This window comes from Leptospira vanthielii serovar Holland str. Waz Holland = ATCC 700522, from assembly GCF_000332455.1.
In the GTDB taxonomy this organism is placed as follows: Bacteria; Spirochaetota; Leptospiria; order Leptospirales; family Leptospiraceae; genus Leptospira_A; species Leptospira_A vanthielii.
Window position 1 is genome coordinate 56414 of the sequence record NZ_AOGY02000014.1, and the last position, 57671, is coordinate 114084.

Consider the following 57671-nt stretch of genomic DNA (forward strand, 5'->3'; position numbering starts at 1 on the left):
GTTTCTTAACTCCTGCAGAAAGAACTGCACTCAAAGACGACGGAGATTAATACCTAAACCATGGCGTCCAAAAAAGAAAAATGTCCTGAGTGTATCCAAAAAGTTCCCGAGTTCATGGCAACTTACGGGGACATGGTAACACTTCTCCTTTGTTTCTTTATCCTTTTGTATACAACGGGTAAAACAGATGCGAAGGAGATGCAGATCATTTTGTCTGCATTCAAATCCACAACAGGATTTTTTACCGGGGGACAAACTCTTTCTAAGGGATCTTTGGAAGAAATGGGAATGCAGATCGAGTCTCTCCCATCGCAAGTAGTGGGACGTAACCTTTCCAAAGCAAAAAAAGATGCACATGAAGTTTTTAAACCAGAAGTAGAAGCTGGGAAAGTTCGAATTTCTGAAAATGAAAGAGGACTTGTGATTTCGCTCGTTGGAGCTGATTATTTTTATCCAGGTTCAGCGATTTTAACACCGACCATTCGAGAAACATTACGAAAAGCAGCTGGCCTTATCAAAGGACTCGAACGATTTGTCCGCGTCGAAGGACATAGTGATGATGATGCTGTCAATCCTGTGAACCGTCCAGGAAGAGAAGAAAGAGAATATATTAATAACTGGGATTTGGCGGGAGCCAGAGCCGTAAACGCTACCGTTTTTATGATCAATTCAGAAGAAATTGAGCCAAGTTGGTTCCAAGCTGTAAGTTTTGGATCCTATAGACCTCTTGTATTGGAAAATGAAGGTACACCGGAAGCTAAAGCTTTCAATCGTAGAGTGGATATCATCATCCTAACCGAGAAGTCTACCAAACGTGCGCCAGGAGAAAGCAAATACGGACTCCCTGACACTCGTTTGCCGAACACTGAAACAAATGTAGAAGGAGAATTTTAACATGGGTGACCGTGAAGTAGATGAAGAAGAAGGTGGGTTAGCCGAAGGTAGTTCCGCCTCCGCAGGGATGTCCCCCATTGTAAAATGGTTATTGTACATCGCTGCTGCCATTTTTGGGATTATCATTGTAACCGTTATATCGATGTTTGTTGCTCAAAAGACGGCAACAAGTGTGTTTAAACAACAAAAGAATATCTCTCTTGTGAAAGCTCCCCCTCCTTTGGAAGTTTACACATTTCAAGAAGAATTTAGAGTGAATACTTCTGATGTTGGTGAATCACACTTTGTTAAGTTAAAGATGTCGCTTGGATTTGAATCTGGCCAACCAGCTCTATCTGCGGAACTTGCTGCACGTGTTGCTCAAATGCAAAATATCATTAACTTAGTTATTGCTCGCAAAACAAAAGACGATTTAAAATCCATTACCAACCAATTGGATTTACGTGAAGAAATCAAAGCCCACCTAAATCACATTTTGACCAATGGAAAAATCAAAGAGGTTTACTTTACCGAGTTCTTGGTAAACTAGGACTATGTCCGACCAAATCCTCGGTGTGATCCCTGCACGCTTCGCGAGCACAAGGTTTCCCGGAAAACCACTGGCCCTCATTGGAACTAAACCAATGATCCAGTGGACCTACCACCACGCTTCTCTTTCCAAATCTTTCCACCGTTTGGTGGTCGCCACCGACGATAAACGAATCCATGATGTGGTTTTAGCCTTTGGTGGGGAATCTGTATTCACAAGTCCCGACCATCCGACGGGCACCGACAGAATCATTGAAGTGGCAGAAAAGTATCCAAATTATGGAATCATTGTCAACATCCAAGGCGATGAACCGGGGATGGAAGCAAACCTGATCGATGGAGTGGTGGGATTAAAAACCAAACACCGAAATTGGGAAATGACAACAGCGGCGGTTCCCTTTACCTCTGCAGAAGACCCAAAAGATCCTAACAAAGTCAAGGTGGTCTTTGATCGCAACGGACGAGCCAATTATTTTTCTCGTTCCCCGATCCCAGCTTCTTTCAAAGCCGACGCCAAGTATTTTCGGCATTTAGGGATCTATGCTTATGAACGGGATTTTTTAATGCATTATAACCAACTGCCGGCTTCTGATTGGGAAACTGTGGAGTCACTAGAACAACTCCGTGCCTTGCAGAATGGATCAACAATCGGGGTTTACCTTTCGGAGAAAGCGAACCTCGGTGTGGATTCGCCTGCCGATTTAGAAGTGGTGATCGCAGAGTTTAAAAAGAAAGGTTTGATTTAGAAAAGGTAAAACCTTTCTTAATTTTCCACTGCTAACAATTGTTGGGTTTGGTCCTTTGCGGGTGACAATCCAAAATACCGTTTGTATTCCCTGCTAAATTGAGATGGGCTTTCATATCCCACACGTTCTGCCGCAGTGATGGCATTGGTTCCTTCTGTAATCATCAAACTTCTCGCCTTTTGTAATCGAACGGATTTAATGTACTGCAATGGAGATGAGTTCGTGACTGCTTTAAAACAAACATGAAATGTGGATACACTCATCCCACAGGCCATTGCCAATTCGCCAATATCTAAATTTTGGTCATATTCTTTATGAATGCGAGTGAGGATTTGCGAAATTTGGAAAAACTTTCGGTTTCGATGCGCTAATGCTTGTAAGGCTTCGCCATTTTCACCCGTTAACACACGATAGATGATTTCTCGAACGATGGATTTCCCGAGAACTAAACTATCGGCTTTGGAACCGAGAGTTTGGATGAGACGTAGCGATGCATCTGATATTTCTTCTGTGACACTGGCTCCATAAATTCCTTTTGGTAAATTTTCTCCCGTATACTTTGTTTCCTCAGTGAGAAGTAAAATTTCTGCAACCTCTGCTGGATCCACTTCGATTCCAAATCCCAAGATAGGTTTGTTCACGTCCGCCACGGCATCACATTCCAAAGGAATGGGAACCGAAAGAACTAGATACTGAGTGGGATCGTAAGAATAGGTATCCTCGCCGATGAAAACACGTTTTTTTCCTTGGGCCATGAGAATGATTCGTGGGTGGTAGGTCAGAGGGACTCGGACAAAAGAATGATCGATGCGAAAGAGAGTGAGTCCCGGGACTTGGGTCTCCAGGTTTTTTTCCTTTGGTAAAAAGCCGGAGAGGATCTTTGAGATCTCTTCGTTGTTTTTTTGGATTGGATCCATTTTCTCATTGGAATCCCAATCTTCCCGAGAATTCAATCAATATTTTTGATTTTCATAGGAATAGGCAAGGTTTTGGATTTCTGTGTATTGTTTGGACTAAATTTAAGGAGTATTATGCAAGCATACCTTTGGGGGATATTACCGAATTCTGAATGGTTTGAGAAGGATGGTAGGGCCAGGCAAAGGGAGGAGAAAGGAATGAAAATTCATCAATTCATACAAAAGTTCAGTATCATCGGAATTCTCATGAGTTTGGGAATGGGTTGTTTGCCTTGGGATACTTGGGACAAAACATTTCCGCGAAGTGAGAAAGTAGAACATAAAAAAGTTCAATTTATGAATCGGTATGGAATCAAACTGAAGGGCGACTTGTATCTACCCAAAGATCGGGGTTCGGAACCTTTAGCGGCCCTTGCCATCAGTGGCCCGTTTGGTGCCGTGAAAGAACAGTCATCGGGACTATATGCACAGACGATGGCAGAAAAAGGTTTTGTCACTCTTGCCTTTGATCCTTCGTACACTGGGGAAAGTGGGGGCGAACCTCGTAATGTTGCCTCTCCCGATATCAATACAGAAGACTTTAGTGCGGCGGTTGATTACCTTGGTTTGTTATCCAATGTGGATCGAAACCGAATTGGAATCATCGGCATTTGCGGGTTTGGGGGAATGGGGCTCAATGCGGCCGCGGTAGACAAACGCATCAAAGCAGTGGTCACAACTAGTATGTATGATATGTCCCGAGTGATGGCGAAAGGATTGAATGATAGCCTAACAAAGGAAGAGCGATCAGCATTATTAGAATCGTTAAGTGAAAAGCGTAATGTAGATGCCAAAAATGGAAAACCGGCTCCAGGACCTAGAATCCTTCCAGAAACATTAGAAGGGAACACGAGTCCGATCACGGAGGAATTTTTTCAATATTATAGAACGGAAAGAGGGTTTCATAAAAATTCACCGAATTCGAATGGAGCATGGACTGCCACGACACCATTCTCTTTTATGAATATTCCTCTTCTCACTTATGTGAAAGAAATTTCACCAAGGCCGATTTTACTCATCGCTGGTGATTCGGCTCACTCACGTTACTTTAGCGAAGATGTATTTAAAGAAGCTAGTGAACCAAAGGAACTCATCATTGTGCCAAATGCCAATCATGTAGACTTGTATGACAAAAAGGATAAAATTCCTTTTGTTAGAATTGAATCCTTCTTTAAAGAACATTTAAAAGTAAGTTTAAAATAAAAAATAGGTAGGAATCAAATATGATCCAAACAAAAGGAATCGCTGCATTAAAAGTAAAGGAAGCTCTTGTTCCCTATCGGTTCGAACGAAGAGATCCAAAAGAGTATGATGTTGTCATTGATATCAAATACTGCGGGATTTGTCATTCAGACATCCATATGACAAGAGATGAATGGGGATTTGGTTCTCCATTTCCAATGGTGCCAGGTCATGAAATTGCCGGTGTTGTTAGAACTGTGGGAACAAAGGTCACTAAATACAAGATTGGGGACCGTGTGGGTGTAGGTTGTATGGTGGATTCTTGTCGTGAATGTGCCCATTGTAAAGAAGGAATGGAACAGTATTGTATCCCTGGAAATACAATGACATATGGTTCTATGGAAAGAGATGGATCGGCCATTACCCAAGGTGGATATTCTGATGTGATTGTTGTGAATGAAGACTTTGTCCTTCGAATACCAGACAGTTTGCCTTTGGACAAAGCGGCTCCACTTTTATGCGCTGGAATCACCACCTATTCTCCGTTAAATCATTGGAATGCCGGCCCAGGGAAAAAAGTAGCCGTGATGGGACTTGGTGGTCTTGGACATATGGCTGTAAAAATCGCCAAGGCAATGGGTGCGGAAGTGACTGTCCTTAGTCAGTCAGAGAAAAAAGAAATTGATGCAAAGAAGTTAGGTGCCGATGTTTTTCTAATCACAAAATCTCCGAAAGTGTTTCAGGAAAATACATTACGTTTTGATCTGATCATCAATACGGTATCTTCTGCTGATTTGAATATGGCAAATTATTTTGGTCTACTCAAAATGGATGGTACTCTTGTATCGGTGGGAGCACCAGAAAAACCGCTGACCATTGATCCTTTTCCACTAATTCTTATGAGGCGTAATTTTGCTGGGTCAGTGATTGGCTCGATCAAAGAGACACAAGAGATGTTGGATTTTTGTGGGAAACACAATATCACTCCAGAAATTGAACTCATCGAGCCAAACCAAGTGAACGATGCTTATGCGAGAGTATTAAAAAGTGATGTTCGTTACCGGTTTGTGATTGATATGGGAAAAATCTAAATTTGTGTTCGTTGAGAATGGATAGAGTCGGGTTTCCGTAGCTATTGAATAGTAGCAGGTTTCCAGATCTGATTCGATAAAGCCCACAACTGGTTGCCGACAGAATCGATCGTTTTTTTAACCCCTGTTCTGAATTGAAAAACTAACAGGGGTTAAAAAAATTAAAACTTTTTCAAAAATTTATAATAACGAAAGGATTACACTACCCTTTCGTTATTTCTCATCCCTCGAGAGATATAATCATATAAAAATTCACCAGTGATGACACCAGGCACGATTACCTTTTGCGCTCCATCACTCACGAGTTTTTTAGCTTCCCCTGGTTCATCACTCGTTAAAATGATTTTTGCGTTTGGTGCCAGTTTACTTAGAGTGGAAAGCAAACGATTGTTATTTGTTCCTTTCAGAAAAGAATCAGAGATGGTACAAATCACCATCGAAGCATCATGAAGGCCAATGTGAGATAAGGAATCAGGATGGGCCAGGTCGGCATAGGCCCACTGGAATCCTTTGTTTGTGAGTTCTTCTTTAAAAGCCGGATTGTAATCAGCAATGATGATCCGTTTGATGAGTGATGGAGATAAGTCTTCCAAGTAATCCACAAAGGCACGAGCAATGCGAAAGTATCCGAGAACAATGATGTCTCGCACCATTCCATCTCCGTGTCCCCCGTCGCTGGCTTTGCCCTCTTTGGAGGATTCTTCGGTTTGGTCAGAAATTCCAACACGAGCGAGAAGTCTTTCAAATGTAGCGGCAATGTTATGGTTGAACATAATGATGTATGTAGATAGAACTGAAGCAATGATGGTAGATGTTAAAATCACAGCTTGAAGTTTCGGTGTGATGTGTTCGAATCCGGCACCTAACGCTAAAATGACGAGAGAGAATTCTGAAATCTGCGCTAAGTTTAGGGCAGTGAGAAATCCGTTGCGAACTCCTTTATTCAATTTGATGATGACAGGGGCAATCGTGATCATCCTGACAAATAACATAAGAGTGATGATGGCAGCAGAGAGTCCGATCACTTCTAAACTAGGAAGGGGAACTTTTAGACCTAGAGCTACAAAGAATAAAGTCACAAAAAAATCTCGAATCCCGATGAGTTTGGAGATGACATCAGCTCCATAAGGGAAGGCGGCAATACTCATACCGGCAACGAGAGCACCCATCTCTTTAGAAAGTCCTGCTTCGCCTGCGATCCCGCAGACAAGAAAACACCACATAATGGACGTTAGTAATATTAATTCTGGACTACTGGCACAGGCTTTGTACAAACGTGCTAGAACATAACGGCTGACACTAAAACTAAAAGCAATAAGAAGTACAATGATTCCAACAGAAGTTAGGATTTTTAAGATCTCTGGATTGTTTAGGTTGGGTTGGACGCCCATAAACAAGATGGCCCAGATGTCCTGGAATACCAAAACTCCAACGGTTAACTTTCCTGAGAGAGTGTTGATCTCCACTTTGTCTTGTAAGAGTTTGACAACGATGAGTGTAGAACTTAATGACAACGCAACTGCAATGTAGAGAAGGTCGAATTTTTCAGAACCAATGGAGAGGCCAAAAAAAGGAAACACGGAATAAACAAAGGCAACGGAAAGTGTGAATTGGAGGATACCAAGGGTAAACATGGCCTTACCCATTTTCGCAAGTTCTGCTAAATTGATTTCCAATCCAATGATGAATAACAAAAGAATGAGTCCAATCTCCGAAATAAGTTCAATACTTGCTTCGTTGGTAACAAAGCCGAACCCCATTTCCTTACCGAGCATAGCTCCACCGATAATATAACCTAAAATTAACGGCTGTTTGAGGACTCTGGCAATGTGACTTAAGACTGTTGCAAAAATAATACTGAGACCAATGTCTTGTAGTAGTGACTCTTCCCCGTGCATAGAAACCTTCTTTATGGAAAAGTTTAGAGATTCATTGAGTAGTGAAAGTCGTTTTTTTTTCTGAATAATAAAACGGACTAAGGAAGGGAAGAAATTTGCAAAATGGATGCCGTTGCTGCTTGGAAATGGGCAATGGCTACGTGATGATCGTACAAAGCCTTAATTTCACGGACTGCTGCTTCTGCACTTGTCTGTTCTCGAATATTCACAAATAGTAGTGTTGAGTCACCAAGGGTAAATCGTTCTCGTTCCATCTCTTCTAACTTTCGCGCTAATTCGACTTCATTTTGCGTAACAGTAACACGTTTTGCCGATGCAATCACCTCGGAAATGGAATCTTGTACTTCGGTTTTGATTTTATCTTTTGAGAATTGTAGTTCCTGATCGAGTTGTGCTATCTTTGCTTCGGCAGCACCGATCATCCCTCTTGGGCGTTTAGTTTGGATAGGTAGGTTGAGAACAAGAGATGCTTCTAGTTCCGGTTTGGCTCTTGTGATAGAGCCTGGTCCAAAGTCTTGAGATCCGGCAACTACCAAATCCACTTGTGGTTTCAGAGCATTGAAACCCATGTCTTGGTCGACACGAACTTTGTCTCGTTTGAATTCAAAGTCTTGTAATTCTGGTCTATACTTCCAAGCGAGTTTGATGCTCTTTTCTAGTTCAAGTTTTTTATACTCAATGGGTTTGGGAAATCCTATGGGCAAACGATCCGTTGTGGGAAGGATTAAATTTCCATCCGTGGCACGCAGAAATAAAGATAAGTCGATGGCGGCTTTTTGCATTTCCCTTTCGGCAGAAACAAATTGAGACTCTCTTTGTAAGATGGCACGATCGTTTTCTGTTCCTTCGATTTTGGGAATATCACCTAACTTGATTCGTTGTGCGATTTGTTCTTGACGATCCTTAGCGATCGCTAACAAATCTTTGTTGACTAAATACTCTTGTCCACTCGCTACCCATTTCCAATAACGTTTGGTGGCTTCTTTGATGACTTCGATTTTTAATTTTTGAATGGAAAGTTCTGCAAGTCTTCGATCAAGATCGGCCTTTTTAATATCGGCTCTGTTTTTATCGATCTCTCGGTTACGCATCAATGGGAAGATAGCACCGGCCCGCACTTCTCCATAGTCATTGGTTTCTCTTCTGCCATCATACACAGGGAACTTCCCGCGTCCAATACGGTAACCTGCAAAAAAGGAAGTTCCCCCAAGTGGGGTAGGTTTTTCAAAAACTGCATCGGTTGCATTGTTTGTATAATAACCCATAGGTTTTGTTGTTCCCATGGACTTAAATTGTAAATCAAAAGCTCCTTCGGCAGCGAGGTAATTGTATTCGGCTTCTGATAAAAGTTTTTCAGCCGCAAGGACAAGTGGATAAGATTTTTCTACGGATCTAAGAAGTTCTTCTAGTGTGAGTACTCCTGGTTGTTGGTTGATATAATCTTGTGAATAAATATTAGGCCCATGTAAGGAATCAAATGGATCACGTGTTGGATCTGCTTCGATGACAAAGGAGAAAAACATTCCAAAAGGACAGAGTATTGCAAGTAGGGATCGTTTTAGCTTTGATATCATTTTCATTTGATTTTTTTTTCTCCATTATTGTCATCTAACAAAGATTTAATTTCAGGATCATCCATTGGTAAGTTAGGTGGAAAATCATTGAAACGTCGCCATAATTCATACCCTACACTCACACGATTGAGAAAAATCCAACCTTTGGCTCGCACACCTTGACGCAGGTAACGACTAGAGGGCCACTCTCTGTCTTCCCTGTCAGGAATCACGAGAACTCGAAAATTTCCAGAACCGTTGTCTGTGATGTCTACCAGTTTGACAATACCGCCAAAAGTTCCTACAGCGGTCTCTGGCCAACCACTGATTTGGAGGACAGGATACCCTTGGAATTGCAAACGAACTTTTCTTCCTTCCCCAACAAGTGGTATGTCGTTGCCTGAAATAAAAAGTTCTATCGCCTTGTCTTCGGAATCTGGAACGAGAATTGCAACTCCATCTCCTTCTTTGATTTGTTGTGTGTCGGGATTCACTAATATTCTCATGATGGTTCCGTCTCTTGGTGTAAATACTTCTTGGTTTTCTTGCCTGGATAATCTTGCTTCCAGTTTGGGTAGGTCTTCCAAAACACGTGCCACTTCCGACTGCGCCGATGCTAAAGAGGCTTTGGCATCATTAATCGATGCTTCTGCATCTTGCGCCACTTTTCCCGTGTCACTATACAAAGCCCTTTCCTCTTTTACGGCTGCATCAAAAGTTGCTTTGGCACGATCGAGTCCTGTTTCCGCATTTGTATGTTCTAATTCTGCAAGCTCTAAAGTTCGTTTGGAAGTCAGACCTTTTTCCCATAATTGTTTTTGACGGTCTAGGTTGAGATTGGCAGTTTTTAAAGTCGCTTTAGCAGCATCTACTGCTTGTTCGCTGGCACGCACACGATCTTTGGCCATCATCCTCCTAGAATCAGCTGCATTCACAGCACTTCCCATCGACGAACGTAAACTGATAATTCGAGAACGAATGTTGTCCTCTCTGGATCTAGCAGCTTCTAATCGTTGTAAGAGGGCATTTTTTTCTTCACGAATTCGAGTAATAAAGTTAGGATCATTGTCAGAGATATCGATGATAGGATCCCCCTTTTTCACTCGAGTCCCTTCATGAACATGCCATTTGACTACACGGCCACTAATGGGAGAATCAATGACTTGTTGACGGTCCAGTGGTGCATAGGCGACCACTCTTCCAAATCCCATAGTGGTTTGTTGCCAGGGAACATAGAGAAGGATGATTACACTTAAGAAAAATATAATAGTGAGGATATAAGCAAGGCTTTGTGCAGGTAGGGCCGTTTGCACCAATCGATACGAAGGTAGATTTTTATAAAGTTTCCATTTCTTTGACATATCAGTTTTCATAACCTTAAGAGTTTACCTTTAGGGAATGGGAATCATTTTCTAAACGTAATACTTGGTCCATTTGAGAAAGTACATTTGGTGATTTGGAAACAACAAGGAGTGTCCAATTTTTATTCTTCTGTAATAAAACTTTGAGAGAAGCCGATAGAAGATGCGGTGGTAATTGGTCTAAGTTTCCGTCGATTAACAATAGTTTTGGTTTTCCTACGATCGCACGAGCTAAGGAAAGGATTGTTGTTTGAATATTGTCAAAGGGATGTCCGAAGGTTAAAAGTGGTGTGTGGATTCCATTCGGTAGAGATTGTATTGTTTCCCAAATTCCAAGTTCCTCTAAGAGTTCTCTGATTTCGATGAGAGAAATTTCTTCTCTTCCGACTCGAATGTTTTCCAGGATGGTACCTTCGAAGATTTCATTTCCTCGGATTAAATAAGTAACAGAATGAATTTGTTCCTTGGAAACTTCATGGATGTTTTGGTGGTTGTATTCCACAACGCCCGATGTAGGTGTTCTTAGACCACATAACAGATCCAAGAGGATGTGTGCATCATAGGGAGTGTTGGAAGATACACCTATCGATTTACCAGCTGGGATCTTCCATTGGAATTGATGGAAGATTTTATGGCCGTTAGATAAGGAATAATGAATTCCAGACAACTGTAATTGAATTGGTCCTTGTGGAATTTCAAATTCTACCGTTTTTGCTGGGATTGTTGGTAAGTGGAAAACAGAATTAATTTTATCAACGGCTGCAATCAAACTATAAAAACTATCTAACTGTTTTCCAAATTTGGATATATCACTAAGAACTTTAGCGATCACAAGTTCCGCCGCTACGAGTTGACCAATGGTGAGTTGTCTATGGATGACTAAATAACCACCTAATCCGAGTACGATGGCACTTGCTAGAGCTTGGATTCCGACAAGACCAATGATTTGGCGGATGAAACTGTAAAAATATTTTTTTCTAGCATATAAGTAGTCTCGAATCAAAGAATCGGCTCGATCTAAAGCAAAATTAGATCCAAAGGTAGAGTGGAAGAGGGCAGAATGTCTGGATATTTCTTCTAACCAAGCAGCCACTTTGTATTTTTCTTTTGAAATTTTGATATAGTTTTCGGCAGCGGGTTTTCCCAGTCGATAGACTATCCAATACCCACCGATGAGTAAAATGATAAAGGAAAATACTATAAAGATGGGATGATAGAAAGAAATCAGAATAAAACCAATCACAGTAGTTAATACAACAGAAAGTCCATCTACAAGAAGTGAATGAATGGACTTTTGAATGGTCATCGTATCAAAAAACCGATTTACAAGTTCAGGGTTGTGATGTTTGTCTAAGACATCTTGACGAATTTTTGGAAATTTAACGGCAAACTCAGTAGCAATTCTCACAAAAACACGTCTTTGCAAAATTTCCACAACGTATATTTGGATGGTTTGCATGGCACCTGCAAATCCTAGAAAAAGTACAACTAACAAAGTCAATATGATGACAGGTTGGATCATCACTCCAAAGGCTACGATATTGACAAGAGAAGATGTGGCTACGGGAACAACAAGTGATAGAATTCCAATTCCAACGCCATAGATAAAGACAATCCAAACATCTTTGGATTCCATTTGAATCAAATGTGAGATCTGTTTGATCGCATTTTTAACAGGAGAATCAGACTTAGATATCTCTTTGTTTGTTGAAAAAGGAAAGGTAGGCTCTGCCACTAGCCAATCTACATAATCTTTATTTGATTTGATTCCGATGAGTTTAAATAATTCCTTTTCGGAATACCATTCTGCTTCGGCATCTAAGTTATGCAGAGATTTGATCTGGTATGAAGAAGTTTGGTAACTAACGATTGCATAGAATTCGGGAACGTTATTCTCATCGTTTAAGATTTGAATGACAAATGGCGAGCTTTCTGTGATATAATATCTTATGTCGTGTAAACTTCTTTGAACAATGTTTAGGCGAATTTGGTACTGGTGCGAAGCGGCAAAAAGAAAATCATAAAAATTGTTTTTGGTGAGTTCTTTGTATTTACTACGAAGGGAACGAAAACCTTCAATAATTTGACTTGGAACTGAATGAATGTGTAGCGATTCGGATAAAAAATCCAAAACTGACTTTGCCAAATCTTCAAACGAAGAAAGTCTTAAGGGGATATCTTCTTCTTTTTGTTTGAAGAGTTGGTTTTTTAAATAAAATACCAACGATTGTAAAAATTTTAACATACGAATTGTGATTCGGGGTTTAGACTCCACTTGACAAAACGTAGTTCTACATTTTCTATTTTCTAGTAGAGGTTTCTATGAAAATTATTCATTCGATTTTGGTACTAATCACACTCAGCGCAGTGGCACAGTTGACTGCAGAAGAAAATTGCACATACGAATACGACCCCTCGCAAACCTCTTTAGAGTGGACAGCGTTCAAGTTTACAGAGAAAACAGGTGTTAAGGGTAAATTTGATTCGATCAAAGTAGTTGGTAAACAAAAAGACAAATCAAAGTTCGGTGCTGTAAAGTCTTTACAATTTCAAATTGATTCTTCCTCGGTCAACTCAGGAGTACCTGACCGAGATGGTAAAATTAAAAAATTCTTTTTTGGTTCCGTAAAAGGAAATAAAAAAATCTCGGGTACCTTTTCTGAGATTACTGCCGGGGAAACAGGAACCGCAAAATTAAATTTGAGATTCGGAAACTCTAAAACATCTGTACCGGTAAACTTTATTTGGAAAGATGATTTGGTCGAAGTTACAGGAACTGTGGATGTAGTGACGCTTGGTTTACAAACAGGACTTGGTAAGTTAAATGTTGAATGTAATGACTTACATAAAGGTTCTGATGGGGTAAGCAAACTTTGGCCAACCGTTGATGTAAAAGTTGTTTCGACACTTAAGAAAAATTGTAAATAGTTTTAAATTTTTTATACGCACAGCTACATAGGATTGTTTATGTAGCTGTGCGTAAGATTCTGCATTTAGAAATTCTATGATTTTGCGACTCTTCGATCCATATTGGAAATTTTATCATATATTTTACTTTTGAATCGAGAGAACATTCTGCTAAATTAGCTAGGAAAAGGATACCAATGAGTCAAGAGATTGAAACATACAATAAGTCCCAATCACCTGCGGAAAGAGAAATCTGTAATTTTCTCTATGAGGAAATCAATTTACATCTTCCGAAAGCAGAAAATAAAATTTGGCATGCGCACCCTGTTTGGTTTTTGGACGGAAATCCCATTGTTGGTTATAGTAAACTAAAGAATTGTATTCGTCTTCTTTTTTGGAGTGGGCAAACTTTTGAAGTGAAAGGGTTAGACCCGGAGGGGAGTTTTAAAGCGGCTGAAGTTCGTTATACGGATGTCAGCCAAATCAATAAAAAAGACCTGAAACGTTGGCTCGGCCAATCCAAAAAAATCCAATGGGATTATAAAAACATTGTGAAACGAAAGGGAGTTTTGGAACGGCTGAAATAAAGACGTTTAACTATTTATGCCATTGATTTTTATAAGTTAGCTGGTGGTCGTGCAGAAGATGTGGTACATTTTTATTATCCGATGAGTTAGTGGGTGTTGATATAAAGTTGGGGGTATCAATTCATAAATGAATGCCCCAAATAATAATTCATTGGAAAAACAAAATCAAATAATTCTTATGATTTTCTTTAGCTGCTTCTTGTTAGTTCCTGTTATATTCTGGCTTGATTGCAGCAGAAAAGAGATGAGAGAGAAGCCCCATGATTCTGAGGTAAATGCAGGCAAACGGAACATTCAAACTTTTATAATGATAAAAAAAGTTAGTCCAAATGTTTGAATCATCTCCGTGCCCCTAACAACATTTCCTCAAAAGTCAAATTTATTTTGTAGCTCGGCGAATACATGCATTACGTTTATTTCCCATGTTCTGAAGTTTAAGCGCATTGCGTATATTCGCTGCTGCTATCTTGAAGCTTGACAGAAGGCAAGAAAAATTCACGAGGAACCTTTCTCCCTATATCCAATCCGATGTTTCTCAATACAAACTTGAGGAATGCTCCGTAATCTCTCCAATGCAAACGCCAGCGATAGAAGCGGAAATCCTTTCGCAGAAGCGAAAGATTGGAGCGAATAGCGCGGTCGGTATAAAAAAGAATTCTAATCAAATAACAGATTCGAGGCGCCCACGTAAATCATTCCTCTATACAACCTTGTTCTCGCTAGAATGGCAATGGCAGAAGAATGATAATTTTTTACTCACCTCAACTATTTAAGTTTTTGGCATCTTTTCAAATTTAGGAAGGGCTGGGTTGAGATGGTCCCAAGGGAATCCACTCACAGTGTATGTAACTGCTTGTGGTTTGTATCGAGTGGGATCATCAAGACTTGTGGCGTGCACCGTGAACAGGGTTGGCATAGCAGCAAACGTCATATAAACGGGGGAACCACATTTGGGACAAAAGTTACTAGTTTTGGTATTGCCACTGTCTCCAATCCTATCAAAATGTGAGGTTCCTCCTTCGAGTTTTACCGAAGTTCGAGAGGGAAAGGTAAGATACGATCCGTGGCCTGTGCCACTCATTCGTTGGCAGTCTTTGCATTGGCAATCATTCATAAAGATTGGTTCATCAGAAATGTGGTAACGGATAACACCGCAAGCGCATCCGCCTGAATAGGGTAGATTCATTTTAATTCTCCATAAATAAGTTTTATAAACATTGTATCTTCAATATGAGAATGCATTTAAGTCACCGGTAGATGATGTGCCAGAGGGTGACCTGATTCCAAGAAGGTTTTGAGGTTCGATAGAACACTTGGCCAACCACTTGAGATCCCTGCCAGCATCTGTGGATCTAGATCTTCATGTGTCACCACCAAACGAACCAATCCATTTGCATAAGGTTCAATAGCAAATGTTACACGAGCATGTTTTGATTCTTCTTCCATTTCATTGGGACGAGCCCAGGTAAGCACCAAACGATGGGGAGGTGAACTTTCAACAACCTTACCTATGATATCAACTGTTTTTGTTTCATCCACTTTTTCATGTTTCCAAACTGAACCTGGTTTCCAATCTGAAACATTGATATGTGCTGGATTCTTTGCTAATGGATCAAGCCAATACTGAGATGTTATTTCTGGATCAATGATTGCATTCCAGACCTTCTCCGGTGTGGTGAGTATATAAGTCACATAGACAAAGCTATTTTTTTCCATCGTTTTCTCCTTCAAGTTGCACTTTCAGGTCATATAAAAACCCTAAGCGATTTTTTTCAAATTTGCGAACCCAACGTTCATAGACCTCGTGAATCGGTATGGGATTGATGAAGTGAAGTTTCTCTCTCCCTTTCCAAACGACCGATACCAAATTGGCACTAATGAGAACTTCTATATGTTGTGTTGCCGATTGTCTTTGCATATCGAGCCTTTCGCAAAGAGCCGAGAGGGTTTGGCCATTCTCGGTATAGAGAAGATCGAGCACTTTCCTACGACTCGCATCTGCGAGCGCCTTAAATACTTTATCTGCCCCTTCGATTTCTTGCGACATGCAAGAATCATTGTGCAGGTAAATGCCTGCATGTCAAGGACGAAATTGAGTTGGGGATAGAAAAAATAGTAGGATCAGGGGAGGGAAGAGTTATGTCACTTAAATACTCGAATCGTTGGGTTTTTAGGGCGAGGAGGATCAAATTATGTTTTATACGAATAGCGGATATTCGTCTAGGATCGGTTAGTAGAATGGAAAAGGATTTCAATGGAACAGAAAAAATATAATGGTGATTGGATTCTCTATTTTTGTTCTAATCGGTTCCGTCTGTTTGTCGTTATTCTTTTGCAGTTTGGTCTTTTATTGTTTTAACTATTTAGATCCTTGCCAGAGTATTCTAGAGAACTTTTCTATAGTTTAACGGCTATTATATTGAATGCTTTCTTTTTCGGCAGCCTTTTGTTTGGTAAGACTCGCTGCTAAAAAATCAATGGCTTCAAAGAATTCGCCTCGTCCAAGTTCGGTGGCAGCATAATGAATCCAAACCCAAAAGCGATCTTCAATCCATTGAAAATTCAGATTTGGCCAAATCGCTATCGTGTTTTTATAGATAGCGGGAATTTGGTTAAATCGATCGAATATAACTATTGGATTTTCGCCCACATCTGCTTCGGTATCAATGAATCTTCATCTATGTTAATAAAAGTTAGGTGAAATTTGTTTAAATTATACAACTTCTCAGTAAATAAAATTTAATCATAGTCAAGCTAATTTTATCTGCCAGTTGCTTAACGAATCACAGTTAACACCCATAATCCGTAGGTTAAGCGAATAGCGGATACTCACCGGTAGTTTTTTCATACTTGACAGTGTTTGAAAAAAATGACCGGCAGGTGATGGATGTTCTCACTTAGATATTTCTCGAGGCCTATTCTCTTGCAAAGGATTTCGTAAGAGCCATAAGTCCTGGTTTTGCCGTAGAATCCAGAAACGAAACCGACATTCCCTGTTTCCTTAACATGAACGCTCCGATTCTAGAAGAGTAATGGGATTCCTGCTTTTTTCAAAAGGTTTAAAAATTCTGGTTCGGAAACTAAAGTGACGCCGAGTTCGGTGGCCTTTTCTAATTTGGAGCCAGCTCCGGGGCCATAAAGAAGGTGGGTAGTTTTGGAGGAGACACCGGAAACTTTTTTGCCACCGTGTTTGGTGATGAGGTCCATGGCGATGTCTCGAGGTTGGAAATTTTCGAAACTACCGGTCACACACCAACTTTGGCCAACAAACGGTTGTATGTCGCTTTTTTCGGTTTCGTCGGCTTGGAATTTTAGTCCAAGTTTGATCAGAGTTTTTACAAGTTTAAGTGTTTCTTTATCTTTTAGATGAGTGAGGAGGGCATCGATAGTTCGGGGGCCAATCCCGTGAATGGAAGTTAATTCTTCTTTCGCAGTTTTGGATTTGGCAAGGGTGAGGAGTTTTTCCCAAGAATCAAATCCGTGTTCAATGAGGATTTCTGTGACCTTGGGGCCCACTTCATTTAGGCCAATGGAAGGTAAGGTAAAACGAAAATCCTTTTCTTTGGATTTTTCAATGGCATCAAAAATGATTTTCACTGACTTTTCGGCGAAACCATCTAACTGGAGTATTGCTGTTTTATATTTTTCTAATGTATATAGATCGGATATGTCTTTAACCCAACCTTTTTCAAAAAAAACTTGGATTTGTTTTTCGCCGAGGCCTTCGATGTTCATTTGTTTTTTGGAACAAAAGAAAATGAGTTGGTTTAGTTTTCGTTCAGGGCAGTTGCGATTGGTACAGAAAAAATCAACAGAGTCGTCTACTTTTGTTAGTTTGGTTTTGCAAGATGGACATTCTTTGGGTAAAACAAAAACAGCTTTTGGAGGAACAGTTACTTTTTCCACGGCGGGAATGATTTCTCCACGTTTGGAGATAAGAACTTTTGCACCGATTCCTGCACCTAGTTGGTCTATATAGTCTTGGTTGTGTAAGGTGGCATAAGTGACAGTGGTTCCTGCAAGAGAGATGGGTGTGACTTTGGCTCTTGGTGTGATTTTTCCTGTTCGGCCAATGGCAAAATCAATCTCTTCAATGGTGGTTTCTTTGAGTAAAGCATCGAATTTAAAGGCTCGGGCCCAGCGGGGTGATTGGCTTGTTTCGCCCAGGTTTTCGCGAAGGTTCAGGTCATCGAGTTTGATCACAAGTCCATCGACAGGGAATGGCATTTTGTCTTTTTTCTTTCGGAAGGATTCAATTTCTTTGATAAGATTTTTTCCTTTGATGATCTCTGAGTCAGGAGCGAGGGGAAACTTTTCTTTTTTTAATAAAGTTATGATGTCTTTGTGTTGGTTGATTCCTTTACGTGATGAGGAAAAATATACGTCATAAACATAGATACGCAACGGACGTTTGGCGACATCATTCGGATCTTTTTGTTTGATGGAACCTGCTGCTAAATTTCTTGGATTGGCAAACTTTCCACCATATTCTTCATTGAACTCTTCAAAGTCAGCGAAGGTCATAAAGATTTCTCCGCGGACGGAGAGGTTTAAAGGTTCAGATAAATTCTGCGGAATAGAGTCTATGGTTTTGACATTTTCGGTCACAATATCACCAATTCCACCAGAACCTCTCGTTACACAATGGGTGAGTTTTCCGTTTTCATAGTATAACAAGATAGAGGCGCCATCAATTTTCCATTCTAAGGAATAAAGTTCTTCAAGGCCTGTTTTTTCTAACCATTCTGAGAGTTCGGTTTCATTATAAGTATTTTCTAAAGATAAAACTGGAACTTTATGTTTGAACTTGCTGAATTGGGGAGAGAGATCAGATCCCACTTGTGCTGTGGGTGAAGTCTCTGTCGCCAAACTGGGGTTCGCTTTTTCAAGAGACTGTAACTCTTTGACTAAAAGATCAAACTCTTTGTCCGAAATTTTAGGTGTATTGTCTTTATAGTAAAGATCGTTGTGTTTTCGAATCTCTTTGTGAAGTTCGGCGATTCGTTTGACAGGATTATCTTTTTTAGGCAATCAGTAAACCCCTGCTTGCATGTATTGTTCTGGATCTGTTTTTCCTTCTTCGGAAATAAAAATTTCATAATGTAAGTGAGGACCTGTTACGTTTCCTGTTGCACCCACTTCGGCAATTTGTTCTCCGGCTTTGATCTCTTGTCCGGTTCTTACATAAATTCGTGAACAGTGGCCGTATAACGTACTAAAGCCGAAATCATGTTGTATGATCACATGATGCCCGTATCCTACATTGGAATAAGTAACACGAACCACTCTGCCTGGCGCCGACGCATAAATAGGAGTTCCGGTGGCATTTGCCATATCCAAACCGTCATGATATTCCCAATAACCAGTGGTAGGTGATTTTCTCATACCAAAGGGAGAAGTTAGGTTGTAGGAATACATGGGGTTAAAAAGAGGGGAACGAGATAAAATATCCGAACGTTGGTATAAAAATTGGTAATTTGCTTCCACCAAACGTTGGTAATTGTCCATCCGGTGTTTTAGTTGGCGAAGATCATAAATTTCATTTAAATATTTTCTACCCACGTCCAACTGTTTGTCTTCTTTTTCTTCTTTTTGTAATGATTCGACGGCTGATGTTTCGATCCAATCCTCTGTCGGAATTTTTAGAAGTTCATCATCACTTCCATCAATGAGAGTAAAGAGTTCCAACATGTTCTCATTGAGTTTAGAATACTCTTCTTTCATCTCTTCTAGTTGGCTTGCGTGAGTAATGTATGTATCGAAATAAGTTCTGTAGATTTTGGAGAGTTGGTTGATTTGTGTTTGGGTGTTACTCGAACGAAAAATTCCAAAAATGGCAAGGCTAAGAAGCCCTACAGTCAGAGCCAAAAAGAATAGAATGGTAAAATGAGAAATTTGGAAGTGGAAAGAACTATCGTATCCATGAGGAATGACAAGAATGGTCATCCGTTGGCGACCTTTTTCTTTCACCTTATCAATCTGTTTCTTGATTTTCGGATTGTCCTGTGAAAAAACAGACGTAATCTCTTTAATTTTCTTCTTCATGACGAACCGCGTGTCCTACATAAATATGACGTTCCGATTCCTCTCAAGGGTCAAGTGGAAATCCCTATTTCTTGGGATTGCTTTGATTTTGGGGATTCTGGTTTTTGTCACATTGGCAACGAATTTACAATTTTGGTATGTATACCAAACCTCCATCCACTCGAACCAACCAATGGAAATCCCTGAAGCAGAAGTTGCCATTGTCCCAGGGGCTGCGGTTTATGGAAAAACGCCATCGCCCATTCTTATGGACCGACTGGCTTGCGGGTTGGATTTATACAACACGGGAAGAGTCAAAAAAATCTTACTTTCTGGGGACAACGGTAAGTCCGATTACAATGAACTTCGACCCATGTTGGAATTTATGTTAAAATACAAAGTAAAACCAGAAGATATATTTGTGGACCACGCAGGATTTCGAACACTCGATACTCTCATTCGCGCCAAAGAAGTTTTCCTTGTGAAAAAAGCCATCTTCGTCAGCCAATCTTTCTTTTTACCGAGGGCGATTTATTTAGGCAGAGAGTTAGAACTTGAGTTATACGGTTATGAATGTAATTTACGAACTTATAAAAAAGAAATGTATTATGGGTTTCGGGAATATCCCGCAAGAATCCTTGCTTGGTGGGACATCCAATGGGAGACTCCACCCAAATATTTAGGCAAACCCTATCCCATTGATGGAAGTGGTGTGTCTACTTGGAAAGGTTCCATTCCTATATCATCACATAAGTAGCGTTAGGTTGTGTATGTATAAAATAGAATCATTCTATTTTGTGAATATTTCTTTTTCTAACTCCATAAAAATTTACGTCTAATGAATTAGGGTATGGATGTTTTATGAATCAAAAAATAATAAGTATTCTCATTAGCTTATTCTTTGTTAACAATATTTTCGCAAGCGAAGTTGTAAAAAAGAATATCGAGTTTTACGTAGAACATACTACAAAAAATGTAACAGGTGTTTGCGAAGAAATTCAAATTGAAGAACCAAACATTCAATTTATAGGAAAGAAATACATCTTAAAGTCTCCCTTTCTCATTAAAATTCCTCTTTTAAAGATTTCTTCTGGAGACAGTAATCGAGATTCACACATTCAAGAAATACTTGGTTATCCGGATTCACCAAACATCCTAGTAAAAATTGAATCAGCAAACATTGTAAATGAGAAAACCTATACAGTGCGTGGCAAATTTACCATCCATGGAAATACAAAAGAATTTACTACAGAGGCCATTGTAAGTCCAGAGGATTCAAATTTATTAAACATAGATGGCTCTTTAATTGTAAAATTTTCTGAATATGAATTAGAAAATCCCTCTTTACTTTTTATGAAAGCTAAGGACGAAATTCGAGTGAAGTATCATTTTCAGATTAAACTGAAATAGAATGCGGGTGGAAATTGGAAGTTTAGGTTCCTAGAAGTTCGACAAGGCGATTGTATTTGAGGATGATTCGTTTTGTCATCCCTTCCCCTTTTTTATTGATGTCTGGATGGTATTTTTTTAAGAGTTCTTTGAATTTCTTTTTTACATCGGTGATGTTGGCGCCAGGTTCTAAATCAAAAAAGGCAAGTAGGTCTTTGAGTTCGATAGAAACTGTTTTTACAATTTTCTTCTTTTTCTTTTTGGCCTCTCGAAATCGACCATATAACTCATAATAGGTTCTATCTCTAAATTCACGAGTGATGTCTCGAAAGTTCAAAATTTTTGTGGGGATCAGGCTTTTTAAGTATTCATATAAAAATTCTTCGGCACCAAATTCGGAATGGATTTCGAACTTTTCTAAAAACTGGTGGATGGACCTTCTCACAAAAAAATCGATTTCGAATTTATCCATCAAATAGGAATCAATGGCATCATCAAAATCCACGGTTGCTGCTGTTAAAAGTAAAATGAGTTCGCGGTCCAATTTGTGGTTGGCGACTGTTTTTTGGATGAGTGATTTATAAGATTCACGAAGTTCAAATAACGGACGTTCACTAAAAAAGATTCCTCCTTTTAAAAAATCTTCTGCGACTTCATCCAACTCCAAAATCCAAGCGAGAAAATCCACAAGTAGATCCCCATCAACTTCATGGAACCCACCGGAGAGTGTCATTTGCGGTTTTGCGGATTTGAATTGATAAACTTTACGAAGGCATTCTTCCTTTCTGATTTCTAAAAGTTCCGATAGCCGGTCATAAGACAAAAACCATAACATCGACTCAGAAACGTTCTGCAATTCAAAGATCACATCGTGCAGAATTTGTTTGGATTTTCTCGTTTCCACTCTTTGGACCATAAAGAATCAACTCTAGAACCAATTTCAAACCTGGGCGACTTTTTTGCTAGTGAATCCTATTCCTTTTTTTGAACTGGAAGAATGAGCCACCATATTTCAGAACATCCTTCCTTACAACCGTTCGATATCTCAGAATACAAGGGAGTTCGCGGTAAAAATTTCTATGAAATGGACCTCGCCTTACAAAGAATGGTTCGCCGTTATTCGGAAAACTATACGCCAGAACATAAAAAAGCGATGGAAGACCATATCCGAAAGTATGGGGAACTTGTGGGTGGGATTTTGGATGAGCTCACCGAAGAATGCCACAAAGAAGGAAAATACGGCGAGGTTGTTAAATATGACCGAACTGGCAAACGAATCGATTTTATTAAATATTCAGAAGAACAAAAATTAGCACGAAAGATCTCGTATGACCATGGTGTGGTGAATTTAGATTTCCATCCCGAATGGAAATTTGATTTCACACATATCCATCGTTATGCGCTCACCTATTTGATGAATATGAATGGAGAAGGTGGAGTTGCCTGTCCATTGGCAATGACAGATGGAATCATTTTAGCACTTAAAAAAATTGGAACAGACGAACAAAAGAAAAAATACCTACCACTCGTTGCGGGCAAGGGAAGTTCTTCTCATTTTATGGCAGGCCAATATGTAACAGAAAGAGTGGGAGGAAGTAATGTTTCTGCCAACCGCACGATTGCTAAAAAACTTCCGAGCGGCAAATGGGAGTTAACTGGTGAAAAATGGTTTTGTTCCAATCCCGGAGACCTTTGGGTTACAACCGCAAAGATGGAAGGAACAAATACTGTGGGTATGTTTCTTGTTCCGAGGATCAAAGAAAATGGAGAACTTAACGGACACCATATCTTACGAAAAAAAGACATCATTGGTTCTAGAGGAAAACTCACTGTAGAAATTATTTATGACCGAGTGGAAGCAGAAGAGTTTGGCCGGCCAGGCCATGGACTTGTGAATCTCATTCGTTACATCATCAAAACCTCTCGTTTGCATGTGGGGCTTGGTTCTAGTGGTAACGCTAGAAGGTCTGTGATGGAAGCTTCCGAATATGCAAAGTATCGAACTGCCTATGGGAAAAAGATTTTAGAATTTCCTTCCTTTACCAAGACCTTAGCGGAGATGCAAATTTTACAAACAGGAAATTGTTTTGTGAACTTTCGCTCTGCCAATCTTGCCGAGAAGGGTGACGATGCCGCAGAGATTACAGTTCCCCTAATGAAGTATAAATCTTCTTCGCAGGCAAGTTACATCACACAAAAAGCAATCCTCACTCTCGGTGGGAATGGGATCATTGGGGACTTTTCTCCACTCCCTCGCCTTCATAATGATTCCATCATCAATGAAACTTGGGAAGGGACACATCTCATCATTACCGATCATTGTTTGCATGCTTTGCAAAAACCAAAAGTATATACGGCATTCCAAACTTTGTTAGATGATTTAACAAAGAAAGCAAACGAGTATCCCGAATTAAAAAATGCATTTTCTGTGTTCCAGTCCAAACGGAAAGAATTGGAAGACTCTGTGAAAAACCAATCCAAAGAATGGAAGGATATGAACCGAGTCTACATCGCCGATGTCACCTACCAAGTGTTTTTACTGGCTGAGTTTATCGAACAGGCAGCACATGATAGCGAGAGGAAGCTACCGACAAAGTATCTACACTTTGCCAATGGATATACAGAGATGGTCCGTGACGGACTCGAAGCACCGAGACAAAAAGAGGGTGTATTTTTTGATCCTAAGGCCATAGAGACCTTTCTTTCTTTTTAGAATATGGAAAACTTTTTACTGTTGGGAATTTGTTTTGGTTTGGGGTTATTTTTTCGGAGATTGCCCCAGTTTCCAGAATCCACTCCTAAAGTGTTAAATGGATTTATTCTGTTTATATCTTTACCCGCTCTAGTTTTGTATCATGTTCATGAATTAAAAGTAGATGCGACATCCCTTTTGCCTTCCTCTATGCCATGGTTTGTCTTTGGAATTGCTGTTGTTTTTTTTCTTAGTTTGTACAAACTAAAGGTTTTAACTTTCCATACTGCCGTTTGTTTGGTGTTAACTGCTGGTCTTGGCAATACTTCATTTGTTGGGTTTCCGCTACTCGAAACCTATTTAGGAAAAGAATCCCTTGGATATGGAATTTTAGCGGATCAATTGGGAACTTTTATGGTTCTTAGTTTTCCAGGAATCATTTTGGCATCCATTGCTATGGATGGAAAGTGGGATCTAACAACACTTATCAAACGAGTTCTGGGTTTTGCGCCCATCTATGCTCTGTTTGTTGCTGGCCTCACTCGTCAATTCCCCTACCCTGAAGCATTAAAATTAGTTTTACTCCGGTTAGGTGATACTCTTACACCACTTGCCTTAGTATCAGTAGGGTTTATGTTGGATATGAGAACCATCGCAGGTCACGGTAGAGTTTTGGCTCTGGGACTGGGGTTTAAACTCATCCTTGCACCACTCTTTGTGTATTGGATTTACTCTCCGCTAAAAGAGGATTCGTTACTTTACCAAACGATTGTTTTGGAATCGGCCATGGCTCCTATGGTCACATCCACAGTGATCACCATTGAAAAAAATATTTCTCCTCATCTAGCAAGCCTTATGTTGGGTATTGGAATTCCTATTTCCTTTGGCACCACTTATGTTCTCAACTTTTTGTTGAAAGGAAACTACATTTGAACCTTAAATTTTTACTCCTTCTCATACTCGCCATGGTTTCTTGGGGAATTTCTTGGCCCATTGGCAAAATGATCGCAGGAACTGTTCCCATTTCTGTTTTGGTGTTTTGGAGATTTTTTGCCACATTTCTTTCTGTTATTCCTCTACTTCTCGTTATGCGGATTCCCTTTAAACTCAAAACGGGAAAAGACTATTGGAATGTTTTGATTGGTGGAATCATTTATACCTTTTACAATCAATTCTTCTTTATGGGACTAAAAAACGGACTCCCTGGTGCCGGTGGAGTTCTTGTCACCACTCTCAATCCAATTGTTACATTTTTTATCGTTGTGCTAGTACAAAAGAAACGAATTTCGAAACGACAAGTGATCGGTTTGTTTTTTGGATTTATTGGTGGCCTTGTGATTTTACAAGTTTGGAAGATTAGTATCGACTATTTATTGTTATCTGGTAATTTATTCTTTTTGTTATGTTCTTTTGTATGGGCCACACTTTCCCTCAATAGCCAATCCACAGGAAAATCCATGTCTCCCATTACTTATAGCTTTTATGTATATGCGGTCGGGTCTACCATTGAACTCCTATTTTGTTTTAATGATCCCAGTTTTTGGAAAGTATGGGATTTGGGGTTCCATTTTTGGGCATCTATCTTTTATTTAACAGTGATTTCGACCACCTTTGGAACCACTGTTTATTTTTATGCGGCAACTAGACTTGGATCAGAAATTGCGAGTAGTTTCATTTTTATTGTTCCTCTCTCTGCTTATCTAAGTAGTTTTTTGATCTTGGATGAAGTGATTCAAATTCCGGTGATCATTGGAGGATCTTTAGCGATCCTCGCAGTATATTTAATCAATTCGAAACAAAAACCAAAGGAACCGAATCTTTGATGAAGAAGATTTCTTGGAAAAAAAGATTTAAAATTTGGTTATTTAACTTCTATCCTCCTTACGTTGGAGCTGGAATTCGCATCAAAGAAATTGCAAAAGACTTTTCCTATTTTCGTTCGGAAATGAATCTACGATTCTATAACAAAAATTATGTGGGAGTTCATTTCGGCGGATCATTGTATTCTATGTGCGATCCCTTTTTTATGTTAATCCTTTTGGAAAGATTGGGATCCGATTATATTGTTTGGGACAAAGCTGGGAATATGATTTTTGTAAAACCGGGAATGGGTAAGGCCATTGCTGAGTTTCGAATTTCCGATTCTGAAATCCAAAGGATTAAAGACGAAATCGAAGTGAAGAAAAAAGGGGATTATCTTTTTACCACTGATGTAAAAAATGAAGCAGGGGAAGTCATTGCTAAATTAGAAAAGACGGTTTACATTCGTAAACGGGGAAGGCTCCCCGTCCAGAATGGATAACGATCTTTAAATCGTTACCTAGTATTTTTTATCTTCGTCTTCTGGAATCATGCTCGCATAATACAAAAGCAGTGCGTCATTTTTGGAATGAATCACTCGATTGGATTCTTCGATCATCTTACGTTTTTCCAAAATCTTTCTACCTTTTTCCCATACTTCTACTGGATCTTTAATTAGATAATTTCCATCGTGACGCGAAATAAAATCTTCAACTAACATTGTACTCTGTGAGAGTTCGATAGAAAAATCATTTTCTGTTAGGATTTTGGCAACAATTTGGTTCGGTAATATTTTATGGTATTGTTTCCAACCTTTGGTGATTCGGTAACTGAGCTCTAAAGTTGGATCTTCAGTGTGTGCATATTCAGAAATAGGAATCGGGTCACAAAACTCTACATACACATTGGATCGTTTGGCAAGAAAACCTGCCATTCCTAACTCTTCTGGAATATTACAGAACTGATTGTCTTCGGGAACGGTTTCATAGGAGACCGAGATCGGAACAATTACTATCTCTGTTCCTGAACTACGGAATGCATTCACTGCCGTTGTCAAAAGTCCAGTTTTTACTGGCACTATGGCTCCTGTGCGAGAACGAGTTCCCTCTGGATAAACCAGGGAGGGAATTCCTTGTTCTAACATCACTTGTGAATAAAGAGTGAGGCAGTCTAAATACAAACTGTTTCTTGTTCTTTCCCGGTCCACGGCATATGCGCCGAGGGACTTTAACATCCATTCCCAAAACGGATTGGACATTAAATTGATTCCTGCCGCATAACGAGGAACAGGTAATCCTAAATGGAATAAAGAATAAGCAACTTCCACCGAATCTAAGTGAGATCTATGCGTTGGTGCATACAATAGATTGTATTTGGATGAGAGAGCCTTAACTACTTCTGTTTTTCCACCAATATGCGGAATCATTGACCCTTTCAAAAAACCACCAGAGAAAAGACGAATCGGTGCCACAAAACGAAGTATGGATTCGCGAACGGTTGGGCTATAGTTGTCTGCAATTTCTGTTACATAGAATCGAACGAGCTCTTTAACTAAAGTATTCTCTTCATCTTTTTGGCAATTTTGGAATCGTTGCCAAATTTCCAGTTCTGCTTCAAATTTAACTTCATCTAGTTTTTGTTTTTTTCGAGTGGCTTTGGTGAGTCGTTTTTGAGTGGATTCAATGACGGCTGAAGATTGTTTTTTAACTCGAGTTACTGTTCCTGGAACATTACTGATATGTTTTAAAATCCGATCGACAAGCAGATTTTGGAAATCGATTCCAGAGGTTAAGTTGAGTCCCACTTTTTTCTGCACAACGAGTGGTATATTTTTTGATTCTGTTTTTTTACCACAGATCAAATCTACGAGAGCATCTGGTGGTTGTTTTCTTGTAAGAACATCAAATAGAGTTCTATGTAAGGTAAAAGGAAGCCGGATTTCATTGGCAAGTTCGATAAGAATGCTGAGAGCATACGTTCCTTCTACGTTATCATGCCATTTTGTGGATTCTCTTTCAATAAAGGACCTTGGAGCAAAGAAAATTTCAATTCGATCTTTGATGCTCAGTTTTTCGCCACCTGACAAAAGTTCGCCGACAATTTTTTGACCAAATCCTCTGTTTCGACTTTTGTTACTTGTGGCAGTGGTGATAAAATCGGCAAGGCCTGACCTTCCCATCACAGTGTCCGGCCTTGCTCCATAACGCATCGCAAGGTCTCTTACTTCTTGAAATCCAACAGATAGAATTTCTCCAAGTAAGTTGGATCCATAACGTGGCATGAGTGATACAATCCCACTAGCAATAGCCATTGGGTTTTTGGCTACACCTACAATTTCCATTCCCACCACATCATCAGTAACCGATGTGTGGATGAAGTTGGAAGCCAGTACTTCGGATAGGTATACGGAAGTTTCCTTTTCATAAGATCCAATATTAAAGAAACTAAGTTTCTCTTCTAGAATTTCACCGAGTAGAGAAGGGCCGTTGACCACAGCAACCGAGGCATTGGAATAGTTTCTCTCTTTTAAATAGTTTTGTAGATATTGCGAGTAAGTAATGAACCCTGTTTTTTTTCTGTTTTTGGAATCCAGAATTCCTTTGGTCAAAAAAGAAAACACATAACTATTGCTAGGTTCTAATACTTCCAAGAGAGCATGAACACTATCCATAAAAGACCGAGAAGGAACAGCTACATGGAAAACCCAATCATCCCTACCAAAAGAATCCAAACTTGATACTATATCAATGTGGTCAGGAAGATCGATGGTCTTTCCCATAATCTCTGTTTGGCGTCGTCTTTTTAGAACTTCTACCAATTCTTTGTCTGGAATCCAGAGAGTGATAGGGTCGAACTTCTGTGCCAAAACGGAAGCGATGATAATACCCATTGGGCCGCTTCCCAGAACTGCTTGTTTTAAGTCGTTATAGGCTATTTGCATAAAAAATGAACATTACGAATCGAGGGGAAATCTCACTTTATTTGTTTGCTTGAAACGATTCGAGTCTATCGAAAAAGTATCAGGAGAGTATAAATCGTCAAGTCACAATGATTAGAGCTGGTATTGTATTTTCAAGTCTTGCTGTCATTCCGGCCCTTTTCGGCTGGTACCAAAACTGGCTTGGTCTTACTCGGCCACAAGAGATCAATTTAGCAATTGCCTTACTTGTTTCCTTTCTTTGGGTGACAGAACTTTTCCCTCTCTATGTTACCGGTTTTTTAGTTTTATTTTTGGAATTGGTATGGTTACTTCCGGCTTGGGGGCCAGGGGCACCAAAAACGATTACTTTCCTCTCCTGTTATTTTTCAGAGACCATTTTACTTTTCTTAGGTGGATTTGTGATCTCTTCAGCAATCACATCCTATGGATTGGATTCCTCTATTGCTCGGTTTGTGATTCAAAAAACTAAAGGTTCAGCCTTTTTACTCGTTCTTTCTTTAGGTTTTGCCACTGCCTTTTTATCCTGCTTCATGAACAATACTGCCACTGCGGCCATGATGTTGGGTCTTGTTTCTTCGATGATGAAGTCGTTGGAAGAGAACAATCCTTTACGAAAATCACTTCTCTTCATGGTTCCTTTTTCTGCCAACTTAGGAGGAATTGGAACACCAGTGGGAACTCTTCCCAATGTGATTGGAATTGGTTATCTACAAGAAAGAGGATTGGAAATTGGTTTTTTAAATTGGATGGGATTTGCTTTCCCTGTATTCATCCTTTCCGTCTTTGCACTTGCTATTCTTTTGTACATTGTGTACTTAAAAAAAGACAAATCTGGAAATTCTGTCTTTTCCATCCAAGTGATGGATACAGATTTATCCCTTTCGAAACGAGATCGTTCCATTGCATTGGGTATTATCAGTATTACTATTTTCGGTTGGATTACTTCTGATTGGCATGGAATCTCCAATGGAACTGTCGCCTTATTTCCAGTGATTGTTTTTTTTGGATTTCGACTTTTAGATTTAAAAGAATTTCGTAACCTTTCTTGGGATGTGCTCATTCTTATGGGGGGGTGGAATTGCTCTCGGTAAGGCATTTGAAGAGACGGGGCTTGCAAAACATTTTGTTCAATTGTTTTTGTTAGGTGACTCAGGGCAATTGGGTTTGTTTTTATTTTTCTCCATTCTCTCTCTTGGCCTTTCCTGTTTTTTAAGTAACACCAGTGTCGCCAATTTAATCCTTCCCATTACTATGGGTTTACCTGCTCATCTCATTTTGCCTGCTGCGATTGGTGCCACGATCGGTGCATCCCTTGCCATGCCCCTCCCTGTATCCACACCACCCAATGCTTTGGCCTTCAGTTATGGTGGAATCAGAAGTCTGGAGATGTTAAAAGTTGGTGGCATCATTTCCATCATTGCATGGACCTTCTTTGTGACTGTCGGGGGACTCATTTTACACCTCTTGGGGATTGTCGATTTTTCTAAGTTTTAAAAAAAAGACTTTTCCTCTCCCCAACTTCCATTACTCTACTTTCGAATTATGCGAAAGTTTCGTTCTCTTAGATTTTTCTCCGTATTTGTACCATTTTTTCTTTTTTCTTGTTACAATTATATGAGCGAAGATGTTCCCATCATCACAAGGCCAGACTTCAAACAACAAATTGCGATTCTTACCATTAAAGTATCCACTCCCGAAAATGATAAAACCAAACGAGAGATTACATCCATTTATACAAAATACCTAATGGAAACCGGATATTTTGGGCGTGTTCTATCGGACGGTGTCCGGGCCAGCCACCATATCGATTTGTATACAAGCGAAGTGAATGAGTATGAACATTTCTGGATATCTTCCATATCCACATTATTTATGTTAGGTACTGTAGGACTTTTACCATCGATTTACTCCAAAGAAAGAGTTCTCCAAGCCGATTTTTATTTAAACGAAAAACTCATCGGTCGCGAGAAGTATCGTCAAAAACATTCTACTCTATTTGGAATTCCATTTATGTTTATCTGGGAAACTGGAATCAAAGAAGCGAAAACAATTCATTTTAATAAAGAAAAGAATCTAATCCACAATGTAGTTCAAGACTACAATCGTTACCTATAGGAGACTCTATGAACTTGTTACTAAAATTAAAACTTCCCACAATTCAATCGCAAACGTTGGCCATTATTTTTGTTCTGAGTCTATTTACCTTTGTTTGTAAAACTCCTGAAGTAAAAAAAACTCCTGTTGTCGAAGTGAAAAAACCAGAACCTGTAGAAAAAGTTGTGGAAGCACAGGATCCCAATTTAGCATTTTTGGAAAGTATCGAAGATGGGAGAGAGTTACCTGATTCGGATAAGTGGAAGGTCGAACAATATGATTCATTTACAGAAGATACTTTTCCCTCCTATGCTCCTGCAAACTCAACAATTGATTTTGCAAAAGTCGATTATCCATTGTTAAATGCTGCCATTTTTTATGTTTCCTCTAAAGAGCGAAAATCTCTTGGTCTTCGTCCTTTTAAATATTCTGAAAAGTGTGAACAAGCTGCCTTTGGACATGCACAAGATATGGTAACTTATGATTTTTATTCTCATACAAGTACGGTAAATGGGAAGGAAACCTTACGTGATCGTTTGGATTTGGTGGGTATAACAGACACTTACTCGGCAGAAAATATCATCAATTCTTTTGGAATCCAATACCAAGGGGGACGCGCTGTATTCACACCTGTCCAAAACGGGAGTCCTTTTTTTAGTTATACAAAAGCCGGAACTCCCATCCCCAACCATACGTATTTGAGTTTAGCTAAAGCTGTAGTAGAAACCTGGTTTAATTCCCCAGGTCATAGAAAAAATATCCTCAATCCCGAATTTACCTATATGGGTGCAGGGACTTCTTTTTATAAAGATAAGAAGTTTTATGACATTGATAAAGTTAAAGCTGTGCAAGTGTTTACAGCGAAACCTTAAGGTTTTACTTTCCTGAATAGAATCAAAAAACTTAACTTACAAAAATAAGACATCAATTAGCTTAAAAGAAATCGAACCATCCGTTTCGAATTTTCGACACAAAGGAAGATGTCTATTTGGATATAAGCGAATATGATTTTTTGGCAAAACTTGCAGCTCAGATATGTGATTCGAAGATTTCTCTGATTACCACTTTAGACCAGAAAGAACCAAAAGCCATAGCCAACTATGGAATTTCACCGAGTCAACTATCTGGTCTATCGACCTTTACTTTCCAAATATTAGAACATAAAAAGGATATTGTAGTTTTTGAAAACTACCCAATCGAACAAAAATCCAATCAAAACACAGTTATAAAAACAGAATTTCCAATCACTTTCTTTGCGGGGATTCCTTTAATGCGTGAAGATGGACTCATTTTTGGATCTGTTTCGGTTATAGATGATAAACCAAAAACTCTGAGTCCAAAACAAAAGGAACTTCTCCAAGAAATCGCCCATCGAACTACCAAAATAATTAAAGAAAAATCCAATTCTGATGTGTTACAAACAAACGAATTGATTTTATTCGGATATTCAGAGGATGGAAAACCTTTGTCAATATTTGGCACCAAGCAAGCCATAGGTGAAATCAAAAAAATGGAAAAAAATCTTCGTATCAGTGAAGATGCCTTCCGAGAAAATTTTGATAATTCAGCCATTGGTATGGCCCTACTAGATGGAAATGGCAGATGGCTCAAGGTCAACAAAAGGGTTTGCGATATCATTGGGTATACTGAGTTAGAACTCATGCAGCTTACCTTTCAAGACATCACTCACCCAGAGGACCTAAACGTTGATTTAACATATCTTGAGGAACTTGTTACTGAAAAACGAAAGTTCTATCAAATGGAAAAAAGATATTTTCATAAAAATGGTAACCTCGTATACGCTATTTTAGCAGTTTCTATGGTAAAAAATGAAGAAGGTGAGGTTCTTTACTTTATTTCTCAGATCATAGATATCACAGAATGGAAGTTAGTTGAGAGAGAACTAAAAATAGCTTTATCTAAAAACCAAGCTATTTTAGATTCTAGCACTCTGGTTTCGATCATTAGCACGGATACAGAAGGTATCATTACCGAGTTTAACCATGGGGCAGAACGGATGCTTGGGTATTCTTCGGAGGAATTGATAGGAAAGTATTCCCCAAAACTTTTTCACATTGAAAGCGAAATAGAGAATAAAGCAAAGTTACTCAATGAAGAATACAATTCGAAAATTGAGGGTTTTGATATTTTAATCTACAATGCAAAAATTGGAAAACCGAATGCCTTGGAATGGACATATAAAAGGAAAGATGGATCAACGTTTCCTGTTCTTCTATCTGTCACTCCAGTAAGACAAAATGAAAAAATATCAGGTTACTTGGGTGTGGCCGTTGATATTTCAGAACTAAAAAAAGCTGAAGCAGAAATACAATCTTTACTAGATATTACCAATGAACAAAACCACCGCTTGAAAAATTTTACTAATATTGTCTCTCATAATTTACGTTCTCATAGTTTTGGAATTAGCGGTATGATGGAAATACTGCAAAACTCGTATCCTAGTTATTTTCAAAATGAAATGATGCAGTTATTATTTGGAGCAACCGAAAACTTAAAACGCACCATTGAAGACCTTACCGCTGTGATCAAAGTAAATCTGGCTCAAGAAAACTATGAATCTATTGATATTGGTCAGGTTGTCCAAAAAAATATTGAAAGTTTGGCCTTGCAGATTTTAGAGTCAGAATTAAAAATTGAAGTCAACCTTCCGATTCAGTTTTTGGTTCGCGGAATTCCTGCTTATTTAGATAGCATTGTGTTAAATCTGATTACCAATGCAATTAAGTACAAAACGAACGGTAGAAATAGTTTTTTAAAGATCTCCGGTTCCTATACGAATCAATTGATAAAAATCCAATTTGAAGACAACGGTCAGGGAATCGATTTAAAGAAACATGGGGACAAACTTTTTGGAATGTATAAAACATTTCACGAGAATAAGGAAGCCAGAGGAGTCGGATTGTTCATTTCGAAAAACCAAATAGAGACAATGGGTGGAAAAATTGAGGTTGAAAGTACAGTGGGAGTAGGTACAAAATTTACTGTATTTTTACCTTATGAACAAAATTAATTTAGCCTGTGTTGTGGAGGATGATCCAGTTCATCTTTTTTTGACAAAACAAGTCATTACTCTTTCTGGACTCGTCAATCATACCTTAGTTTGCCAAAATGGAAAAGAAGCATATGATATGCTTTCCTCTCGAATTTCCTTACAAGAAAGTTTACCTGAACTTATATTATTAGATTTGAATATGCCTGTATGGGACGGTTGGCAATTTCTGGATGAATTCACGCTGATTCCAGTCATTCAGAAGATTACGATTTACATTGTCACTAGTTCTTCTAATGAAGAAGATTTGCGAAGAGCAGAAAAATACAATTTAAGAAGTAACTATATAATCAAACCAATCACTCTAGAAAAACTAAGAGAAATTATTCATCAAATGAATTGATATTTTGTGATCGGGTTCTCTCGATGTACTGTGTGCTGTGATATAAAAGGTCAAATGGCCGTTAGTCGGCTTTTGTTCTACTTTCCCAGTTTGGCTATGATTTCGAATTCTTTTTTTGCCACAGGTTGAATCGACAACCTCGATCCTTTTTGTGTTACCACCATATTCTCTAATCCTTTGGTATTTCTTAAGGTATCTAATGGAATCAGATCTTTAAATTTTGTATGGGGTTTTAAATGCACTCCATACCATCTGGGTTCTGTACCTTTCAGTTTGGGATCAAAGTATTTATGGTTTGGATCAAATTGGTAAGGGTCAGGGCTTGCTTCCTTGGCAACTTCTGCGATGCCCACAATCCCCGGCGGATCTAACCTGCTGTGGTAAAATAAAACCAAGTCACCTAACTTTACTTCATCGCGAAGATAGTTACGTGCTTGGTAGTTTCGAACCCCTTCCCAATAAGAGAGTTTTTCTCTTATTAGGTCGTCAATGGAAAAGACATCTGGTTCTGTTTTAAAGAGCCAATACTTCATTAATACTTCTTAAGAAGAATAAGCCGGTTTTGTTGCCGAAGAACCTTTGCCTTTTTTATTAGCGCCTAATCCCGATTTATGATCTGCATATTTGTCAAAGGAAGGTTGGACAATATCCATAAGCTCTTGTGCATCAATCGTTTCTTTGGCAAGAAGTGCCTTCGCAATGGAATCCAATTTTTTTTGGTTCTTTTTCACCAAATCACGGCCTTTATCAAGGCAGGTTTGGATGATACGTTTGACTTCTTGGTCAATCAGAGCTGCAAATTCTTCAGAATATGGTTTACTTGTATGACCATAGTCCCTTCCCATAAACGGTGAGGTTTCGCCAGATCCGTAATGGATGGTTCCGAGTTTTTCGGACATACCCCATTCGCACACCATACGACGTGCAATGTTCGTTGCTTGTTGGATATCGTTGGAAGAACCATTCGAAGGATCACCAAAGATAAGTTCTTCGGCAATGTATCCGCCCATTGACATCACAATTCGATCCAAACAATAGTTTTTGCGATAGGAATGTCTGTCTTCCACGGGAAGCGATTGGGTAAGACCAAGCGCACGACCACGAGGAATGATGGTAACTTTATGAACGGGTTCGGTATACGGTAGTAAGGTGCCAAGCAGGGCATGACCCGCTTCATGGTAAGCCGTCATTTCTTTCTCTTTCTCAGAGATAAGCATAGACTTACGTTCCGGTCCCATCATGACTTTATCACGAGCTTCCTCGAGTTCTTCTTGGGTGACACGTTTTTTATTGCGACGAGCTGCAAGAAGTGCCGCTTCATTGATCAGGTTCGCAAGATCGGCTCCCGTAAAACCAGGGGTTCCCCGAGCAATGGAGTTCAGTGAAATATCAGAAACTAAGGGAACTTTTTTAGAGTGAACGAGTAAAATTTCTTCACGGCCTTTGAGGTCTGGCAGGTCCACAATCACTTGTCTGTCGAAACGACCAGGACGAAGGAGAGCCGGATCGAGTACGTCTGCACGGTTAGTCGCAGCCATTACTATGACACCTTCATTCATTTCAAATCCGTCCATCTCGACTAACATCTGATTGAGGGTCTGTTCTCTTTCGTCATGACCGCCACCAAGACCTGCACCACGAAGTCGACCTACCGCATCAATCTCATCGATAAAGATGATACATGGGGCATTTTTTTTCCCTTGGTCAAAGAGATCACGGACTCGTGATGCTCCCACACCCACAAACATTTCTACAAAGTCAGAGCCAGAAATAGAGAAAAAAGGAACACCTGCCTCTCCCGCAACCGCTTTCGCAAGTAAGGTTTTACCAGTTCCTGGAGGACCAACAAGAAGGACTCCTTTCGGAATTCGTGCACCGATGGCTTGGAATTTTTTTGGGTCTTTTAAGAATTCGATAATTTCGAGTAATTCCACTTTTGCTTCATCGCAACCAGCCACATCATTAAAAGTGGTTTTGACTTTTTGATCCACATTCATTTTGGCACGAGATTTACCAAAGGTAAAAGCTTTGTTACCAGATGCTTGGAGTTGGCGCATCATGATGAACCAAATGATACCGAGGGCAAAGAGCCATGGAATGATTCCTGTAACAACACTCCAAAACTTGTTTTCTTCCGTTGATTTCGCTGTAAAACTAAGGCGTGATTTACGAAGTTTTGTCACCAAATCATCGTTCACCTGCGCTACGTTCGTTTTGAAAGGTTTTGGTTTGTTGTCTTTGCTGATTTCTGGAATGTACCAACCTTCAATCAACTCTCGATCAATGATGATTTGTTGTTTTGAGGAAATATCTTTTCCATCTTTCGAGGTAATTTTTCCAATCGGCTTTTTCCCTTCGATGGGTTCCACCATATTCAAAAAATCGGAATAGCTGATTTCGTCGGGTTTACCGGCGAAGTCCTGACCTTTATAAACCGTTGCCAAAATGACAAGGAATACGAGCAAAAATAGAAATACGGTTTTGATGTTTTTATTCATGTAAAGACTTCTCGCTAGTTAGACTGAAATCAAAGGTGATATTTCTGAATCACTTCGTCAATATCCCCCATGGATATGGAACGAATCGCCGCTTCGGCGTCATTGATGATCTGTATCAAGCTCAGGTTCTCCAAAGGCTCAAAATCTTCACGTAAAAATTCTTCCCTTTTTTTTGGATCGAAGGCTGAATTAAGAACGCCGATCCGAATCCGTATAAAATTGGGGGACCGTAATGAGACAGAAACCGAGTTGACCCCAGGGTTGACATCGTTTTCCCCACCTTTAGTGACCACGATTTGGCCGAGATCTAACCCGACATCCTCATGGATGACCACAATGTCTTTTACCTGGATTTTTAAAAAGGAGGCAATGTAGAGAACCGACTCACCGGAAAGGTCACTGAAGGTTTGTGGTTTGAGTAAAACCACTTCGTCACCTTCAAAGTCACCACGACCGATGAGAGATTTCTTTTTCTTCGTTTTGATTTCGATGCCAATGTTGTTTGCAATGACATCTAGAATCTTGAAACCAATGTTAGATCGATTGTTATTATATTTATCGCCAGGATTTCCTAGCCCTACAATTAACTTCATTGGTTCCTAAAAGTTGATCTTATTTCTTTCCAGCTTTTTTCGCTGCTGGTTTGCCCTTGGTTTCTGCTTCCGCTTTTTCAGCGCGTTCAGCAGCAAGGATTGCTTTTGTTTTGCTACAAGAAGCAACAATCGGATCACCATTCATTAGGATTTCCCAAGAAGCAGGGTGAGGAAGTTCGGAAACTTTGATCATATTTCCGATATCAAGACCACTCACATCAATTGTGATCACGTCAGTTAAATCTTCAGGAGTTGACTTCACTTTGATTTCGTGAACGAGGTGTTCGAACTGTCCACCTGCTTTGGAACCTTTTGCAACACCAGTTGTTTTGATTGCCACTGTTGTGAGGATCTTTTTACCAGGAGTTACTTTAAAGAAGTCGATGTGTCGGATCTGACCTGTGTGTGGAAATCTTTGGATTTCTTTTACGAAAACTCTTTCTGTTTTACCATCAAGTTCAAGGTCAATGAGGGTTGCCTTACGGATTCCTGAGTCGATGAGTTTTTGGATTTCTTTTTCGACAACACTTGCCGATTTTGCTTCACCGCTTCCGATGATGTTCGCCGGTACTAAACCTTCCACACGCATTCTTCTTGCAGGACCTTTTCCTTTAGAAGTTCTTGTTTGTGCTTTGATACTGATTTTTTCCATGATTATGTTCCTTAAAGTTATGAAAACAGACTAGAGATTGATTCTTCGTTATGAATCCGCTCGATGGCTTTAGCAAAGAGTGGGGCGATAGAGAGCGTTTTCAAGTGATTTATTTTTTTGCTCTCGGGAATGGCGATAGAATTTGAGAGTACAATTTGTTTGAAGTTGCCTTCATTCAATTTCGTAGGTGCCTCTCCCGAAAGAACACCGTGGGATGCACAACACAATACTGATTTGGCTCCATTTTGGTAGAGGGCCGTCGCAGCTTTTGCAATCGTTCCGCCAGTATCTATCATATCATCAAGTAATAAGCAGTTTTTGTCTTTGATTTCACCAATGACATGCATCACCACAGACTCGTTAGCTTTTGGTCTACGTTTGTCAATGATGGCAAGTGATCCGTTTACCTTCTTTCCGAAGTTACGAGCTCTTTCTGCTCCACCAGAGTCTGGGGAAACAATCACAAGGTCTTCCATACCAAGGGAGTTGATGTACTCCGCAAGGACCGGGGAAAAGTATAAATGGTCTACAGGAATACGAAAGAATCCTTGGATTTGGTCAGCGTGCAGGTCCATTGTGAGAACTCGGTCAGGACCAACAGTTTCGATTAGATCGGCAACCATTCGAGCAGAAATCGGAACCCGTGGTTCTACCTTTCTGTCTTGGCGTCCATAACCATAATAAGGAATAACGGCAGTAATGCGACGTGCAGAAGCTCTTCTTGCTGCATCGATGATGAGTAAAAGTTCCATCAAACTGTCGTTTGCTGGGTAACTTATGGATTGAACCACAAATACATCCCGACCACGAACGTTTTCTTCGATTTTTACAGAGCTTTCTCCATCGGAGAATCTCTTCACAGAGATTTGGCCGTTGGGAATGTTCAGGTGTTTACAAATTTCCTCGGCAAGAGGTCTGTTTGCATTTCCAGAAAATACAACTACTTCGCTGGGATTCATACTCCAACCAACCCTTTATCTATATATTGTTTTGCAAGAGCCAAATCATCAGGAGAATTGATACCGTGACTTTCTAAAGCATTTGCCAAAGTTTTTGCCCCAACTTTTTTTCCTAAAGATCTAAAAATCTTTATTACATCTGTGAGGTAATATTCCTTTTGAGCATTGTCATTACCGATTTGTTTTAAGGCAGTAAAAAGATCTTCCGTAGTAAAACAGTAGGTTCCTGTGTTCACTTCATTGACGACTTTTTCTTCGGGGGTGGCGTCTTTTTCTTCTACGATGCGTAAAAGGCTGCCATCATCAGCAGAACGAATGATGCGACCGTAACCTGTAGGGTTTTCCATTTTGGCTGAGAGAACAGTCGCAGAATATCCGTTTTCTTTATGGAGGTCTATGAGTTCAGAAAATGATTTTGCTGAGATTAGGGGTGCATCACCACAGGCAACGATCGTGTATCCCGTGTAAGGTGCAAGTGCGGGTTCGGCCGAAAGGACAGCGTGTCCTGTTCCCAATTGTTCAGTTTGCTCGGCAAATTCTACACCAGAGAATGATTTTGCGATATCTGTAACGATATCTTTGCGGTAACCGACAACCACGATTTTTCGTTTGATGCCGGCAGATTCGATATTGCGAAGAACGTGAAGTAAAAGTGGAGATTCGTTCAGTACAACCGCAACCTTGGGAAGCTCACTCTTCATTCGAGTTCCTTTCCCCGCCGCCAAAATAACAGCAGTTACAGTATTATGTAGGTTCATCGTTCGTTCTATCGGATCTTTTAAAACTGGCTGGCCTGCTAGGATTCGAACCTAGGGAATGGCGATACCAAAAACCGCTGCCTTACCGCTTGGCTACAGGCCAGTTTCTAAAAAGAGAACGTTCGAAATTCCATATCGGGGAATCGATCGGAGACAATGCGTTGGGCTTCGTCTCTCTCTCTATCTGAAGGATAAATGCCATAAAAGCAAGAACCCGAACCCGATAAAGAAGCATAGACTGCTCCCGACTCATAGAACCCTAATTTCAATTCCTTTAGTAAGGGTTGGGTCTGAAAAGCGATTTTTTCAAACTCGTTCTCGAGCCTGTTTTGCAGGTATGCCCAATCCCCGACCTGAAGACTTCGAATTAAATCCTCTGCCAGAGATTTCCATACTTCGGAACCATAGGGTTTTTGTAAACTTTTTTGAAGGCCTAAATACATAGATGCTGTAGAAAGTCCGAAGGGAGGAATGGCCAAAATTCCAGAGCCTTTCGCTACAGATAGGGGTTCCAAGACCTCCCCGATCCCAGTCACATAACAAGCCGAGGATTGCAAAAAAAAGGGGACATCCGCACCGATGGATTTTGCCAAGGGGATCTCTTCTTCTTTCGAAAGATGGGTCCAAGGGAAGAGTTCTTTTAGGAAAAGGCCCGCATTGCTACTCCCACCTCCGATTCCTCCTTCGGGTGGTAGGTATTTTTGTAAATGGATGGAGATAGAAACGGGTTCTCGCAAGTACGAAGTTAACTTTTGGAAGGTTTTGTAGAGAATGTTTCGGGTGAGATCTCCCCTTTCCGAAACTTCTTCGAATTTTTCACGCCGATAACCGAGGAGATGGTTTTCAGAAACTAAATGGAAACTTGACGTTTGGCTTTCCAGGAGAGGAGTGATTTGAATTTCCATGGGATCGCCAAAACTAATGGGAACAAAAACGCTGCGAATTTCGTGAAGGCCGTCTTCCCGTTTGTAGGGAATCATCAAACCAATGTTAATCTTTCCCTTTGCAATGGACTTCAAGGAAACCATTCCTAAGACTGTGCGTGAAGATTCGGTTTTGAAGGTGCTATGGATTGTAAGTGGAATTGGATGGAGTTTTTTAATTCTATCGGTTCCGACACCAATACAGAGGTTCCGTATCCTAAGACGGTTTGGACAAACCAGTTTTCATCTCGAATCGGAGCTTGGAATTCTCGGTAGAGAGTATCCCCAATTTGTTTTTGGTCTCCCGTTGGTTTTAAGATTAGTTTCATTCCTAAATGGTAAGACGCAGAATCAGTGATCCATAATTTTGCAAAGTCTTTGTTTTCGGAATCGGCACCAAACAGTTGTTTAAACCCTTCTAAAAATTCCCCTGCGGTATCAGGTAAGTTCGGGTATGTTGTATCAGTAATCTCAATGTCCAAAATATAATCTAAACGAAAGGATCGGAATTCTTCTTTGATTAGGTCATAAGCCAAAAGGTAAGAATCATTTTCTTCCCAGAGGAGCCAAGGTGCAAGTGTTCTTGTTTCCTTTTCCCGAGTATCTCGCTTCCAGTAAACAATTGTTAGTATTTTTTTTTCACCAATTGCTTTTACTATGGTTTCTTTCGATTTTTGATACGGAGACCAATCACCCGAAGGAATCACTGAATCAATTTTACTTAAGATAGAATGATTGAGTGCGGAATCTTCTTTAGTTTTTTGTGTAACTAAAAGTGATCTGAGGAGGGACCATTCTTTTGGGGAAAGGGGGAGTGCGGAATCTACAGCAATAGGGAGTCGGATTTTTACCTTCTCCCCATCAAAATCTAGATCCACAGCATCGGTGGGTGAATAAGGATACATCTCAATCATATACAACTCACCCAAATCTTTTTTGAGTGAAGCGATGGATTTGTGTCCCGTTACGCTTTGAATTTCTTCTAATCCAAGACCTTCTGGATGAGAAGCCAGAAGGCGGATTAAATTTAATTTGGAAGCGGCCCGAAGAGTGGATGGATTCATTATGCTTCTAGAATTACTTTTAATTCCTTAGCATTTGAAGCACATAATGATTGTTTTTCGATGTTTTTTGCCTTTAGGTGTCCGCCAGTGAGTCTTTGGCTGACCACACTTGGCCCAAAGTCAATGATTGTGTTTATGGCACTGTCATTAAAAATTGGTGCGATCGCCAAATCCCAGTAAAGTGGCTCAATCAATACCATCTTAAATAGGATGTCACGAAGGTTTCCATCTTTTTGCAAGTTGTGACCATCAAAGATGCTATAGACAGGAACTTTTAAATCAGCACCAGTATAAGGAAATGGAACGACCGATGCATCTTCTGTATTGAATTTGTCGAGGGATGTTTCCATAAATGGGCAGTGGAAAGGTGCTGTTGTTTTTAAATAAACAAATTTGAATTTTTTCTCATCCATCTCTGCTTTCCATTGTTTACGGAAGGCAAGAAGGGAAGAAGGAAGTGCCGAAAGAATCATGGAATCAGGAGTGTTATAAAGAGAGATAAAAACTGTGTCTTGGCCTTTGAGTCCAAGAGAGTCGTTTGTTTTTTTCACTCTTTCTTCTAATTCATCTTTAGTGTAACCAATCACGGCAACCATAGGAGCTGGATTTTTATCACCGTTTGCTTCGTTTTCTTTTACGATCTCTTCCGAAACAACAAAGTTAGGATACACTTTTTGGCCATTAAATCCAAGATAAAAAACAAATTTTAAAAAGTCGGAGTATGCTTTTAAAAAATCAGACCCGTCTTTTCCAAGACCAACAAGAGCCGAAGCAATGACCCCTTGGCTATGTCCACTGAGGGCTCCCGTTGCTTTGATGAGTTCCGCTGTTGGGTAACCACGTTTGGAAACCAAAACATAGTTTGCAATTTGAGTCATAAAAATTCCCGGCACGGAGATGGGTGCGCGAGCTAAGTAATCTTCCGAAGGAGCGCCGTCTGGATTTTCAATCCAAGATTTGAAATCAAATCCTTCATTCAAAAGAGGACTTTTGCCATCACGGGTTGCAATTTCAGCGATAGTTTTGAAACTTGTTTCGAAAAATTCTTTGAGTTCTGGTTCTGCATACAATTTTACGAGTTCTTTTAGATAAGGTGAACCCTGTCCCCCAAATTGAAGGAAAAATTTTTGAGAATTTTGGAGGGTAGCAGTAAGGAGTTTGGCCGATGTCATTTAATCTTCCTGAGATGTGATTTTTCTGTTACCGTACAGATCGGACTTCCTAGAACAAGGAGAAAATTCCGTAAGGAACCAGGGCAGGAAACCCCAGTTTTTTTAGTGTAGTTGCTTGAATTACGCGGCTTTGCTTTGTTCTAGATTGGATTTAATGCGTTCGTGGTCTAGGGCAAGGAGGACAGTATTTTCGAAATAGGTAGAAAAATCGATTCTTCCGGAAGAATAGTCTTCATGGAGAAGGGCTAAAAGAAGATAGAACATAGGTCCTCCTGGTGGTTCCGAATCTATCAATGTGACATAATTCGGAAAGTCTTTTTCGGTCAAAGAGTTACAATGAGTGTCGGTAAGTCTCGGAAATTTTGAAGGAAAATAAACGAAGGTAGTGAGATTCGGGATTTCCTCTTTACAAAACCCTGTTTTCTAGTTTCTTACGAGCCTATGTTCGTAACCCTTTCCCCCATCGATTATCTCATCCTTTTGGTCTTCATTGGGTTTATGGTTGTGATCGGGGCCTTGTTAAAGAGATCTATGAACCAATCGAGTGATTTCCTTCTTGCGGGCCGAATGATCCCCAGTTGGATTACGGGAATTGCTTTTATCTCGGCCAATATTTCCGCCTTAGAGTTGTTAGGGATGAGTGCCAGTGGGGCAGAATATGGTTTTTTAACCTTCCATTTTTACTATTTGGGTGCGATTCCAGGAATGATCTTTCTTGGGATCTTTATGATGCCCTTTTATTATTCCTCAAAAATCAGAAGTGTCCCGGAATATTTACGGTATCGTTTCAATAGACCAGCCCATTTAGTCAACTCACTGATTACCTTACTATCACTTGCACTTGGCTCTGGAATTTATCTTTATTCTTTGTCTTTGGTGTTCGAAACGATGTTTGGTTGGAATCCCCATCTTTCCATTTTGTTTAGTGCGGGTATTGTACTCATTTATACTTACTTTGGGGGACTCAGTTCTTCTATTTATACAGAGGTGATGCAATTTTTTCTAACCGTTCTTGGTTTGTTCCCACTTGTGATTATCGGCCTAGTAAAGTTAGGTGGTTGGGATGGGCTTATGCAAAAAATTCCGAATTCACACAAACATATGTGGCAGGGGCTTGTGAATGGACAAAATGAACTTGGTTGGGATTTGTTAAGTGTAACGGTGGGGCTTGGTTTTGTATTATCCTTTTCGTATTGGACTTGTGGGTTTACTGAAGTGCAGCGGGCCATGGCGGCAAAAGATTTTCGAGCCGCAAGAAGGACTCCTCTTATCGGAGCAATGTTTAAATTATTTTTACCATTTTTAACAGTGATACCGGGATTAATTGCCTTAACAGAATTTTCAAAAGAGATGAATGGGGAATACAATAAAAGTTTTTTGATATTACTCAAAAACTTTTATCCCTCGGGGATGTTAGGTCTTGGAACGACAGCACTCCTTGCCGCCTTTATGGCGGGTATGTCTAGTTCTATCACCGCCATGAATACTATCTTTACTTATGATATTTATCAAACCTATATCAACAAAGACAAAGAAGATAAGGATTATTTAAAGATCGGAAAACGTTCCACTATGTTTGCTATCGTTTTCGCCATTTTTGCTTCTTACATTGCTATACAATTTGAGAATATAATGAACTATATCCAACTACTGTTTTCTTTTTTTAATGCACCTCTCATTTCGATATTTTTGCTCGGGATGTTTTGGAGGCGGGCTTCCGCTTGGAGTGCTTTTTATGGAATGATCCTCGGAACATCAAGTGGCCTCGTTCATTTTATCCTATATTCATTCGATATCATTTATTACAAATCGGAGATGGTTTCTAATTTTTATGGAGCCATTTACTCTGGTTTGGCTTGTTTTCTAACTATGGTGATTGTGAGTTATATAGAAAAGGACGATCTCACAAAGGATCTACACGGACTCGTTTATTCCGATAGAGATATGACAAATTCATTTTGGGATCCAAGAATTTTAGCCTGGGGAGTTGGACTCATTGTCCTTCTTGCAGGCTTTAATATCATTTTTGCATAAAGATTTATACGTACGTAATAAAATAGTAATTGAATGCGAGTTTAATGATACTATGTTTGTTGCAGTATACACTAAGACTATGAAACCAAATCATTATACAGAAATCCCAGCCACATTTGAGGTCCAATTGGAACATCTAAAGGATTATGATTCTAAAAAGCATATCAGTGCAAGGGGAATCATGTTTTACCATCCTTATGACATTGAAGTGCCTTCTATATTGAAAGTTTCCTTAAAAATGATTTCTATGACAGGTTCTGTTGACTTTCTTGTGAAAACTTTGAAGTGCGAAAAAATGGGAAACGAACCTTTGTATGAGATTCATTGTAATTTTTATGACACAAATGCTGAGAAAGAAGACGAAGTGTTAGGTTTTATCAGCAGTTACTAAATTCGCATATTAAAAATAAACGATTAGAGAGTTCCTCCCTTTTCGATGAGATACAAAAAACTGTCCTCAGAAAAGGATTTGTCTTTGGGTCCATACTGCATAAGCCACCGAGTGGGTGGCAAAAAACCCTCAGTTTTTAATGCATATCCTCCACCTAACGATGCCCCAATGACCGAACGAAGTTCGAAATGTAAATGGGCAGGATAATTTCCCCCTGCATCGCCAATGGTTCCAATCCATTCCGTTTTTTTCACCAATTGTCCTGGTTCCACATCAATGGTGTGTAGGTGGGCATAAACTGTTTCTAAAAACCAAAAATCTCCATTGCCCACATTATGATGGTGTACGATCCGAACCACTTTCCCCCAACCCCCACCGTAGTCAGCGATCTCCGAAACCACACCATTTCCAAACGCATAGACAGGGGCGGCAAAGTCGCTATCGCCACCAGTAACGGAATTCCAGTCTTCTCCCAGGTGTTTACGGCCACCAAACTTTCCATTTTCAGCCCCAAATTTTTGCGCTAAGTAATAACCTTCGGCATACTTTCCCCCTACAGGGAATTCAAAATCTGTGGCCTGGAAGGAAGGATAGCGTTTTAGAATGGGATAAGGGTCTGTGGTTCGAACTTCTCCAGAAGATTCCATCCATCCGAAAAGTGGATTTCCTTGGTAGGAGTAACCTTTGGATACACAACCTATCCCAAGGAGTGAAAGACAGGTTGTGAGGAGGAAACTAAAAATTTGGTTATTTGCGGACCAATTTCTTTTTGTGCGTTTTGGAAGATTCATGACGGACTTCCGAAAACAATCCCGCCCGTGCTTCGATTGGCAAATGGTTTCCGAGTTTTTCGGATCTTTTTTTACCAGCTTTCATTTCCTCTTTCATATTATAAATGAAGGTATCGTAATCCACTTGGATGGTATGGCGTGTGCTACTCACATACCTTTTTTTCATATCCGCTTGGTCCTTTTCTATGGCCTTCTCCATATCTTCTTTGGAAGGCAACACATAATTTCCCGTGAGATATTGTGCGATCCATTTTCCTTGGCATTCTGCCAGTGGCATGATAGCACCTAACGGTTGCATAAGACCGACAAAAAACAAATCTTTGATTCCGGGTTTCATCATTTTATAAAATAGCGGGATGTAGTTATTGGGTGCAGATAAAAAATCTTCCTCAAAAAAAGGAAACTTGATATTGTATCCCGTGCAATAGATAAGAACATCTGCTTCTTCTTCAGTTCCATCGGCAAAGGCAATTTTTTTACCTTTGAGTTCGGTGATCACTGGTTTTGGTTTGATATCACCTCGTCCAAGCCTTACCAGTAAATCTTGTGAGATGGTAGGGTGAGCCGATCCAAACTTATGATCTGGTTTTGGCAAACCAAAGTCTTCCATTTTCCCTACACCAAAACGAATGAGTAGGTGAGCGAGTGTTTGTTGGATAAAAAACGGAACCCAATGTGGTGTATACTCGGTTAGTTTATCCAATGGTTTTCCAAATAGATAGTTGGGGATGACATAAGCGCCGCGTCTGGCCGATAAAAATACTTTTTTAGCAACACCGGGTCTGGAAAGTTCCACAGAGATATCCATTGCACTGTTACCCATTCCAAGAACTACGACATTTTTTCCCTCACAATTAACAGGTGTTTTTGGGTCAACATAGGAGTGGGAATGTATGATCTGGCCAGAAAATTTTCCAGGAAAGGCAGGATCGGGCCAACGTTCACTCCAGTGATGTCCATTTGCTACAACTAACACGTCGTAGTATTTGATAGGTCCTTTTTCGGGAGTGATTTTCCAAATTCCCTCTTCGGTTCGCTCCGCTTTTTTCACACCATTTTTAAACTGAATGTGTTTTCTGAGTCCAAAGTGGTCTACAAAAGATAAAAAGTATTTTTGAATGGGTTCGTGGTTTGGATAATCGGGATAGTTGGTTGGCATGGGATAGTCACGATATTCCATCCGATCCCTATGAGTATTGATATGAAGAGACTTATAAATATTACTCAGGCCATTGTCATTTTTATAACGCCAGTTACCTCCTACATCACTTCCTTTTTCATAACAATCAAAGGGAATCCCATGTTCCTTCAATGATTTAATGATTGTTATACCGGAGGATCCAGCGCCAATTACACAAACTTTAGGAAGTGCCATAGTATTTCTCTCGCTATCGAAACAGGTTTACGTTCGGGTGAAATGGTTAGTATAGAGAACATCGTTATCAAGAAGATTTTGGGACTATTTTTAAAAAAAGTGTGACATCTAACTTTTTCTGAAACGAGCAAGAATGTTGCAATTAAATTGCATTGAAAGGATAGGTTGGGAAACCTTGGTCTTTCCCTCGCGGCTTTTTAGATTGGTACCGTAAATTCGTATTTAATTAAAGTTTGTATAACCAAATCCTAGAATCATTTAAGAATATGAGAAATAATATGAAAACAGAGAAAACAATTGCAGTATTTTTATTAACGTTTGTTTCACTTTTAACAAATATTTCCTGCTCTTCCTTTAGCTTGCAATGCGCCAATTGTTATTTGAGCGATGCTTATCAAGACAAAAAAGCCTTGGAATTGTTAAGGGCTGTTGTGAACGGTGATAGTCAAAAAATTGCAAAACTGGTGAAAGAAGGTGCGAGCCCTAATCATTTGGAAGAAGGAAAGGTGCCTATACTTATTTGGGCAATTTGTGCAAATAGTTTAGATGGATTTGAAGCACTTTTGATAGCAGGTGCGGATCCGAATTTAGGAGGTACTGGATATGGAAAAGGTAATGGGGAGGGGTTTGGTAACGGTATGTTCAAGAAGCGTCAAGGAATTCGTATTGCCGGTAGCAGTTCAATAAAAAGCGGTTGGTCGGCAATGGTGTTTGCATCAGCATTTCAAAATTCTGACTTTTTGAAATTGGCAATTCAATATGGAGGAGAACTGAATTCATTTAAAGGTGATTCAGGAAGTTTTCCGTTATTAGTTGCATCTGAATATGGCCAACTAGAAAATATTAAGATATTAATTAAAGCAGGGGCAGATATAAATGCACATGATGAGAAATATAACTATTTAACCGCACCAATTTTGTCGATTGGGATTTTTGCTCGTTATGATATAGCCATTTGGCTGCTTGAAAATGGGTATAACTATAACTTAGAAAGTTTAGCATATGCAGCTGAATCACGAATGGTTAACAAAGAGATTCAGCCTGAAAAAGAAAAGTTAATTAAGATGTTCGAAGCTCGAGGTGTAAAATTTCCTGACCCAAAGGGTAAAATTGCAGGAGAAGTTAAGAGAAGGAAAATTCCTGAAGAAGATATAATGGATATTGTATATGGGAAAAAATCAGTTTTGGATTATCCTGAACTAAAGCAGGGAAATAATTAGATTGCCCTGAGCTTCGCAAAGACTATGTTATGCGAATCTATTATTTTATTAATTCTTTTTGTGTCGTAAAATGAGGATGGGAACTTCGGAAGGACAATTAAATCTAAGAGGTAGGATTGACCATCCAATTCCACAATGAAGAGATCAATGGATTCTGTATGAGGTGTATCAGCAGATTCAGGATTGTGCGCAAGAGCAATTTTAAATTGTTTTGGATCAGTGTGTTTGAATATCTGATCGATAGGAATGTGGTCTTCCCAAAAATCTCCTAGTCCACCAATGATGATTTTCTCATCGCCTCGTTTGATTTCTAATGATTTATTTCGTATGGATTTTTTACTCTCCTCTAATAAACGAAGAGAAAGCAAATGATTTACCCAGTGGTCATGATTTCCATTCACGAAAACTTCCGCATCTTTGCCTTTTAGAAGTGGAAGCAATTTCCAAATCTGAACCAACTCTTCGTCAAAATTTCTTTTTTTTACGTAATCACCAATCCCAACTATTAGATCAGGATTTTGTTGATTGGTGGATTCAATGACATACCGAATCCAGAATTCAGGGTTAAGAAAACCATAATGTAAGTCTGATACCACTGCGATTTTATACCCATCGAAACTCTTGGGTATTTTTGTGGATTCAATATCGTAAATGGGAAAACGAACGTAATAACGCTCAAGAAAGAATGAATTAAATAAAAGAACGAAGAGAGAAACGAGTATGAATTTAATTTTTTTTTCAAAGGCATAATTGGTAAACTCAACTTCGTCTCGTTTGATTAAATTCTCACTGATCAAATAAAAGCCAAGGGATTCATAAAATGGACTTGCTGTGATATTCACATAGGAGATCTGTTTTTGAATTTTAAGAGTCTTCTGAAAAGTACAAGCTTTTTGCAAATTTCAACGTATCAAATGATTCATGCCAATTCATAAATCTCATAATATAAGATTCTCCATTATGTAAAAAAATTTGAATCCATCGAGCATTGTTTATATTATAACCTTTAACTGAAAAAAGTAGGATAACAAATTTATCATTCCTAATTAAAAAAAATTTTCCATCATAATGCGAAAGATTTAGTAAGAGTTTTTTTCTGAAGTTTAATAGTTCTACCCTAGAATGAATATCCATATTTTGGAAAAGATCCTTATTGGTTAAAACTTCAGTTAATGCCTCTAGGCAATCTAAGCGAATTTTTCTTAAACTTTCGCAAAAGTTGTTTTTTTGAGAATGTAACCGAAAGATTATTTTGTTCACTTTGTCTTCGCAATCGTTTACATAATCTCCTTGAATTAATTTTCTACGTTCGCACTTTAACCCTTCCAAAGTGCCATCTTTACTAATCTGTTTAGAAGTTTCTGACTTATTAATCTGATAATAAAGTATTGAGTCAATTTCTAGTTCCTCATTGTCTTCTACAAGGGTATCATGATTTTTAAGTAGTTCACTTTTACAAGAAGATACTAAGAGCAAAATAATTAAGAAAAAAGTATTTCGAAATCCCATTATAATTTGCATTATTCAATGCTATCTCTCGAGAAAAACTCTGAAATAAATAACTTATTTTCCTTGTGACATATCCAGAAAATCCTTCACATCTTTTTCTCCACTGGAAATTTGGATCTTTGTAATTTTTCCCTCTTTCAGTTGCATCATTGTCACCGATCCTTTGGTTCTGGGAAAAGGATCTGCAAGTTTTTCTTCTCTCACCAAACGAAGAGTATACGGATAAGATTTCATTTTAGGTAGGGCAACAAATTTGGAGATAAGAAAAGGCATTCTATGGATGTCAGATACAAGCACGGCTTGTTTGGATTCCAAATACCCTTTTCCTTCTTTTTCTAAAATCGGGTGGATGATTTTACTGGCATCCATATCGGCGATAAACAAAACTTTTGTGGTATCTGCAAGGATTGGACTTGGTTCCTCCCACTGGTTTGTATAATTGATTACGGGAAGTGGATTTCCAACCACTAAAGTGGGAGAAACTGGTTCTTCCGCATGGAGAGTCAAAGATGATGATAAAATTAGAACAACGAAGGATAACGTGTTGGATCTAAAGTAGGTTTTCATTTTTGAAGAGAACATATTGTTTGTTAGTTGGTTATTCAGTGGAAACATGGTTTGAAAGTGGTCGTTAAAAACGAACCTTCTCCTAAAGACGGTATAAATATTCTAAAACTTGTTCTTTTGTCATCTTACTGGCGTTAGAGAACTCTCCCCCTTTTGTAGAGGTAAGAATATTCCCTGTTGGGTCAATCACAACCAAAGCTGGAATTCCATTTTGGATGGGATTTCCAAGTTTGTCATTTAGACTTAAGTTTTTGTCGAAGCGACCCACATCTACCTTGAAGAGAAGAAAATTTTGAGTGAGGAGAACCTTTGGTTCGGGCTCCTGAAAAATAAGATCTAAGGCACGACAATCAGGACACCAATCGGCCCCGAAAACCACAATGAGTTTGCGGTTTGAGTCTTTGGCGATAGCCAAACTTTCTTCGTATTGGGAAAGTATTATGTCACCTTGTTTGGAACAACGAGAAAGGTTAGTGAGAGAAAATCCAAAGAGTAGGAGAAAGAAAAGAATTCGAAACTTACGTTCCATAAAAAGAGCGGAAGGAAACTTCCGCCTGTCTTATTTCTTAGCGATTTCTTTAAGGATTTCTTGTCTTTTTTTATCTTTATCGATATGGGAAAGAGACAACCAATCGCGTTTCAATTGTTTTTCTGAAACACCTTTGAAGGTTGCATATTTACCGAGAATTTTTGCTGTTTTTGCGTTCATGCCAACCAGATTCTTTTGCCACCCCTTTCTGTCAATGCGAACCTGATGGTTGCTGTTTCATCCTTGACCCCTAAACTCTTTACGAAACATAGTAAAGTGCAAGAAATCCAAAGACCCTATGAAATCACAGCTACCTGACCGTTACGATCCCGAATCCGTAGAGCCCAAATGGATACAAACCTGGGAAGAAAAAAAAACCTTTGCCCCTGACTCTTCTCGCAAAGAAACTTTCTCGATCGTTATCCCTCCACCAAACGTAACTGGGAACTTACACATTGGGCATGCACTCAATCATACCATCCAAGACATCATCATTCGTATTGAACGTAAAAAAGGAAAAAATGTAGTTTGGGTTCCTGGAATGGACCATGCCGGAATTGCAACACAAGTGGTTGTGGAACGGGAGCTTGCCAAAGAAGGGAAGTCACGAACCGATTTTACTCGGGAAGAATTTATAGAAAAAGTTTGGGAATGGAAAGCTCATTCGGGTGGAATCATTGCCAAACAACAACGGTTACTCGGTGAATCAGTCGACTGGTCACGGGAAAGATTTACTTTTGATGAAGGTTTATCAAAAGCAGTCATCAAAGTATTTCGCAGTTTGTATGATGAAGGTTTAATTTATCGCGGGGAAAGGATCATCAACTGGTGCCCTGTTACCAAAACTGCCATCTCTGACATTGAAGTAGAATACAAAGAAAAACAAGGCAAACTCTATCATATAAAATATCCGAAAGCTGAATTTAAATCCAAAGATCCCAAAACTCTAACTAAAGACGAATACATCGTTGTAGCGACCACAAGGCCCGAAACGATGTTTGGTGACGTAGCGGTCTGTGCCCATCCAGATGATGTGCGTTATGCGACCTTAAAAGATAAGTTTGTTTTTCTCCCGATTGCAGGAAAAGAAATTCCCGTTTTATTTGATACCTTTGTGGATAAAGAATTTGGATCGGGACTTGTCAAAATCACACCAGCTCATGACATCAATGACTATGAAGCGGGACTTCGTTTGCATTTAACTCCTATCAATATAATGAATTTGGATGGGACACTCAACGAACATGCAGGTAAGTACAATGGACTCGACCGGTTTGAAGCTCGCAAACGTGTTGTGGAAGAACTTGAGGCAAACGGTTATATAGAAAAAATAGAAACACATATTCATAGTGTGGGCCACAACCAAAGAGGTGGGGCTGTCATAGAACCGCTGTTATCGACTCAGTGGTTTGTAAAAATTGAATCATTAGCAAAACCTGCGATTGAAGTGGTAAAAACGGGAAAGGTCCAGTTCCAACCCAAAATGTGGGAAAAAACCTACTTTGAGTGGATGGAAAACATTCGGGATTGGTGTATTTCTCGCCAACTTTGGTGGGGACATCGTATCCCCGCTTATTATGCACCAAACGGAGAAATGGTGGTCGCCGAATCCATCGAGGAAGCGGTATCACTTTTTTCTAAAAAAGGAATTTCTGTTACAAGAGAGACCATCAAACAAGATGAAGATGTTCTTGATACTTGGTTTTCTTCGGGACTTTGGCCGTTTACTGTATTCGGTTGGCCTGATAATTCTGAAGAACTTAAAAAATACTATCCTACCTCCGTTTTAGTCACCGGCTTTGATATTATTTTCTTCTGGGTGGCACGGATGATTATGAACGGCCTGAAATTTATGGATGATGTTCCCTTCCAAAAAGTTCTCATCCATGGCCTGGTTCGTGATAAAGATGGAAAGAAGTTCAGTAAATCTTTGGGGAATGTAGTCGATCCTTTGGATATGATGAGTAAATACGGAACGGATTCGTTTCGTTTTTTTCTCGCGGCAGTATTACCGGAAGGAAAAGACATCCTTTTCGACGAATCCAGGTTAGATGGTTATCGTTCCTTCTGTAATAAAATTTGGAATTCGAGTCGGTTTATTTTTATGAACTTACCGGAAGAGTTCACGGCCAAAGAACCAGACATCTCTACTTTAGAAGATACTGACCTTTGGATTTTGAATGAGTTTGATCGTATGTTATCTCGTTACGAAAAAGCATACAGTGATTATCATTTTTTTGAAATGGCAAATTCCATTTATGATTTTGTATGGGGATCTTTTTGCGATTGGTATTTGGAACTCACCAAAGCTCGTGTGTATGGAAATGTAACACCCGAATCACAAGAAAAAGCACGACTGGTTCTTATTAGCGTATTAAAAAAATCACTCGGGCTTTTGCATCCCTTTATGCCTTTTATCACGGAAGAAATTCACTCTTTACTTGAGACAACCGAACTTGCAAAAACAGAATTTCCAAAGGCCTATGGGGTTTCTGATTCGGCACCAGCTGTGGTTCGGATGGAGCTTGTTCGTGAGATCATTACTAAGATTCGTAATATGCGAGCTGAACTCGGGGTCAAACCTGAGAAAAAATGTAAGGTGATTCTCAAGTGTAATCACAAAGAATTAAAAGAGATGATGGAAAGAGAAATTAAATCCATCCTGCAACTTTCGAAAGCAGAGAGTTTAGAGTTTATTGATTCTTATGAAGCAAAAAATACAGATTCTGTAGGTGCATTTTCGATTGGCGAAATTTTTCTTCCATTAGAAGGTATTTTTGATTTTGAAAAAGAAAAACAACGATTGGAAAAAGAGAAAAAACAAATCCAATTGGAAATGGAAAAGTTGGAAAATAAAATCAACAATCCAGCCTTCTTAGAAAAAGCAAAACCTGATGTCGTAGAAAAAGAAAGAGAAAAGTACAATACTTGGAAAGAGAAACTAGATAGTACGGTAAGGGCTTTAGAAAAAATTGGAACATAAATTTAGAGTTTTACTCATTGGAAGTGGCGGAAGAGAACACGCGTTAGCGGATTCTATCTCAAAATCAGAATCTTTGCAATCCCTTCGGGTATTTCCAGGAAATGGTGGATTTTCGAAAGAGATGCTCGTGGATTCATCTGAAATTTCGATCACTGATAAAACTAAATTTTTTGATTATATAAAATCATCGGGAACAAACCTCGTGATTGTAGGTCCAGAAGATCCACTCGTAAATGGACTCTCTGATTGGTGTGCGGAGATAAATATCCCCTGTTTTGGACCTTCTGCGTATTGCGCACAAGTCGAAGGAAGTAAACATTTTGCAAAAGAAATGATGAAACGAGCCAAAGTTCCAACGGCCTCATTTGCTGTGTTCACTGATCATGAGTCTGCTTGGAGTTACGCACAAAAAGAAATTTTGCCTTTAGTGGTCAAAGCGGATGGCCTTGCTGCGGGAAAAGGGGTCACTGTTGCCTTTGAGATAAAGGAAGTCAAGCAGGCGTTAGACGAAATATTCTTAGAATCGAAATTTGGCGAAAGTGGAAATAAAGTAGTTTTGGAATCCTTTTTAGAAGGAGAAGAAGCGTCCCTTTTTGTCATCACCGATGGAGAAAGGTATATGTGCCTTCCTGCAGCCCAAGACCACAAACGCGCGTATGACGGAGACATTGGCCCTAACACTGGGGGAATGGGTGCCTATGCACCGGCACCGATTGTCACCGATGTTGTTCTTTCAAAAGTGAAGGAACAAATCATTGAACCAATGTTAGCTGATTTTCGGACTTCGGGCCATCCCTACAAAGGACTTTTATACGTTGGGCTTATGATTACCAAAGAAGGAATTCCAAATGTAGTGGAGTTCAATTGCCGTTTTGGGGATCCAGAAACGCAGTGTGTCCTTCGCCTGTTAGATGAAGACATATTACCTATTTTTTATGCATCAGCAACGGGAACCCTTCCTGAAAGAAATTTGAAATTAAAGGAAGGTTCTTCTGCTGTCGTAGTTCTTGCGGCAAAAGGATATCCGGATTCGCCCACAAAAGGAATGTCTTTAGAGATACCATCTAACGAAGGGAATGTGGTCGTGTATCATGCGGGAACCAAACGCCAAGAAACTCAAATTTTAGCAAATGGGGGAAGGATTCTCGGAATCACTTCTTTCGGTATTTCTTTAAAAGATGCCATTAGCGATTGTTATTCGTTCCTTACAAAAATCAAAGCCCCCGATACCTTTTATAGAAAAGACATAGGTAGGAGAGCCCTCTAGTGCCGTTTAGTATCTCTGGAAATTTTAAATATTGTGAACGTACAAACCTTCGCAATTTTGAAAAACATCTAGGGATTATTTTGTCTGAAAATCAAACTCAACTCCAACAACATCTCATGATTCGTAGGGCCCTTCAGAATTTAACTGGTTCTGTCAGTGTTCTTTCGGGACTCAGTCGTCAGGAATTATTGTCTTTTATTTTTATTCTCACGCAGTTCGGTGATATCATCCGTTCAGAAACTCCACCGGAATATCTTCTGTTAGAATCGATTCCTTATGTGGTGGAATGGATGAAAGGCCATTATATGATCCCTATAGAGATCTTAGAGCACTTAGCCCATGAACGAATCTTCAAAGACCAAGGGTATTTGTTTGCGCTCATCCCAGCTTTATCCATTAAAGAAAAAAAATCATGGATTCGTTGGATCGGAGTGGACTTTGAAAAAGGTGGGGATCGGGATTTAAATTTCGAAATTTATTCGCAGTGCCGTGTATTGCAAAAACCATTTCTCGGAAAGTCACTGGTCCAAGAATCCGAAATTCGTTTGGAACAAATTTGGCCTCGTGGTAAAAATGAATGTATTGATTGGTTTTATAAAGGGCTTTCTACATTTTATTATTCCATGGAAGAGATGAGTCGAAAGGAAAAAGATCCTTTTTTACTTCATGTCATCGAACTCATTAAATCAGGTAAGTTTATACTCAAACGTTTGCCTGATAGTTATGGAAAAGAATCTAGTTATTCTCTGGTGGGGACAGTTGAAGGTAATACTCCGCAGCTTAGAGAAACTACATTCCAATGGGAAGTGGAACGACTTCGTAAAGATTCTTTATTTTAAACTTCCGTTTCGGTTTTACTATTATGGATAGATCACTAAAAGACTTAAAAAAACAAACATCAGAAATGATTGAATCATTTCAAACGTATTGGGCGGCTCAAAATTTCCAAGAAGACTATGACCGTTTATCATCACTCATTGAAAAAGCAAACGATCCAAAATTATGGGACTCACCCGATCATGCAAAAACAGTAACTCAAAAACGTAACGAGTTACAATTAAAACTGGATCCTTGGTTGGAATTAAAAAAAGAACTTATTGATTTTCCTGATTTGATTGAACTCACATCAGAAGAAATGGGCGAGGCAGGTTTAAAATCTTTAAATGATGATTTTGATCGAATGTTCGAAGCCTTCGAAAACTTGCAAATGTTAGATGCACTTGCAGGTAAAGATGATGGGAAGGCTGCCTTTATCAATATCCATCCTGGGGCCGGTGGAACAGAATCTCAAGACTGGGCTGATATGTTACTCCGAATGTATACCAGGTTTTGTGAACAAAAAGGATACCGTGCGGAACTTGTAGATTACCAACCAGGGGAAACAGCTGGAATCAAAAACGCCACGCTTTACATCCAAGGTGATCATCCTTTCGGATATTTAAAATGTGAATCAGGAGTGCACCGCTTGGTGCGAATTTCTCCCTTTGATTCCAATAAACGAAGACATACATCCTTTGCCTCTGTGTATGTGACACCAGAAGTTGATGATGATATCCAAGTGAACATCGAAGAAAAAGACCTTCGAGTGGATGTGTATCGGTCTTCCGGGGCTGGGGGACAACACGTAAACACTACAGATTCTGCAGTGAGAATTACACACATACCTTCAGGTGTTGTGGTTTCTTGCCAAATGGAAAGATCCCAAATCAAAAACCGCGATACGGCAATGAAGATGCTTCGTGCCAGGTTGTATGAAATGGAAAAACAAAAAGCAGAAGAAGAGAACGCAAAAAAAGCCGGCGAAAAAAGAGATATCTCTTGGGGATCACAAATTCGAAGTTATGTGTTTCATCCTTACAATCTGGTAAAAGACCATAGAACGGATTTTGAAACAGGAAACGTTCATGCTGTGATGGATGGCGATTTGGAAGATTTTGTTATTGCCTACTTAAAATACCTGACAAACCAAAAGGCAAACACAAAAGTATAATCAAATGTCTGTAAAACAGGATATTTCCGGTACTTTAAGGAAAATCCAAAAAGAAATTCAACAACTTCCGAATATTACGGATCGTTTAAATTTCATTTTGGACATGACTCTGACTCTGTTTGGAGCCTCTACCGGTAGTATATCCATTATGGATCAGGAAGAAAAAGTCCTAACCATTGTTGCCGCCAAAGGGATGGATTGGGAAAAAAAAATTGCTGCCAAACTTCCCTTTAACTTGGGAGTCACAGGTCGTGCTGCCTCCACTAGAGAAATCATCTATGTTCCCGATGTTACTTTAGATAAAGACTATGTAAAACTGATCGAAACCGTTCGTTCAGAG

54 protein-coding genes, 1 tRNA gene and 2 pseudogenes (2 of these 57 running past the window's edge) are annotated in these 57671 nt (G+C 39.5%); 27 read left to right on the forward strand and 30 right to left on the reverse strand.

The genetic code is table 11. From position 1 onward, the window contains the following. The 4 genes in view from LEP1GSC199_RS02520 to kdsB are tightly spaced (at most 10 nt apart) and all read left to right on the forward strand, a layout consistent with a single transcriptional unit that may run on beyond the window. Window positions 1-50 carry the end of a motility protein A gene (locus tag LEP1GSC199_RS02520; RefSeq protein ID WP_002977117.1) on the forward strand. 733 nt of this gene lie to the left of the window's left edge, so the window shows 50 of its 783 coding nt (coding positions 734-783); the start codon falls outside the window, past its left edge; its stop codon occupies window positions 48-50. Window positions 51-60: 10 nt separating this feature from the next. Further along, entirely contained in the window at window positions 61-894 is an 834-nt protein-coding gene (motB, locus tag LEP1GSC199_RS02525) for a flagellar motor protein MotB (protein ID WP_002972845.1), read from the forward strand. 1 nt (window position 895) lies between these two features. Next, the gene (locus LEP1GSC199_RS02530; RefSeq protein WP_002972703.1) at window positions 896-1423 is read left to right on the forward strand and encodes a flagellar basal body-associated FliL family protein; all 528 of its coding nucleotides are present in this window, start codon (window positions 896-898) and stop codon (window positions 1421-1423) included. Window positions 1424-1427: 4 nt separating this feature from the next. Further along, window positions 1428-2168: a 3-deoxy-manno-octulosonate cytidylyltransferase gene (gene kdsB, locus LEP1GSC199_RS02535; protein WP_002977021.1), complete on the forward strand. Its 741-nt coding sequence runs from the start codon at window positions 1428-1430 to the stop codon at window positions 2166-2168. Window positions 2169-2185: 17 nt separating this feature from the next. On the opposite strand, the gene LEP1GSC199_RS02540 is transcribed toward kdsB, so the two are convergent. After that, window positions 2186-3121 (reverse strand): AraC family transcriptional regulator, encoded by a 936-nt coding sequence (locus tag LEP1GSC199_RS02540; protein ID WP_051999723.1) that lies wholly within the window; start codon window positions 3119-3121, stop codon window positions 2186-2188. A 162-nt stretch (window positions 3122-3283) separates the two neighbouring features. Here LEP1GSC199_RS02540 and LEP1GSC199_RS02545 point away from each other — a divergent pair, with 162 nt between their 5' ends. Further along, a complete protein-coding gene (locus LEP1GSC199_RS02545; RefSeq protein ID WP_232420589.1) occupies window positions 3284-4327 on the forward strand; it encodes an alpha/beta hydrolase in 1044 nt (347 codons plus the stop codon). Between the two features lie 20 nt (window positions 4328-4347). Then, window positions 4348-5397, forward strand: a complete 1050-nt coding sequence (locus tag LEP1GSC199_RS02550) for an NAD(P)-dependent alcohol dehydrogenase (protein ID WP_002977131.1) — start codon at window positions 4348-4350, stop codon at window positions 5395-5397. Between the two features lie 197 nt (window positions 5398-5594). Here LEP1GSC199_RS02550 and LEP1GSC199_RS02555 read toward each other — a convergent pair whose 3' ends face one another. The 4 genes from LEP1GSC199_RS02555 to LEP1GSC199_RS02570 form a co-directional block, all read right to left on the reverse strand. Then, window positions 5595-7295 carry a cation:proton antiporter gene (locus tag LEP1GSC199_RS02555; RefSeq protein WP_002976910.1) on the reverse strand — a complete coding sequence of 567 codons (1701 nt, stop codon included), beginning with the start codon at window positions 7293-7295 and terminating at the stop codon, window positions 5595-5597. A gap of 77 nt (window positions 7296-7372) precedes the next feature. Next, entirely contained in the window at window positions 7373-8869 is a 1497-nt protein-coding gene (locus tag LEP1GSC199_RS02560; protein WP_039925922.1) for a TolC family protein, read from the reverse strand. Between the two features lie 2 nt (window positions 8870-8871). Next, window positions 8872-10209 (reverse strand): HlyD family secretion protein, encoded by a 1338-nt coding sequence (locus tag LEP1GSC199_RS02565; RefSeq protein ID WP_002977097.1) that lies wholly within the window; start codon window positions 10207-10209, stop codon window positions 8872-8874. Between the two features lie 16 nt (window positions 10210-10225). Continuing rightward, window positions 10226-12484: an ABC transporter transmembrane domain-containing protein gene (locus LEP1GSC199_RS02570; protein WP_232420593.1), complete on the reverse strand. Its 2259-nt coding sequence runs from the start codon at window positions 12482-12484 to the stop codon at window positions 10226-10228. Between the two features lie 47 nt (window positions 12485-12531). Between LEP1GSC199_RS02570 and LEP1GSC199_RS02575 the strand changes: the two genes are divergently transcribed. After that, entirely contained in the window at window positions 12532-13137 is a 606-nt protein-coding gene (locus LEP1GSC199_RS02575) for a YceI family protein (RefSeq protein ID WP_002977027.1), read from the forward strand. 176 nt (window positions 13138-13313) lie between these two features. Next, on the forward strand, window positions 13314-13703 hold the full coding sequence (locus LEP1GSC199_RS02580) for a DUF1801 domain-containing protein (RefSeq protein ID WP_002977163.1): 390 nt from the start codon (window positions 13314-13316) through the stop codon (window positions 13701-13703). Between the two features lie 769 nt (window positions 13704-14472). Here the strand turns inward: LEP1GSC199_RS02580 and LEP1GSC199_RS02595 are convergent. The 6 genes from LEP1GSC199_RS02595 to LEP1GSC199_RS02620 all read right to left on the reverse strand — a co-directional run bounded on the left by LEP1GSC199_RS02595 (window position 14473) and on the right by LEP1GSC199_RS02620 (window position 19748). Further along, a complete protein-coding gene (locus LEP1GSC199_RS02595) occupies window positions 14473-14889 on the reverse strand; it encodes a GFA family protein (RefSeq protein ID WP_002977182.1) in 417 nt (138 codons plus the stop codon). Window positions 14890-14945: 56 nt separating this feature from the next. After that, window positions 14946-15419, reverse strand: a complete 474-nt coding sequence (locus LEP1GSC199_RS02600) for an SRPBCC family protein (protein WP_002977136.1) — start codon at window positions 15417-15419, stop codon at window positions 14946-14948. After that, entirely contained in the window at window positions 15406-15750 is a 345-nt protein-coding gene (locus LEP1GSC199_RS02605) for an ArsR/SmtB family transcription factor (protein WP_002976787.1), read from the reverse strand. The genes LEP1GSC199_RS02600 and LEP1GSC199_RS02605 overlap by 14 nt, the downstream gene beginning before the upstream one ends. Before the next feature lie 357 nt (window positions 15751-16107). Beyond that, the gene (locus LEP1GSC199_RS02610) at window positions 16108-16353 is read right to left on the reverse strand and encodes a hypothetical protein (protein ID WP_002976962.1); all 246 of its coding nucleotides are present in this window, start codon (window positions 16351-16353) and stop codon (window positions 16108-16110) included. 371 nt (window positions 16354-16724) lie between these two features. Further along, window positions 16725-18734: an NAD-dependent DNA ligase LigA gene (gene ligA, locus LEP1GSC199_RS02615; RefSeq protein ID WP_002977100.1), complete on the reverse strand. Its 2010-nt coding sequence runs from the start codon at window positions 18732-18734 to the stop codon at window positions 16725-16727. Next, window positions 18735-19748 (reverse strand): M23 family metallopeptidase, encoded by a 1014-nt coding sequence (locus tag LEP1GSC199_RS02620; RefSeq protein ID WP_002977294.1) that lies wholly within the window; start codon window positions 19746-19748, stop codon window positions 18735-18737. A gap of 25 nt (window positions 19749-19773) precedes the next feature. On the opposite strand from LEP1GSC199_RS02620, the gene LEP1GSC199_RS02625 reads away from it, so the two are divergent. Further along, on the forward strand, window positions 19774-20484 hold the full coding sequence (locus LEP1GSC199_RS02625) for a SanA/YdcF family protein (RefSeq protein WP_002977110.1): 711 nt from the start codon (window positions 19774-19776) through the stop codon (window positions 20482-20484). Window positions 20485-20588: 104 nt separating this feature from the next. Further along, the gene (locus LEP1GSC199_RS02630; protein ID WP_002976826.1) at window positions 20589-21137 is read left to right on the forward strand and encodes a YceI family protein; all 549 of its coding nucleotides are present in this window, start codon (window positions 20589-20591) and stop codon (window positions 21135-21137) included. Window positions 21138-21159: 22 nt separating this feature from the next. On the opposite strand, the gene LEP1GSC199_RS02635 is transcribed toward LEP1GSC199_RS02630, so the two are convergent. Then, complete coding sequence (locus LEP1GSC199_RS02635) at window positions 21160-22032, reverse strand: hypothetical protein (RefSeq protein ID WP_002976966.1); 873 nt, start codon at window positions 22030-22032, stop codon at window positions 21160-21162. A gap of 81 nt (window positions 22033-22113) precedes the next feature. Here LEP1GSC199_RS02635 and LEP1GSC199_RS02640 point away from each other — a divergent pair, with 81 nt between their 5' ends. The 4 genes from LEP1GSC199_RS02640 to LEP1GSC199_RS02655 are packed head-to-tail and all read left to right on the forward strand — an operon-like array spanning window position 22114 to window position 26110. Then, a complete protein-coding gene (locus LEP1GSC199_RS02640) occupies window positions 22114-23829 on the forward strand; it encodes an acyl-CoA dehydrogenase family protein (protein ID WP_002977211.1) in 1716 nt (571 codons plus the stop codon). 3 nt (window positions 23830-23832) lie between these two features. Beyond that, on the forward strand, window positions 23833-24741 hold the full coding sequence (locus LEP1GSC199_RS02645; protein WP_039925868.1) for an AEC family transporter: 909 nt from the start codon (window positions 23833-23835) through the stop codon (window positions 24739-24741). Continuing rightward, window positions 24738-25631: a DMT family transporter gene (locus tag LEP1GSC199_RS02650; protein ID WP_002977127.1), complete on the forward strand. Its 894-nt coding sequence runs from the start codon at window positions 24738-24740 to the stop codon at window positions 25629-25631. Before LEP1GSC199_RS02645 ends, LEP1GSC199_RS02650 begins: the two co-directional genes overlap by 4 nt. Then, a complete protein-coding gene (locus LEP1GSC199_RS02655) occupies window positions 25631-26110 on the forward strand; it encodes a DUF4442 domain-containing protein (protein WP_002976800.1) in 480 nt (159 codons plus the stop codon). Before LEP1GSC199_RS02650 ends, LEP1GSC199_RS02655 begins: the two co-directional genes overlap by 1 nt. A gap of 18 nt (window positions 26111-26128) precedes the next feature. Here LEP1GSC199_RS02655 and LEP1GSC199_RS02660 read toward each other — a convergent pair whose 3' ends face one another. After that, complete coding sequence (locus LEP1GSC199_RS02660) at window positions 26129-28549, reverse strand: 1-acyl-sn-glycerol-3-phosphate acyltransferase (protein WP_083901905.1); 2421 nt, start codon at window positions 28547-28549, stop codon at window positions 26129-26131. Between the two features lie 107 nt (window positions 28550-28656). Between LEP1GSC199_RS02660 and LEP1GSC199_RS02665 the strand changes: the two are divergent. From LEP1GSC199_RS02665 to LEP1GSC199_RS02685, 5 genes and pseudogenes are all read left to right on the forward strand, one after another. Then, window positions 28657-30043, forward strand: a pseudogene (locus tag LEP1GSC199_RS02665) (SLC13 family permease). 48 nt (window positions 30044-30091) lie between these two features. Beyond that, window positions 30092-30664: a hypothetical protein gene (locus LEP1GSC199_RS02670; RefSeq protein WP_002977272.1), complete on the forward strand. Its 573-nt coding sequence runs from the start codon at window positions 30092-30094 to the stop codon at window positions 30662-30664. Window positions 30665-30672: 8 nt separating this feature from the next. Next, complete coding sequence (locus LEP1GSC199_RS02675; RefSeq protein ID WP_002976887.1) at window positions 30673-31515, forward strand: CAP domain-containing protein; 843 nt, start codon at window positions 30673-30675, stop codon at window positions 31513-31515. Between the two features lie 116 nt (window positions 31516-31631). After that, window positions 31632-33674, forward strand: coding sequence for a PAS domain-containing sensor histidine kinase (locus tag LEP1GSC199_RS02680; protein ID WP_002976790.1), 2043 nt, complete (start codon window positions 31632-31634; stop codon window positions 33672-33674). Next, a complete protein-coding gene (locus LEP1GSC199_RS02685) occupies window positions 33661-34056 on the forward strand; it encodes a response regulator (protein WP_002972354.1) in 396 nt (131 codons plus the stop codon). The genes LEP1GSC199_RS02680 and LEP1GSC199_RS02685 overlap by 14 nt, the downstream gene beginning before the upstream one ends. 77 nt (window positions 34057-34133) lie before the next feature. Here the strand turns inward: LEP1GSC199_RS02685 and LEP1GSC199_RS02690 are convergent, their stop codons facing one another. The 10 genes from LEP1GSC199_RS02690 to LEP1GSC199_RS02735 all read right to left on the reverse strand — a co-directional run bounded on the left by LEP1GSC199_RS02690 (window position 34134) and on the right by LEP1GSC199_RS02735 (window position 42675). Further along, window positions 34134-34589 (reverse strand): EVE domain-containing protein, encoded by a 456-nt coding sequence (locus LEP1GSC199_RS02690; protein ID WP_002976877.1) that lies wholly within the window; start codon window positions 34587-34589, stop codon window positions 34134-34136. 9 nt (window positions 34590-34598) lie between these two features. Continuing rightward, window positions 34599-36554: an ATP-dependent zinc metalloprotease FtsH gene (gene ftsH, locus LEP1GSC199_RS02695; RefSeq protein ID WP_002976997.1), complete on the reverse strand. Its 1956-nt coding sequence runs from the start codon at window positions 36552-36554 to the stop codon at window positions 34599-34601. Between the two features lie 29 nt (window positions 36555-36583). Then, window positions 36584-37147 carry an aminoacyl-tRNA hydrolase gene (pth, locus tag LEP1GSC199_RS02700; RefSeq protein WP_002977024.1) on the reverse strand — a complete coding sequence of 188 codons (564 nt, stop codon included), beginning with the start codon at window positions 37145-37147 and terminating at the stop codon, window positions 36584-36586. 19 nt (window positions 37148-37166) lie between these two features. After that, window positions 37167-37799, reverse strand: a complete 633-nt coding sequence (locus LEP1GSC199_RS02705) for a 50S ribosomal protein L25/general stress protein Ctc (protein ID WP_002977145.1) — start codon at window positions 37797-37799, stop codon at window positions 37167-37169. Window positions 37800-37816: 17 nt separating this feature from the next. Continuing rightward, on the reverse strand, window positions 37817-38758 hold the full coding sequence (locus tag LEP1GSC199_RS02710) for a ribose-phosphate pyrophosphokinase (RefSeq protein ID WP_002976995.1): 942 nt from the start codon (window positions 38756-38758) through the stop codon (window positions 37817-37819). Continuing rightward, window positions 38755-39516 carry a sugar phosphate nucleotidyltransferase gene (locus tag LEP1GSC199_RS02715; protein ID WP_083901906.1) on the reverse strand — a complete coding sequence of 254 codons (762 nt, stop codon included), beginning with the start codon at window positions 39514-39516 and terminating at the stop codon, window positions 38755-38757. Before LEP1GSC199_RS02715 ends, LEP1GSC199_RS02710 begins: the two co-directional genes overlap by 4 nt. A gap of 27 nt (window positions 39517-39543) precedes the next feature. Further along, a tRNA-Gln gene (locus LEP1GSC199_RS02720) sits at window positions 39544-39619 on the reverse strand. A 4-nt stretch (window positions 39620-39623) separates the two neighbouring features. Further along, window positions 39624-40544: a 4-(cytidine 5'-diphospho)-2-C-methyl-D-erythritol kinase gene (locus LEP1GSC199_RS02725; RefSeq protein WP_039925870.1), complete on the reverse strand. Its 921-nt coding sequence runs from the start codon at window positions 40542-40544 to the stop codon at window positions 39624-39626. Between the two features lie 2 nt (window positions 40545-40546). Continuing rightward, window positions 40547-41503, reverse strand: coding sequence for a WYL domain-containing protein (locus LEP1GSC199_RS02730; RefSeq protein ID WP_002977270.1), 957 nt, complete (start codon window positions 41501-41503; stop codon window positions 40547-40549). After that, window positions 41503-42675 (reverse strand): ACP S-malonyltransferase, encoded by a 1173-nt coding sequence (locus LEP1GSC199_RS02735; RefSeq protein WP_002976857.1) that lies wholly within the window; start codon window positions 42673-42675, stop codon window positions 41503-41505. Before LEP1GSC199_RS02735 ends, LEP1GSC199_RS02730 begins: the two co-directional genes overlap by 1 nt. Before the next feature lie 441 nt (window positions 42676-43116). Here LEP1GSC199_RS02735 and LEP1GSC199_RS02745 point away from each other — a divergent pair, with 441 nt between their 5' ends. Both LEP1GSC199_RS02745 and LEP1GSC199_RS02750 read left to right on the forward strand, forming a co-directional pair. Beyond that, complete coding sequence (locus LEP1GSC199_RS02745; protein WP_002977194.1) at window positions 43117-44709, forward strand: sodium:solute symporter family protein; 1593 nt, start codon at window positions 43117-43119, stop codon at window positions 44707-44709. Window positions 44710-44788: 79 nt separating this feature from the next. Continuing rightward, entirely contained in the window at window positions 44789-45100 is a 312-nt protein-coding gene (locus tag LEP1GSC199_RS02750) for a hypothetical protein (RefSeq protein WP_002976822.1), read from the forward strand. Window positions 45101-45123: 23 nt separating this feature from the next. Here the strand turns inward: LEP1GSC199_RS02750 and LEP1GSC199_RS02755 are convergent, their stop codons facing one another. Together LEP1GSC199_RS02755 and LEP1GSC199_RS02760 are read right to left on the reverse strand one after the other, a co-directional pair. Beyond that, a complete protein-coding gene (locus LEP1GSC199_RS02755) occupies window positions 45124-45891 on the reverse strand; it encodes a M23 family metallopeptidase (protein WP_002977028.1) in 768 nt (255 codons plus the stop codon). After that, complete coding sequence (locus tag LEP1GSC199_RS02760; RefSeq protein WP_002977044.1) at window positions 45848-47266, reverse strand: flavin-containing monooxygenase; 1419 nt, start codon at window positions 47264-47266, stop codon at window positions 45848-45850. Before LEP1GSC199_RS02760 ends, LEP1GSC199_RS02755 begins: the two co-directional genes overlap by 44 nt. Before the next feature lie 278 nt (window positions 47267-47544). Between LEP1GSC199_RS02760 and LEP1GSC199_RS02765 the strand changes: the two genes are divergently transcribed. Beyond that, the gene (locus tag LEP1GSC199_RS02765) at window positions 47545-48486 is read left to right on the forward strand and encodes an ankyrin repeat domain-containing protein (protein WP_002977049.1); all 942 of its coding nucleotides are present in this window, start codon (window positions 47545-47547) and stop codon (window positions 48484-48486) included. 48 nt (window positions 48487-48534) lie between these two features. Here the strand turns inward: LEP1GSC199_RS02765 and LEP1GSC199_RS02770 are convergent. The 5 genes and pseudogenes from LEP1GSC199_RS02770 to LEP1GSC199_RS21405 all read right to left on the reverse strand — a co-directional run bounded on the left by LEP1GSC199_RS02770 (window position 48535) and on the right by LEP1GSC199_RS21405 (window position 51271). After that, a pseudogene (locus LEP1GSC199_RS02770) lies at window positions 48535-49217 on the reverse strand (metallophosphoesterase). A gap of 133 nt (window positions 49218-49350) precedes the next feature. Then, a complete protein-coding gene (locus tag LEP1GSC199_RS02775) occupies window positions 49351-49995 on the reverse strand; it encodes a hypothetical protein (RefSeq protein ID WP_039925875.1) in 645 nt (214 codons plus the stop codon). 54 nt (window positions 49996-50049) lie between these two features. Then, window positions 50050-50610 carry a hypothetical protein gene (locus tag LEP1GSC199_RS02780; RefSeq protein WP_002977222.1) on the reverse strand — a complete coding sequence of 187 codons (561 nt, stop codon included), beginning with the start codon at window positions 50608-50610 and terminating at the stop codon, window positions 50050-50052. Between the two features lie 34 nt (window positions 50611-50644). Further along, window positions 50645-51091, reverse strand: a complete 447-nt coding sequence (locus LEP1GSC199_RS02785) for a thioredoxin family protein (RefSeq protein WP_002977025.1) — start codon at window positions 51089-51091, stop codon at window positions 50645-50647. A 30-nt stretch (window positions 51092-51121) separates the two neighbouring features. Further along, window positions 51122-51271, reverse strand: coding sequence for a hypothetical protein (locus tag LEP1GSC199_RS21405; RefSeq protein ID WP_002972862.1), 150 nt, complete (start codon window positions 51269-51271; stop codon window positions 51122-51124). Window positions 51272-51389: 118 nt separating this feature from the next. On the opposite strand from LEP1GSC199_RS21405, the gene LEP1GSC199_RS02790 reads away from it, so the two are divergent. The 5 genes in view from LEP1GSC199_RS02790 to LEP1GSC199_RS02810 are tightly spaced (at most 23 nt apart) and all read left to right on the forward strand, a layout consistent with a single transcriptional unit that may run on beyond the window. Continuing rightward, window positions 51390-54074: a valine--tRNA ligase gene (locus LEP1GSC199_RS02790; RefSeq protein WP_002977260.1), complete on the forward strand. Its 2685-nt coding sequence runs from the start codon at window positions 51390-51392 to the stop codon at window positions 54072-54074. Continuing rightward, window positions 54064-55341 carry a phosphoribosylamine--glycine ligase gene (gene purD / locus LEP1GSC199_RS02795; protein WP_002976862.1) on the forward strand — a complete coding sequence of 426 codons (1278 nt, stop codon included), beginning with the start codon at window positions 54064-54066 and terminating at the stop codon, window positions 55339-55341. Before LEP1GSC199_RS02790 ends, purD begins: the two co-directional genes overlap by 11 nt. Beyond that, on the forward strand, window positions 55341-56180 hold the full coding sequence (locus LEP1GSC199_RS02800) for a hypothetical protein (protein WP_002977012.1): 840 nt from the start codon (window positions 55341-55343) through the stop codon (window positions 56178-56180). The genes purD and LEP1GSC199_RS02800 overlap by 1 nt, the downstream gene beginning before the upstream one ends. Window positions 56181-56203: 23 nt before the next feature. Further along, window positions 56204-57331 (forward strand): peptide chain release factor 2, encoded by a 1128-nt coding sequence (gene prfB, locus LEP1GSC199_RS02805; RefSeq protein WP_002977201.1) that lies wholly within the window; start codon window positions 56204-56206, stop codon window positions 57329-57331. Between the two features lie 4 nt (window positions 57332-57335). Continuing rightward, on the forward strand, window positions 57336-57671 hold the start of the coding sequence (locus LEP1GSC199_RS02810) for a sigma 54-interacting transcriptional regulator (RefSeq protein WP_002977203.1). The gene runs 1161 nt beyond the window's last position; only the first 336 of its 1497 coding nucleotides appear in the window; its start codon is at window positions 57336-57338; the stop codon falls past the right edge of the window.

What these genes read in the sequence shown, in the direction of transcription:
- motB (WP_002972845.1), top strand. Translation starts at nt 61, where the DNA reads ATGGCGTCCAAAAAAGAAAAATGTCCTGAGTGTATCCAAAAAGTTCCC.
- LEP1GSC199_RS02530 (WP_002972703.1), top strand. Translation starts at nt 896, where the DNA reads ATGGGTGACCGTGAAGTAGATGAAGAAGAAGGTGGGTTAGCCGAAGGT.
- kdsB (WP_002977021.1), top strand. Translation starts at nt 1,428, where the DNA reads ATGTCCGACCAAATCCTCGGTGTGATCCCTGCACGCTTCGCGAGCACA.
- LEP1GSC199_RS02545 (WP_232420589.1), top strand. Translation starts at nt 3,284, where the DNA reads ATGAAAATTCATCAATTCATACAAAAGTTCAGTATCATCGGAATTCTC.
- LEP1GSC199_RS02550 (WP_002977131.1), top strand. Translation starts at nt 4,348, where the DNA reads ATGATCCAAACAAAAGGAATCGCTGCATTAAAAGTAAAGGAAGCTCTT.
- LEP1GSC199_RS02555 (WP_002976910.1), bottom strand. Translation starts at nt 7,295, where the DNA reads ATGCACGGGGAAGAGTCACTACTACAAGACATTGGTCTCAGTATTATT.
- LEP1GSC199_RS02560 (WP_039925922.1), bottom strand. Translation starts at nt 8,869, where the DNA reads ATGATATCAAAGCTAAAACGATCCCTACTTGCAATACTCTGTCCTTTT.
- LEP1GSC199_RS02565 (WP_002977097.1), bottom strand. Translation starts at nt 10,209, where the DNA reads ATGTCAAAGAAATGGAAACTTTATAAAAATCTACCTTCGTATCGATTG.
- LEP1GSC199_RS02575 (WP_002977027.1), top strand. Translation starts at nt 12,532, where the DNA reads ATGAAAATTATTCATTCGATTTTGGTACTAATCACACTCAGCGCAGTG.
- LEP1GSC199_RS02580 (WP_002977163.1), top strand. Translation starts at nt 13,314, where the DNA reads ATGAGTCAAGAGATTGAAACATACAATAAGTCCCAATCACCTGCGGAA.
- LEP1GSC199_RS02595 (WP_002977182.1), bottom strand. Translation starts at nt 14,889, where the DNA reads ATGAATCTACCCTATTCAGGCGGATGCGCTTGCGGTGTTATCCGTTAC.
- LEP1GSC199_RS02600 (WP_002977136.1), bottom strand. Translation starts at nt 15,419, where the DNA reads ATGGAAAAAAATAGCTTTGTCTATGTGACTTATATACTCACCACACCG.
- LEP1GSC199_RS02605 (WP_002976787.1), bottom strand. Translation starts at nt 15,750, where the DNA reads ATGTCGCAAGAAATCGAAGGGGCAGATAAAGTATTTAAGGCGCTCGCA.
- LEP1GSC199_RS02620 (WP_002977294.1), bottom strand. Translation starts at nt 19,748, where the DNA reads ATGAAGAAGAAAATTAAAGAGATTACGTCTGTTTTTTCACAGGACAAT.
- LEP1GSC199_RS02625 (WP_002977110.1), top strand. Translation starts at nt 19,774, where the DNA reads ATGACGTTCCGATTCCTCTCAAGGGTCAAGTGGAAATCCCTATTTCTT.
- LEP1GSC199_RS02630 (WP_002976826.1), top strand. Translation starts at nt 20,589, where the DNA reads ATGAATCAAAAAATAATAAGTATTCTCATTAGCTTATTCTTTGTTAAC.
- LEP1GSC199_RS02635 (WP_002976966.1), bottom strand. Translation starts at nt 22,032, where the DNA reads ATGGTCCAAAGAGTGGAAACGAGAAAATCCAAACAAATTCTGCACGAT.
- LEP1GSC199_RS02640 (WP_002977211.1), top strand. Translation starts at nt 22,114, where the DNA reads ATGAGCCACCATATTTCAGAACATCCTTCCTTACAACCGTTCGATATC.
- LEP1GSC199_RS02645 (WP_039925868.1), top strand. Translation starts at nt 23,833, where the DNA reads ATGGAAAACTTTTTACTGTTGGGAATTTGTTTTGGTTTGGGGTTATTT.
- LEP1GSC199_RS02655 (WP_002976800.1), top strand. Translation starts at nt 25,631, where the DNA reads ATGAAGAAGATTTCTTGGAAAAAAAGATTTAAAATTTGGTTATTTAAC.
- LEP1GSC199_RS02660 (WP_083901905.1), bottom strand. Translation starts at nt 28,549, where the DNA reads ATGCAAATAGCCTATAACGACTTAAAACAAGCAGTTCTGGGAAGCGGC.
- LEP1GSC199_RS02670 (WP_002977272.1), top strand. Translation starts at nt 30,092, where the DNA reads ATGCGAAAGTTTCGTTCTCTTAGATTTTTCTCCGTATTTGTACCATTT.
- LEP1GSC199_RS02675 (WP_002976887.1), top strand. Translation starts at nt 30,673, where the DNA reads ATGAACTTGTTACTAAAATTAAAACTTCCCACAATTCAATCGCAAACG.
- LEP1GSC199_RS02685 (WP_002972354.1), top strand. Translation starts at nt 33,661, where the DNA reads ATGAACAAAATTAATTTAGCCTGTGTTGTGGAGGATGATCCAGTTCAT.
- LEP1GSC199_RS02690 (WP_002976877.1), bottom strand. Translation starts at nt 34,589, where the DNA reads ATGAAGTATTGGCTCTTTAAAACAGAACCAGATGTCTTTTCCATTGAC.
- ftsH (WP_002976997.1), bottom strand. Translation starts at nt 36,554, where the DNA reads ATGAATAAAAACATCAAAACCGTATTTCTATTTTTGCTCGTATTCCTT.
- pth (WP_002977024.1), bottom strand. Translation starts at nt 37,147, where the DNA reads ATGAAGTTAATTGTAGGGCTAGGAAATCCTGGCGATAAATATAATAAC.
- LEP1GSC199_RS02705 (WP_002977145.1), bottom strand. Translation starts at nt 37,799, where the DNA reads ATGGAAAAAATCAGTATCAAAGCACAAACAAGAACTTCTAAAGGAAAA.
- LEP1GSC199_RS02710 (WP_002976995.1), bottom strand. Translation starts at nt 38,758, where the DNA reads ATGAATCCCAGCGAAGTAGTTGTATTTTCTGGAAATGCAAACAGACCT.
- LEP1GSC199_RS02715 (WP_083901906.1), bottom strand. Translation starts at nt 39,516, where the DNA reads ATGAACCTACATAATACTGTAACTGCTGTTATTTTGGCGGCGGGGAAA.
- LEP1GSC199_RS02725 (WP_039925870.1), bottom strand. Translation starts at nt 40,544, where the DNA reads ATGGTTTCCTTGAAGTCCATTGCAAAGGGAAAGATTAACATTGGTTTG.
- LEP1GSC199_RS02730 (WP_002977270.1), bottom strand. Translation starts at nt 41,503, where the DNA reads ATGAATCCATCCACTCTTCGGGCCGCTTCCAAATTAAATTTAATCCGC.
- LEP1GSC199_RS02735 (WP_002976857.1), bottom strand. Translation starts at nt 42,675, where the DNA reads ATGACATCGGCCAAACTCCTTACTGCTACCCTCCAAAATTCTCAAAAA.
- LEP1GSC199_RS02745 (WP_002977194.1), top strand. Translation starts at nt 43,117, where the DNA reads ATGTTCGTAACCCTTTCCCCCATCGATTATCTCATCCTTTTGGTCTTC.
- LEP1GSC199_RS02750 (WP_002976822.1), top strand. Translation starts at nt 44,789, where the DNA reads ATGAAACCAAATCATTATACAGAAATCCCAGCCACATTTGAGGTCCAA.
- LEP1GSC199_RS02755 (WP_002977028.1), bottom strand. Translation starts at nt 45,891, where the DNA reads ATGAATCTTCCAAAACGCACAAAAAGAAATTGGTCCGCAAATAACCAA.
- LEP1GSC199_RS02760 (WP_002977044.1), bottom strand. Translation starts at nt 47,266, where the DNA reads ATGGCACTTCCTAAAGTTTGTGTAATTGGCGCTGGATCCTCCGGTATA.
- LEP1GSC199_RS02765 (WP_002977049.1), top strand. Translation starts at nt 47,545, where the DNA reads ATGAAAACAGAGAAAACAATTGCAGTATTTTTATTAACGTTTGTTTCA.
- LEP1GSC199_RS02775 (WP_039925875.1), bottom strand. Translation starts at nt 49,995, where the DNA reads ATGGGATTTCGAAATACTTTTTTCTTAATTATTTTGCTCTTAGTATCT.
- LEP1GSC199_RS02780 (WP_002977222.1), bottom strand. Translation starts at nt 50,610, where the DNA reads ATGTTTCCACTGAATAACCAACTAACAAACAATATGTTCTCTTCAAAA.
- LEP1GSC199_RS02785 (WP_002977025.1), bottom strand. Translation starts at nt 51,091, where the DNA reads ATGGAACGTAAGTTTCGAATTCTTTTCTTTCTCCTACTCTTTGGATTT.
- LEP1GSC199_RS21405 (WP_002972862.1), bottom strand. Translation starts at nt 51,271, where the DNA reads ATGAACGCAAAAACAGCAAAAATTCTCGGTAAATATGCAACCTTCAAA.
- LEP1GSC199_RS02790 (WP_002977260.1), top strand. Translation starts at nt 51,390, where the DNA reads ATGAAATCACAGCTACCTGACCGTTACGATCCCGAATCCGTAGAGCCC.
- prfB (WP_002977201.1), top strand. Translation starts at nt 56,204, where the DNA reads ATGGATAGATCACTAAAAGACTTAAAAAAACAAACATCAGAAATGATT.